Source organism: Candidatus Vagococcus giribetii (genome assembly GCF_017316185.1).
Taxonomy (GTDB): Bacteria; Bacillota; Bacilli; order Lactobacillales; family Vagococcaceae; genus Vagococcus; species Vagococcus giribetii.
Genome location: NZ_JAFLVX010000022.1, coordinates 1 through 53101, shown reverse-complemented (window position 1 = coordinate 53101; position 53101 = coordinate 1). Strand labels below are relative to the sequence as shown.

Genomic DNA, 53101 nt, shown 5'->3' with positions numbered 1-53101 from the left:
CGAGTCCTACTGCCGGAGTAGTAAAAAGATAAGTCTATATGACTTATCTTTTTTTGTTTTGTTATTTAAAAAAATAAACGTACTGAAGTAAAATCTACTTCGTACGTTTATTTTTATTTTTCTCTGATTATTTCAATTTTATAACCATCTGGATCAATAATGAAATAGTAAGAAGGTGGAACACCTGGTAAATGTTTAAGCTCAGTGATGTTAAAACCAGCTTCTTTATGTTTTTCATGTAAACCTTCTAAATCTTTGGTAGAAATAGCAATATGTCCATAACCATTTCCTAAATCATAAGCTTCTGAATCATAATTGTAAGTTAATTCTAGCTCATAAGGATCTCCTGGAAGTGTTAGATAAACTAGTGTAAATTTATGTTCAGGAAAGTCTCTTCTTCTACTTTCAGTGAAATCAAATGCAGTTGTGTAGAATTCAAGTGATTCTTCTAAATTCTTCACACGAACACAAGTGTGTGCCATTTTCATAAAATAAAACATCCTTTCTTTTAACTGATTAAATCATACCATTTATTAAAAAAAGGTTCTAGTTTTTGCTTTTTAAAATTACTTGATTAGTCGTAGTAATAATGCTATGATATTACTACGATTGATAGAGTAAAAAATGGAAGTGATAAAAATGATTAGTAGTGATATTATTCGTGGCTATAATGATTCAATCATTCTATCGATTTTGATTGATGGTGATTCATACGGATATGAGATTTCAAAAAAGATTAGAACTATCACAGATGAGAAATATGTTATTAAGGAAACAACATTATATTCAGCTTTTACAAGATTAACTAAAAAAGGTTATATAACTTCTTATCCAGGTGAGGAGACGTTTGGTAAGAAGCGAACGTATTATAAAATAACCTCATCAGGTCTTGCTTTTTATTTAGAAAAAGAAAAAGAGTGGTTGATCACAAAAGAAGTTGTTGATATGTTTTTAGGAGGAGAAAAAAATGAATACCATTAAAAATTATGTGGAAACAATGTTTATGAATTTACCAGATACAGTGGAATTAAAAGAACTACAAGACGATATATTAGTTAATATGGAAGAAAAATATCAAGAGTTAATAGAAACTGGTGTGTCAGAAAATGAGACAGTTGGTTTAGTTATTTCAGAATTTGGCAATATTGATGAGATCATGAATGAATTATCTATTGATCAAGAAAAAGAGGAAGAGGCAGAAGTTACCACAACACCTAACTTAACAACTTTATCGATTGATGATATTGATTCTTACGTTGCGATGAAAAGAACAACTAGTGTCGGTATCGGTATGGGTGTTATCTGTTGTGGAATTGCGGCTAGTCTAATTGTAGCAGGTGTTTATTTTAACTCAGTTATATTAGGTGTTATCTTAAGCTTGTTCTTAATTGTAGCGGCAATAGGGCTATTTATAGTAAATGGTTTGAAGCATAATGCTTATGACTATTTAGAAAAAGGTTTCTTTTTAAGTAATAAAAACATTAACTATATTAAAAATGAAGAAAAACAGTTTGAAAAGTCATTTGTTTTGTCTCTTATTATTGGTGTGGGGCTATGTATTATTTCTGCGATCCCTGTGTTAGTCGGATCTCAAGATGCTGATCGAATTCTTCTATATGTTTGTGGAACGATTATTACAGCAACGATTGGTTGTTTTTTCATTATTTATGGAGGTATGGTGAAATCAGCTTATGGTTTTCTGTTAGAAAATGGTTTTGACAGTTCTTTATCTGAAAAAGACCTAGCTAAGAAAATTTATTGGAAAAAATTTAACGATAATTTTTGGCTAGTAATTGTTGCTATCTATCTACTGATAAGTTTTGTTTTTGGCATTTGGGAACTATCTTGGCTTATTTTCCCAGTTGCTGGAGTTTTATCTGGTATTTGGATGAATGAGAAACGTTAGTCAGTTATGAAAAAAATACTCAATCAAGAAATTATTAGTTATTTAATATTTGGAGTCTTAACGACTATTGTTTATTTTGTACTTCGTTTTCTTGTAGTTAATTTGACGGGTCAATCTTTACTAGCAGTAGTTATTGCCCAAATGGGTGCGATTCTCTTTGCTTTTGTGACCAATAAACTATTTGTTTTTAAAGACAATCAAAGAGAAGTAAAGGAGTTATTTCGTCAGTTTTGGTTCTTTTTACTAGGGAGAGGGTTTGTTTTTCTATTAGATGTGGTGATTACCTATGTAGCAGTGGAAAGGTATGCATCATACTTTATTATCTGGTTGCACTTAGATAAGCTGCCCTATGATGCAGCTGTTTTTCAAAGTAGTTTTCTAAGTAAATTTATCGGGACGCCTGAGCTTGCTAATGAATTTCTCTTTGCTTTATTGGTTCAGGTGCTAGCTATTGTTTTAAATTATCTGATTTCAAAGAAAAAAGTGTTCAAAAAAAAGGATTAGGCCAGTTGGCTTAATCCTTTTAATTATTGAAAAATGCTAGAGAAATAGTTAAATCATAATTGATAAAATCTTTGATGATTTTAATGTCACCCTCTTTGTTTCTATAAGCACGTTTATAAGTTCCTCCCAAAATAGTAGGGAAAACTTGGATATTGTCGTATTTTTTTAATAACAAGTCAGCTTTGTAGCTATCTTCTAGAGCGATGAATCCAAGAAACTCTTCTTCATCGGCATCACTTGCTGCTCCTAAGAAAATACCAATCCGATTATCTGCTGTCTCAGTGTCGTAGAGAACTTTCGCGTAAGTATTGGGAATGACATTGTCATAGAGTTCAAAAATATTTCGCTCTTCGTATTCGTCAAAGTGATTGATTAAATCATCATTAGTCACATCGGCGTAATAGCTAACAAAGAAATTATTTTCTTTCAGTTTTTGAATGGTTTCAAAAAGAAGTTGTTGTTTATCACCGTTGTAAAGAAAATTGATTTTTGTGTGTAAATATTCTTTGTTGCGAATGGAAGAGATACGATGACTTTCATTTGAAGAACCATGATTTTCATTGGTTTTTTTGCGTTCTCTCATGGTTGTTTCAAGGTATGTGTTGCTGCGTTTTCTTTTTTTGCGCTTTCTCTTTCTACGCTGGTTATCTAATACTTCATAATATTCTTCATCTTCATCATAGCTAAGGCGCTCAGCTGGTTTCACTTTCAAGCGTGTGAATTCTTTATTAGCATATTTATAGACTTTGTTAAATTCTGCTTGATAAAGTAAAATAGCTGCTAAGATGAGTGCAATGGTAGAAATAATAAAGTAAGTGTACCAGAGTAGGCTATTATTAAAGGTTAGGGCTAAGCCGACTAACCAAAAAATGAAGACAAAGCCTCCTACAATCTTTAATTTTTTCATAATTTTTATTGTCCACCTAATCAAACTTTTTGTATATATCTATTTAACCATAGTTTCACAGGTAAAACAATCTAAGGGTTTAAAAAATGAACAGTAAAAATAAAGAGAGAAAGGGATGAAAAATCCTTTAGAAATCTGTATAATAAGAGGAAGTGACCATAAGGAAGAGGCGAGTAAATGAAGGATAAAACAATCTATGCTGTTGTAGATATTGAGACAACAGGGACAAGTACAGAAAAGGATAAAATCATCCAATTTGCCTGTGTACTCGTTCAAAATAGAGAAATCATTAATCATTTTTCAACAGATGTCAATCCTCTTCAAAAAATTCCTAAACACATTGAACAGTTAACAGGTATTTCAAATCAACAAGTTGCTATGGCTCCTTATTTTGAAGATATTGCACCTATCATAAAAACTCTTTTGTCAGATTGTGTCTTTGTAGCTCACAATGTGTATTTTGATTTTGCCTTTTTAAATAGTGAATTTAAGCGTTCTGGAGAAGAGACTCTTGTAATGCCATGTATTGACACAGTAGAGTTAGCACAAATATTATACCCAAAGTCGCAAGGATTTAGAGTAGCGGATTTGGCAGAGTATTTTGATATCTCCCACGAGAATCCTCATCAAGCTCTGAGTGATGCAACGGTGACAGCGGAGATTTTTATTCAGCTTCATAGACAGATTGAAACAATTCCATACGTGACTTTAAAAAAAATGGCAGAGTTATCTGTTTATCTTGGTGTTGACAATCACTTGTTATTCCAAGAGGCTTTGAAGAATAAAGAGAGCCATCCATTGAATCAGCTCCTTGATCAAGTAAAGACAATTGACATGGTGAGCTTGAAAATAAAAAATTATCAATTTCAAGAAAAAAAAGTCGAATCTGACCTAGTGTATCCAGTGAACCTAGAAGAAAAAGAAGCTCTATTAAACGGAGAGTTTTCGTTTCGTGATGAGCAGATTAAAATGATGGATAAAATAGCAGCTTTTGTTGCTAATTCTCCAGAGAAGAAAAACTTAATGGTAGAAGCTGCTACAGGAACAGGAAAATCACTTGGGTATTTGTTCCCTTTAAGCTTTAACTTAAGAAAGCCTATTACGATTTCAACGAGTACGATTATGCTTCAGGAGCAATTACTAGAGGAAAGTATTCCTCAACTAGAAACAATTATTTCACGAGAAGTGATAGGCTTGATTGTCAAAAGTAGTCGACATTTTATTGATTTACATCGTTTCTATCAAACATTATTAGCTGAACCTAATCATCAAAAGCAATACATCATTAACCAGATGGCTGTATTGAATTGGTTACGTGAAACTGAAACAGGGGATTTAGACGAGCTAAATTTAAATAAAAATCATTTATTTTTTGAACATATCGAGCATCGTGGTCTGCATACGCTAAAAAAAGATAGTCTATTCTTTGAAGAAGATTTTCTGCGTTTTCTAGAAGTAAAAAAACAGGTAGCAGATCTGATTTTGATCAATCATGCTTTTTTATGCGAAGACAGTTTTCGTCAGGAGAGTCTGCTACCAGAAAGCTCTATTTTAGTCATTGATGAAGCCCATAAGCTTGTCCATACACTAGAAGATAAGCAACTAGTTAGAGTATCTTTTAGACGCTTATATAGTCTCTTGAAAAAAATGAGAGAGATTGACGACTTAAAAGAGCATGCGCCGACTCTAAAAAATACAGATTGGTTGCATCAATTAGAGTTGTTACCTATTCTTTCTGTAGAGGGGAGAGACGACTTGCAGTGGTTAGAAACCTTTATGATGAGTACGTCAGGGCTTAGTACCAGTCACCCTGAAAAGGACATGAGTTGTTTAGGAGAGTATTCGGAGTGGCCTATAGCTATGAAGAAAAATGTGAAAGAGTTGATGACAATCATTCGTGAGATGAATGAGGTTATTGATTGTGTACTTGTACCTATTAGCGGTTTAATGAAACAGCTTAATGGAGCTGATTTATTCACTTGGTTGGAGTACGCTAATGTCTTGACTGCGTTTAAAGAAGAGAGTCAAAAGTTGATTGCTTATTTTAAACATGAAGAGAATGAACAAACTAGATTGATTGGTTTAGAGAAGCAACATCTTGTATTAAAAGCCATTAATTTTGAAAAAATTTCTATTCAAGAAACCACTTGGTATAACAAATTTGATAAACTTATTTTCACGAGTGGTACCCTTCAATTAGATATTGCTTCTGATTATTTTGAAAATCAATTAGATTTGCCAGAACCTGAAAAATTACTATTAGGGGAGAATTTCTGTTATGAGAATCAGGCAGAGCTATTGGTTGTCACGGATTTTAATGATCAAGATAGTGGTAACTTCAAAAAGTACATTGCTTACTTAGCTCATTCTGTTAGGGATATTTACCTGTCTCAAACTAAATCGATGTTAGTGTTATTTACGTCTCATCAAGTCCTACAAGCAGTCTATCAAGAATTAAATAATGAGTTGGCACAAGAAGAGGTAGAGCTTTTTGCCCAGGGGATTACAGGGACAAAAGAAAAAATTGCCAAGCGATTTGCTCAAAGTAGTGGTGGAATAATCTTAGGAGCTAATAGTTTTTGGGAGGGTGTTGATTTTAATCTTCCTGATTTAGACATTATTGTTATGACCAAGCTACCTTTTGATCCACCTAAGCGCCCTTTAATTGAAGCTAAGTATCGTTATTTGGAACAACAAGGAAAAAATCCATTCTATGATGAAGCGATACCTCAAGCTGGAAGTCGCTTACGACAAGGTTTAGGTCGTTTGTTAAGAAGTGAGACAGACAAGGGGATTGTGGTTGTCTTAGATAGTCGGATGACTCTGTCTAGCTATAGCACAAAATTATTGAACTACCTACCTAAAGGACTGAAAGTGACTAATCATAGCTTAGAAGAAACTTTAGCAGAGATGACACGCTTTTTTACTGAAAAATAACCTGAAAATTGATATAATAGGACAAATGAAATGAGGGAAGATGAAGTGAATAGAAAATATAATCGTCAGCTAAAAATAATTAGTTTAGTCTTGATTTTAACGATTGTCTTGATTAGTATTGTACTAATCCAATCAGCTTCCCCAATGAGGAAAGCCAAGAAACAAGGTATCAAAGTATCTGAAGAAGTGGCAGGAATTACTCAAGTAGAAGATTTCTATTGGTTTACCAGAGAAAAAACTTATTTTACAGTCGTTGGCTATAATGATAAAAGTGAAGAAAAAGTGGTCTTTTTACCTCAAGACGGTGAAGAGGCAGTTGTTATGAACGCAAAAGACGGGGTTGATGACAATGAGGCGATTCAAAAAGTTCTTGATTTAAAAGAGAATCGAAAAATCAAAAAAATCTCGTTAGGATTGTATCAAGAAAAACCTGTTTGGGAAGTTGTGGCAGAGAGTCATGAGAAACAGACGAATTACTATCTAGTTGATTTCAAAACAGGAGATATTGTCAATAAAATTAGTTAATCATTTGTAGGAGGGGTTTTAATGGAAGTATCAAATCGGGTGTCTCGCCTTAAACCATCAGCAACTTTAGCAGCAGCAGCAAAAGCAAAGGCGTTAAAAGAACAAGGGGTGGACGTGTTAAGTTTAACTCTAGGTGAGCCAGATTTTGCCACTCCCAAAAATATTCAACAAGCAGCGATTGCTTCGATAGAAGACGGGCGTGCTAGCTACTATACACCAGTGGCAGGAATTCCTGCCTTAATTGATAGTATTGTGAAACGAACTGAGATTGATTACGGTATTACTTATAAGTCTAATGAAGTGATGGTTGGAACAGGAGCTAAATTTATACTCTACGCCTTATTCCAAACCATTTTGAACCCAGGAGATGAAGTGATTATTCCAATTCCTTATTGGGTTAGTTATGACGCTCAAGTTGAATTAGCAGAAGGTAAGTCTGTCTTTGTTGAAGGTCATCAAGATAATGGGTTTAAAGTAACCGTTGAAGACTTAGAAAAAGCAACCACAGATAAAACAAAAGCCTTTATCTTAAATTCGCCATGTAACCCAACAGGAGCTATTTATACAGCCGATGAGCTAGAGAAAATAGGAAATTGGGCAGTTAAACATAATATTTTAATAGTAGCCGATGATATTTACGGGAAACTAGTTTATAATGGGAATGTCTTTACGCCAATCGCGACTTTGTCAGAGGAGATTAAAAATCAAACTCTTGTTATTAATGGCGTATCAAAGAGTTATGCCATGACGGGGTGGCGAATTGGTTATGCTTTGGGAGATAAACAAATTATTTCTCAAATGACTAAAATTGCCTCTCAAGCAACAAGCAATCCAACAGCAGTTAGCCAATATGCAGCTCTTGAAGCTCTGTCAGGAGATCAAGCAGAAGTTGAAAAAATGCGTCAAGTTTTTGAAGAACGCCTGAATCATTTTTATCAACGAATTAGTGACTTACCAGGATTCAAATTAGACAAGCCTCAAGGCGCTTTCTATTTATATCCAGATATTAGTGAATGTTTAGTGAATTGTGGTTACGATAATGTCACTAATTGGGTAAATGATTTGTTAGAAGAAGCTCATGTAGCAGTCGTTACAGGAGAAGGCTTTGGAACAGATCGTCATATCCGGTTAAGTTACGCTACAGATCTAGAGACATTGGATAAATCTGTTGATCAAATTGCGATGTTTATTGAGAAAAAAGCAAAAAAATAAGTGTATGGATGGAGAGTTGGAATGAAAACAATACAGATTATTGATTCAAAGAATCATGTAGGAGAAACAGTTAAAATCGGTGCTTGGATTGCTAATAAGCGTTCAAGTGGAAAGATTGCTTTCTTAAATTTAAGAGATGGCTCAGCCTTCTTCCAAGGGGTTGTTGTGAAGAATGAGGTTGGTGAGGAGTTATTTGATTTAGCTAAAGGTCTGAATCAAGAAACATCAGTCATCATTACAGGAGAAATTAGAGAAGATACACGTTCTAAATTTGGTTATGAAATCGGAATTACTGGTATTGAAGTAGTTGGCGAAAGTCAAGACTACCCAATTACACCAAAAGAACATGGAACTGACTTTTTAATGGATCACCGTCATTTATGGTTACGTTCTTCAAAACAACATGCGATTATGCAAGTTCGTAACGAATTAATTCGTGCGACTTATGAGTTCTTTAACGAACGTAACTTTATTAAAATTGATCCACCTATTTTAACAAGTAGCGCGCCAGAAGGAACAACAGAGTTATTTGAAACAGATTACTTTGGAGATCCTGCTTACTTGTCACAAACAGGCCAATTATACTTAGAAGCTGCAGCAATGGCTTTTGGTAAAGTATTCTCATTTGGACCAACTTTTAGAGCAGAAAAATCTAAAACACGTCGTCATTTAACTGAATTTTGGATGATGGAACCTGAAATGGCTTTTGTCACTCAAGAAGAAAGTTTAGAAATTCAAGAAAAATACGTGGCTTTCATGATTGAGAAAGTTTTAGAAAACTGTGATTACGCTTTAGACGTTTTAGGACGTGACAAAGAGTTACTTAAAAAATACACAGTATTACCATTCCCACGTATCTCTTATGATGAAGCAGTTGAATTATTACAACAAAATGGTTTTGAAGATATTACTTGGGGAGATGACTTTGGATCTCCACATGAAACATTTATCGCTAACCATTATGAAAAACCAGTCTTCATTTTAAACTATCCAAAATCAATGAGTCCATTCTACATGAAACCACATCCAACAAGAGATGATGTTGTTATTCGTGCGGATATGATCGCTCCAGAAGGTTACGGAGAAATCATTGGTGGTAGTGAACGTGCGATTGGCTTTGATTACCTATTAGAGCAAATTGAAAAAGACGGTTTAGACCGTAAAGATTATGAATGGTACTTAGATTTACAAAAATATGGTCCAGTTCCTCACTCAGGCTTTGGTTTAGGTCTTGAAAGAACAGTGACTTGGGTATGTGGTATTGAGCATGTCCGTGAAGCAAGTCCATTCCCTCGTTTATTACACCGTATTTACCCATAAAAATGAGTTGAAAAGTATTAATAAATAAAAAGGAGTTACGACATCAGTTTAAATTGATATCGTAACTCCTTTTTTAGACTAAATGAAATAGATGAGCAACGAGTGTTGTCAGCATAGTAATCCCTACACCAATCAAAGTTGGTACAATAAAGGATATAAATGTCCATTTCTTACTCTTTGTTTCTTTATAGATGGTAATTAGCGTAGTTGAACATGGCCAATGATAGATTGTAAATAATAGGACGTTCATGGCTGTTAACCAAGTCCAACCATTAGCAACTAGTAATTGATAGAATTCATTTAAAGAACTATAGTCAGTAATGGTACTTGTCGCCATATAACCCATAATCATAATGGGAATAACAATTTCATTGGCTGGTAAACCAAGAATAAAGGCCATTAAGATAGTTCCATCTAAGCCCATAAGTTTAGCAAATGGGTCAATAAAACCAGTAATGTGTTGTAATATTGATAAATCACCTACTGTAATATTCGCTAAAATCCAAATAACTAATCCTGCTGGAGCAGCAACAATAATGGCACGCCATAATACAAATAAAGTTCTATCAAAGATTGACCGAACAATCACTTGCCCAATTTGTGGCTTTCTGTAAGGTGGAAGCTCTAAAGTAAAGGATGAAGGTATTCCTTTTAAAATGGTCTTTGAAAGTAGTCTAGAGACCCAAATAGTGGAAACAACACCTAATAGAATGACACCCGTTAAGAATGCTGCAGATTTAAGAGAACCCCTAAGCCAGCAGTTGTACCTGCAAAAAACATGGTAATAACAGCAATTAAAATAGGAAAGCGCCCGTTACAAGGTACAAAATTATTTGTAATAATAGCAATAAGTCTCTCCCTTGGTGAATCAATGATTCTAGCACCAACAACGCCTGCTGCGTTACAGCCAAATCCCATACACATAGTTAAGGCTTGTTTCCCGCAAGCGCCTGCTTTTTGAAAGTATTTATCTAAGTTAAAAGCTACACGTGGTAAATAACCAAAGTCTTCTAACAAGGTGAAGATTGGAAAGAAAATAGCCATAGGTGGTAGCATAACTGCGACAACTGTTGAGAGAACTTTATAGATACCATCAATTAAAACAGATTGAAGCATGACAGGCATGTGGATAGCAGTAGCTACTTGAGTTAGCCAATTACCAAATCGATTGAAATGATCGGCTAAAAAGTCAGATGGACCATCTGCACCAACAATAGTAAACCAAAAAATGAGCATTAATAAAAGAATCATGATTGGAATACCTGTGCTTTTTTGGGTGAGAATTTTATCAAGAACACGGTCTTTTTTATCAAAATCTTCATTACCAAATGTAATCACGTCTTGAGCAATAACAGAGGCTCGGTCAAGTAAAGCTAATACTTCTGTTTCAGGATCGTCATGAAGCTGTTTTAAGGCATCAATCATAAAGGGATTAGCTGTTGTTTCTCCTGAGATAACTTGGTCCACTTGATCCATTAACTCTGTTAGACCTTGCTTTTTGACTGCAGAAGTCCCAACTACTGGTACGCCTAATAATTCTTGAAGTTTAGGCAGGTTAATTGATATTTTTTTCTTGTTTGCTTCATCAAGTAAATTAACGCAAACAACTACTTTTGGTGTGATTTGCATAATTTGTAAAACGAGATTCAAGTTTCTCTCAAGACTAGTAGCATCACAAACAACCACTGTTGCTTCTGATTGGGTGGATTGGATAAAATCTCGTGCGACTTCCTCTTCTTGAGAGTGCGCCATTAAGGAATAGGTACCTGGTAAATCAACGATAACATATCCTTGAGAGTTGTGTTGATAGTGCCCTTGAGCAAGATCAACGGTTTTTCCTGGCCAGTTTCCTGTATGTTGTCTTAAACCTGTCAGTTCGTTAAAAATTGAACTTTTACCTACATTAGGATTTCCAGCTAAGGTGATGACTCTGTCAGTGTCATTTTTTCTTTGAATGATAAATTCTTCTGTTTTTGTTTCCATATTGTTATTTCACCTCAATGTATTGTGCATCACTGTTTCGAAGGGCGATGGTTGTTCCTCTAACACGATAAGCAATAGGATCTCCCTTAGGACTGACTAATACCTTCTTTATGGGGGTTCCTTGATAGAAGCCTAAGTCTAGTAATCGTCTCTTCATTTCTTCGTCAGGATGTGTAATTTTATCTACAATAACTTCTTCATCTGTTTTTATTGTTAGTAAATTCATGAACTTACCTCCTTTTTAGGTAAACCTAAATCTTTTTTTATTATAAACTTAATTTGTTAAAAATTCAACAAGCAATCAAAATGAAAGACTTATTAGATTTAAAAAAACATAGAAGTTCGATATAATAGGTTTATGGACAAAAGGAGGAGGTTGTGAAATGTTAGTAAAAGAATTTATTGAAAGGTATTATGTTGATCGAAAATCAACTCATTCTGTTAAGTGGGATGGGTTATCAGAAACATATACAAAATCAGACTTATTACCATTATGGGTAGCGGATATGGATTTTAAAGTACCTGAAAAAGTGCAAGAAAAACTAGCAGAACGTGTGAGTCATGGTGTGTTTGGTTACTCTTTAGTGGAAGATGAGTATTATGAGGCCTTTATAAATTGGCAAAAAAAACGTCATAATATTGATTTAAAACAAGAGTGGGTTCGTTTTACAACAGGGGTTGTTAACTCCTTTAATTACTTAATTCAAAGCTTTACCCAACCGGAAGAGAGTGTCTTAATTTTAGCTCCTGTATACTATCCTTTCTTTGATGCGGTGAAAAATAATAATCGCCAATTAGTCGTGTCAAATTTAGTTAATACAGATGGTTACTACACAGTAGATTTAGATGATTTTGAGAAAAAAATCGTTGAGAATCAAGTGAAAATCTTCCTACATTGTTCTCCCCACAACCCAGTTGGTCGAGTATGGAGTCAAGAAGAATTACTAGCTTTGTTTACTATTTGTCAGAAACATCAGGTCAAAATAATTTCAGATGAGATTCATCAAGATTTTATTCAACCAGGTCGTTCATTTTTAAGTGCTTTATCTGTTTCTGAAGAATTCTTAGAGGATTTATTTGTCTTATCAGCACCCTCTAAAACCTTTAATTTAGCTAGTTTACTTCACTCTCATGTGATTATTCCAAATGAGAGCCATCGACAAACCTTTGATGATTATTTGGATAAAGGGATAGGTAGTTCTGTTAGCGTTATGGGAATGATAGCCACAGAAGCAGCTTATACTTATGGAGAAGACTGGGTAGATGATTTAATCAATGTTATTGAACATAACTTTGAAACAATGAAATCAATTTTAGAAAAAGAACTACCTCATGTTATTATTACGAATAAAGAAGCAACCTATTTAGCATGGATTGACTTATCCTATTACCTCGAAAAAGAAGAACTAGTTGATATGATGGAAAACAAGGTTGGTATCGCAATTGACTATGGTGAATGGTTTGATACGCATAGTGCTACTTGTATTCGAATTAATTTAGCAACTAAAACTGAGAACATCGAGGAAGCAATGAATAAACTAGTCAAGGTATTAAAGAACAAATAAAACTTGTTATTTTAAAACCTTAAGATTCTTTAAATCTAATTTATTTAACATAGTTTTTATATAATGACTATGCTAGACTTGTTTTAAATTGTTATTTATAGGAGATGAATTATGGAAAATCGTAAAAGAAGTAGAAATAAAAAGAATCCTCTGAAAAAAATCGTTCTTATATTAGCTGGTGTTTTATTAGTAATGTTACTAGGGATTGGTACTTTTTTAGGGAAAACCTATTTTGATGTTAAAAGTACAGCAAATAAAGTAAGTAAACCGGTAGAAGGCCGTGTTGATACAACAACAGTCATGGATGGCGAGCCTTTCTCAGTATTATTACTTGGTTTAGATACAGGTGAATTTGGACGAAATGATGTCGGAAGATCTGATACGATTTTAGTTGCTACTGTGAATCCAAAAGAAAGTAAAACAACTCTTGTTAGTATTCCACGTGATACTCGTATGGAGATGGTAGGGTTTGGAACAGTTGAAAAAGCGGCTCATGCCTATGCTCATGGTCAAGAAAAAATGGCTATGGATTCAATGGATAAATTTTTAGATATGGAGTTAGATCACTATATTTGGATCAACATGGAAGGTTTTGAAGATTTAGTAAATGCTGTTGGTGGCGTGGAAGTTAATAACAAATTTGAGTTCGAACAAGATGGCTTTAAATTCCCTCAAGGTAAAAACACACTAAATGGTGAAGAGGCTTTAGCCTACACAAGAATGCGTTATGAAGATCCAAATGGTGACTATGGTCGTCAAGTTCGACAACAAGAAGTTATTGGTGCTATTGCAGAACAAGCCTTAAGTTTTAATGGTGTGACAAAATACAAACAAATTTTAAAAGCAATTGAAGAAAATATGAAAACAGATTTAGAACCGGATGAAATGTTTAAAATTGCTATGGATTACCGCAATTGTTTCACAACTATTGATGAAGAAACATTACATGGTAACGGTGAAATGATTGATGAAGTTTCTTACCAAGTAATTCCTGAGGAGGAGCTAGCTCGTGTTCAGTTATTATTAAAACAACAATTAGGTAAACAATAGATAGAGCAAACTTTTTATACCTGACTAATAAAGAAAAGAGGAAGACGCACAGGCGTTTTCCTCTTTTTGTTTTGATTTATGCTAGAGCACCCATTGGATCCCAAGGAGCAAGAACAGTTGCTTTGTCTGCTTCAACAATAGCAAGTAATTCTTCAGATAAATAGCGTTTGTTTACTACGATTTGGTAGGTATATTCGTTTAACCAATCATCACTCATAACGAAATAACCTTTTGAGCCAACTTTATCGCCCCAGCTATTTTCAACTTTCCATTTTGTTGGTTTACCTTCAACAAGGTCAACACCAGTTAATACCATAGCGTGAGTCATTAGGCTTTCTCCGTAGTCAAGACGTTCTGCTTTGGTCATAGAGTAGTCAATATCTAAGGTTTCTTCGACACTATAGATATCAGTTGCCATAATACCAGAATCTCTTGTAGAAGATTGGCCTACATCACAACCATACCAAACAGCTTCTCCCATTTTTAATTGATCAATAGCTAAGTTTTTAAATGTGTCAATATCAACATTTAAATGACGAACTTCTTTTCCACCTACTACATTACCGAGCATTTCAACAGTGTAAAGCTCATTATATGGTTTGTCTGCTGTAGGAGCGTTAATTACACTCACATAATCTGATAAATTACGTCCAACGAATTCATCATAGAATAATTGAGGTGTTAAGTTTCTTTTTAGTTGGTAATTACCATCTGTATCAACATAAGAAAAATCAAAATTAGTTGGTGGTGTACCAAGAGATGTGGCAAGTAAGTTATAGATTTCTTGTAACATACTTGCTTTTGTTTGATTAATTTCTTCTTCGCTAGCTTCTTTTTCAACTAAAGAACGTAACGTAATAGCATCTTTTCTTAATTTTTTATTGAGGAAAGTGTTTAAATCACGACTTTGAGAACTACTGAAAGTTTCAGGCATAACTGATTTTGGCACGATACCATATTTTTGGATAATAGCAACTAACATATCCCATTGTCCACCGTCTTGTTGAGGTGTTTGAAGTAAGAAAGCTACTTTACGACTTTCTAATGGTTCCACAGCTGTGGCTAAAATATTTTCGTAGAAATAATTAGCTTTTTCAAATTTGTCCCAGAAAAAAGTAAAATTTTGAGATAACTCGAAATCTTTAATCTCAAAAGTGTGTTCAATGTGATGACGGAAAGTATTAAGAGCTGCAAACATCCAACAACGACCACTTTGTTTTTGGTTGGCTACTTTTCCTGTGTCTAAATCAATTGAAAAGACTGGATTGTTAATAACAGTTGACTGTTGGTTTTCTGATGAAGCGAGAATCCCATTTTTCATCACAGCGCGTTGGCTAATTAAGTGACTTGGTTGGCTGTAAAAAGATTCTTTGTACGATTTGATTTGACTAAATGATATTTCTTTTGACATAAATGGGGTCATCCTTTCTAGAATATAAAGCTTGTTATCAATTGTACTCCTATTGTAATAAAATTGACAATATTACGCAAAACTAAATAGTTACAATTGGCGAAAATATGTTCGCTATGGTAAAATAAAACAGTCAGAAGATGAGCAAAGGAGAAAATAAGATGATAGAACGACGCACGGATTATACCTTTGATTTGGTCTCTAAATATCAGCCTTCTGGAGATCAACCAGAAGCCATAAAACAAATTGTAGCCAATATTAATAAAAAAGAAAAAGCCCAAACTCTTCTTGGGGTAACGGGATCTGGTAAGACATTTACGATGTCAAATGTGATCAAAGAAGTTAACAAACCGACTTTAATCATAGCCCACAACAAAACATTAGCTGGACAGCTCTACAGTGAGTTTAAAGAATTTTTCCCAAACAACGCTGTAGAGTATTTTGTTAGTTATTATGATTACTATCAACCAGAAGCTTACGTGCCTTCAAGTGATACTTATATCGAAAAGGATTCAAGTGTCAACGATGAAATCGATAAATTAAGACACTCGGCAACCAGTTCTTTATTGGAAAGAAATGATGTGATTGTTGTAGCGTCTGTGTCTTGTATTTATGGTTTAGGAGATCCGAAAGAATACCAAGAACAAGTTCTTTCTTTACGTGTTGGTATGGAAATGGAAAGAGATCAATTATTGAGAGCCCTAGTGGATATTCAATTTGACCGAAACGACATAGATTTTCAACGTGGTCGTTTCCGTGTCAGAGGTGACGTAGTAGAAATCTTTTTAGCCTCAAGAGATGAATTAGCCTTACGTGTTGAATTCTTTGGAGATGAGATTGACCGAATCAGAGAATTTAATGCCTTAACCGGTGAAGTTATGTCTGATACAGAACACGTGGCGATTTTCCCAGCAACTCACTTTGTTACGAATGAAGAACAAATGGAAGAAGCCATTGGTAGAATTGAAATCGAACTTGAAGGGCGATTAAAAGAATTAAGAAGTGAAGAAAAACTATTAGAAGCGCAAAGACTGGAACAACGAACAAATTACGACATCGAAATGATGCGTGAAATGGGTTACTGTTCAGGGATTGAAAACTACTCTAGACAGATGGAAGGACGAAAAGAAGGCGAAGCACCATACACGTTAATCGATTTCTTCCCAGATGATTTCCTGATTATGGTAGATGAATCTCATGTGACTATACCGCAAATTCGTGGGATGTATAACGGAGATAGAGCAAGAAAACAAATGTTAGTTGATTATGGCTTTAGATTACCTAGTGCATTAGACAATCGGCCACTGCAATTAAAAGAATTTGAAGATCATGTCAATCAAATCCTTTATGTGTCAGCTACTCCAGGACCATACGAGGCAGAGCAAACAGATCTTGTGACTGAACAAATTATTCGTCCAACAGGTCTTTTAGATCCAAACATAGAAGTGCGACCAATTATGGGACAAATTGATGATTTAGTAGGTGAAATTTACGAGCAAGTAGAGAAAAACGAGCGTGTCTTCATTACTACTTTAACGAAAAAAATGTCAGAAGATTTAACCGATTACTTCAAAGAATTAGGAATTAAAGTTAAGTATCTTCATAGTGATGTGAAAACATTAGAGCGAACAGAAATTATTAGAGATTTGCGATTAGGTGAGTTCGATGTCTTAATTGGGATTAACTTGCTTCGAGAAGGTATTGATGTTCCAGAAGTTTCCTTAGTAGCTATATTAGATGCGGATAAAGAAGGTTTCTTACGTAGTGAAAGATCTCTTGTGCAGACAATTGGTCGAGCTGCTCGTAATGAAAATGGTAAAGTCATTATGTATGCTGACAAAATGACGGATTCTATGACAAAAGCTATTGAAGAAACCAAACGAAGAAGAGCTATCCAAGAGGCATATAATCAAGAACATGGTATTGTACCAAAAACGATTATTAAAGAAATTCGTGATTTAATCAGTATTTCTAAAGTGACAGAAGAGGAAGAAGATATCAGTCTTGTTCAAAAATATGAAGCTCTTAATAAAGCTGAGAAAAAAGAATTATTATTAGAACTTGAAAACCAAATGAAACAAGCTGCTAAAGAGTTAGATTTTGAAAAAGCAGCTACCTTAAGAGATACACTCTTAGAGTTAAAGTCAGGTAAGTAAGAGGAGGAATACTATGGCAAATGATAAAATCGTCATTCGTGGCGCCCGTGCTCATAATTTAAAAAATATAGATGTTACTATTCCAAGAGATAAATTAGTTGTCATTACGGGACTATCAGGCTCAGGGAAAAGCTCCCTTGCATTTGATACCTTATATGCTGAGGGACAACGTCGATATGTAGAAAGTTTGTCAGCTTATGCGAGACAATTTTTAGGTCAAATGGACAAACCAGATGTAGATAGCATCGATGGGCTTAGTCCAGCTATCTCCATTGATCAAAAAACAACAAGTAAAAACCCACGTTCAACAGTAGGGACAGTCACTGAAATCAATGATTATTTGCGATTACTCTATGCGCGAGTAGGTCATCCGATTTGTCCTAATGATGGTACTGAGATTAGTAGCCAATCACCAGAACAAATGACGGATCGTATCTTAGAATTTGAAGAACGTACGAAAGTTCAGATTTTAGCTCCAGTTGTAAGAGAGAAAAAAGGCCAACATAAAAAAGTCTTTGAAAAAATTAAAAAAGAGGGGTTTGTTCGTGTCAGAGTAGATGGTGACATCTATGACATCGAAGAAACACCTGAATTAGAAAAAAATAAAAAACATTCCATTGAGATTGTTGTGGACCGGATTGTCATTAAAGAAGGCGTACGTTCTCGTTTATTTGACTCTTTTGAAATGGCACTGAGATTATCTGAAGGTTATGCTGTAGTTGATGTGTCTGGGCAAGAAGAGATTCTCTTTAGTGAGCATTACGCTTGTCCTTATTGTGGGTTTACTGTAGGTGAAATTGAACCACGTTTATTCTCTTTTAACACACCATTTGGTGCTTGTCCTGATTGTGATGGATTAAGTATTAAACTAGAGGTAGATGAGGATTTAGTTGTTCCAGATAAAACGAAAACCTTGCGAGAAGGAGCCATTGCACCTTGGAATCCGATTAGTTCTAATTATTACCCACAAATGCTTGAACAAGCCTGTGAACAATTTGGGATTGATTTTGATACACCTTATGAGTTGTTTGAAGAAGAACAACGAGCTATTTTAATGACAGGTTCTAATGGAGATGAGTTCCATTTCCACTACGAAAATGAATTTGGTGGCGTTCGAGACGTGGATATTCCTTTTGAAGGGATTCTTAAAAATATTAAACGTCGTTACCATGAAACAAATAGTGATTACACTAGAGAACAAATGAAACTTTATATGACAGAGTTGACCTGTGCATCATGTCATGGGTATCGCTTAAATGAGGAAGCTTTGTCCGTTAAAGTATCAGGTAAACATATTGGTGAGATTAGTAATCTATCTGTCAATGATTCTCTTAGTTACTTTGGCGAGTTAGCCTTTGGTGAGCAAGAGCAAATGATTGCTCAACCTATTTTAAAGGAAATCACTGACCGATTGAGTTTCTTACAAAACGTTGGGCTGAATTACTTAACTCTAAGTCGTTCAGCTGGAACACTTTCTGGGGGAGAAGCTCAACGTATCCGTTTAGCTACTCAAATCGGTTCTAACTTATCTGGTGTCCTTTACATATTAGATGAGCCTTCTATTGGGTTACATCAGCGAGATAACAATCGATTGATTGAATCTTTGAAAAAAATGCGTGATTTAGGAAACACTCTTATTGTCGTGGAACATGATGAAGATACCATGCGAGCTGCTGATTATTTGATTGATATTGGTCCAGGAGCAGGGGAATTAGGTGGTCAAATCATTGCTGCTGGAACACCAGAAGAAGTGGAAAAAAATAAAAACTCATTAACAGGACAATACCTATCAGGTCAAAAACAAATTCCTGTACCGACTAAACGCCGTAAAGGTAACGGAAAAGAAATTGTGGTCAAAGGTGCTAAAGAAAATAACTTAAAAAACTTAGATGTGGCTTTTCCATTAGGCAAATTTGTGGCTGTAACAGGTGTTTCTGGTTCTGGTAAGAGTACCTTAGTAAATGAGATTTTGAAGAAAGCCCTGGCTCAAAAGATTAATCGTAACTCAGAGAAACCTGGGAAATATGAATCAATTACAGGATATGAAGATATCGAAAAAATCATTGATATCGATCAAAGTCCAATCGGTAGAACACCAAGAAGTAATCCGGCAACCTATACAAGTGTTTTTGATGACATTAGAGATTTGTTTGCTAAAACCAATGAAGCCAAAATTCGTGGTTACAAAAAAGGACGCTTTAGTTTTAATGTTAAAGGCGGTCGTTGTGAGTCTTGTCGTGGTGACGGTATTATTAAGATTGAGATGCACTTTTTACCAGATGTGTACGTCCCATGTGAAGTTTGTCATGGACATCGTTACAACTCGGAAACCTTAGAAGTGAAATACAAAGGAAAAAATATTGCAGAAATTTTAGAGATGACAGTAGAAGAAGCTGTTGAGTTCTTCAAAGCGATTCCTAAAATCCATCGCAAAATGCAGACTATTGTTGATGTGGGATTAGGCTATGTGAAGTTAGGTCAATCAGCAACGACATTATCTGGTGGAGAAGCACAACGAATGAAGCTTGCCAGTGAATTACATAAGCGTTCATCAGGTAAAAACTTTTATATCTTAGATGAACCGACAACAGGTCTGCATGCAGATGATATTAGTCGTTTGATTGAAGTGTTAACTCGATTAGTGGATACAGGCAATACGGTTTTAGTGATTGAGCATAACTTAGATGTTATTAAAACAGCTGACTATATTATTGATTTAGGTCCAGAAGGTGGCGATGGTGGTGGAACCATTGTCACGACAGGAACGCCTGAAGAAGTGATAAAAGTAGAGGAAAGCTATACTGGTTACTACCTACGTGAAGTGATGGAACGTTTTGAATAAAGTAAACATATTATGAAAAAAAAAGCGCCTGCCCATAAGTGAAAAGACTTATGAGTCAGGCGCTTTTTGTTAATCATTAATTCTTCTGATTTCTCGGTTATAGTTTAATAAATAAGTTATGATTGAAAACAACGTGATTAAAACAAGTAGGGTAATAGCAAGAGGTAGGATATCTAAACCAGTTGTAGAGATACCTAATATTTTTTTAAGAAAACTAAAAACACTTGAACGAAAATTCGGTCCACCCATTTGTAAAAGCAACCCAATCACAAAGGGAACAATTACAACAGTTGCAATCACAACTAATCTTTTAAATCCAGTAACTCTGTCAATAAATGTGCCAACAACTGAAGCTAGAGAAGCACTAAATAAGAAAAAGAGAAATAAAAACAGAAGACTTTTCCAATGATTGTCTTGAGCATAAGCATCAGCAAAAAACAAAGTAATGTTTAATTTTTGAGTAAAAAAATCGTTAGCAATTAGTTTAAACACGATTAATACACTGGCAAGAAAAGCAGAAATCGTTACATTGGAAATCAAGTAACTTAAAAAGATGTTGCTTCTGGACATGCCATTTTGAATGAACAATTTAAAATCAGAGCTAACGCCGATATAGGCAATGATAAAGATAAAAATCGAAGAGGCAAACATGGCGTCTGAATTAACAGTCGTGTCAGTTCCTGCAAATAAAATACCAATTATAGGGAATAAAATAGCAAAGAAAGTGAAGTAGCTAAAGAAAAAAGCTAAGGATTTCATTTGATATTTCATTCGATAAGTAAATGCTGTCGAGAGTTTCATAGATAAAACCTACTTTCTTTTTGTTAATTGAACAAAGTATTGTTGAAGATTGATTGGTTGGATACTTAAGCTGTTTGGTACAGAATTAGGCATATCACCAGAGAGATAAGCAGTGCAATAATCACCAAGTGACTCACTTCCAATCACAGTATACTGACTTGCAAAGTCAAGAACTTCATTTTTAGGACCAGATAAAGCAAAGTGTTGTCTAAGGAGTGATTCTGTCTCTTGATCCACTTTTACTTCCCCTTGCTCAATAATAACGACATGCTCAAGGAGTGTCGCGATTTCTTCAATCAAATGTGTTGAAATAACGAAAGTTCGATTTCTTTCCTCATATGTTTCAATTAAGAAGGTATAGAAAAGTTCACGGTGGGTAGCATCTAAGCCTAGGACAGGCTCATCAAGAAAAATGTAATCACAAGGTACACAAAGTGCAGTAATAAGTTTAGCAATACTACGGTAGCCAGTAGAAAGCTTTTTGAAGGTTTGTTTCGTGTTCAGCTCAAATGAGTCTGCCATTTTTTTAGCGAAGTCCCAATCAAAGGAGCCATAAAAACCTTCTGAAATACGAAACATGTCTTTAATCTTCATACTAGACGGGAATAAATTATCTTCACTCATTAAGTAGATTTGATTGAGCAATACTTCATTGTTTAAAACACTTGTACTATTTAAATCAACAGAGCCTTCTGAAGGAATGCTACGATTAGCAATGATATTAAGTAAGGTACTTTTACCGGCACCATTACGACCTAATAAGCCGTAAATTGTATTTGGCTTAAACGTAACGGTCGCTTGATTCAAAGCAGTTTTATCTTTATAGTATTTTGAAACATTCATCACCTCTAAACTCATGATTGATACCCTCTTTCTAATATGATTATTAATTCTTCAAGGTTGATATTTAACTTTTTAGCTTCTTCTATCAAATGCGAGACATCATTTTTTAAAAATTCTTCTTTTCTAATCATTCTAACTTTCTCCTGTGCGCCTTCTAAAACAAACATACCAATACCGCGCTTTTTTTCGATTAAACCGTCGTCCACCAACAGATTCATACCCTTTAAGACTGTTGCGGGATTAATCTGATAGCTTTTTGAAATCTCTGTCGTTGAAGGAATTTGCCTCCCTTCTTGGAAGGCACCATTTAAAATACCTAAAGAGATTTGATCAGCGACTTGTTGGAACAAAGGTTTGTCGCTTGTATAATTAAATTCCATAGAATCACCTCGTTACATAGTTGGTTAGTTACTTGTGTAATTAACTATATATCCAGAGAGTCAATTTGTCAAACATTTTTAATAACTATGTTATGATACACCAGGTATGCTATAATATATGAATTGAGAATAGGGAGTGAAGTAGATGAAGGAAAAACAAATAGATAGTCTTCAATTAGTTGTTATTACAGGGATGAGTGGGGCAGGTAAAACTGTTGCTGTTCAAAGTTTTGAAGACATGGGATTTTTCTGTATTGATAATTTACCACCATCATTAATCCCGAAATTCTGGGAATTAATTAAAGAATCAGGAAAAATTACGAAAATTGCTTTAGTTATTGATTTAAGATCACGTGCTTTCTTTGAAGAAATTCAAAGCATGTTAGTTGAAATTGAAAACACACAATTAGTTGATACAACAGTGATGTTCTTAGAAGCATCTGATAAAGAATTAGTTTCTCGTTACAAAGAAACAAGAAGAACCCATCCCTTAGCTATGGACGGTTTGGTAACAGAAGGAATTATTAAAGAGCGTGCGCTTTTAAGTGAGTTAAAAGCAGAAGCACAATTGGTCATTGATACGACCAATCTAGCGCCGAGAGAATTAAGAGAAAAAATTATGGCTAACTTTAAATCAAATGATACTTCTACTTTTAGAGTTGAAATGGTTTCATTTGGTTTTAAATATGGTTTGCCAATTGACGCAGACGTAGTTATGGATGTTCGTTTTTTACCAAATCCTCATTACGTAGCAGAGTTACGTCCTATGACAGGAAAAGATAAACCAGTTTATGATTACGTAATGGCAAGTGACATGACAGAAGATTTCTATCAACAATACGAAAAACTAATGCTATCTATTTTACCTGGTTACATCAAAGAAGGAAAAATGAGTTTAACGATTGCTATTGGTTGTACAGGTGGGCAACACCGCTCAGTTGCTTTAACAGAACGATTAGGTAAACGTATTGCTGAAGATTACAAAACAAATATCACTCATCGGGATATCGCCAAAAGAAAGGAAACTGTGAACCGCTCATGAAAACCTACCGAATAAGAAGACCTAAGATAGTGGTCATCGGTGGTGGTACAGGTTTACCTGTGATATTAAATGGCTTGCGCTATCAAAGTGCAGATATTACAGCTGTTGTAACAGTTGCCGATGATGGAGGCAGTAGTGGTAAGTTACGAGAAAGCATTAACATGAGTCCCCCAGGAGACTTGCGTAATGTGCTTGTAGCTCTGTCTGACATGCCTCAAATGTATGAAAAAATCTTTCAATACCGTTTTAAAAAAGAAGATGATTTTTTAGCAGATCACACTATAGGAAATTTAATTATTGCCGCTCTTTCTGAAATGAAAGAAAGCACGTATGATGCTATCCAGTTGCTGACGAAGTTTATGCACGTGGATGGTCATATTTACCCTGCTTCAGAAAAATCATTGACTTTACATGCTAAATTTTTAGACGGCTCAGAAGTGGAAGGCGAATCTAAAATTGCGGATGACCGAAAAAAAATCGATTACGTTTATGTTACTAATACACATGATGACGAAAAGCCAAAAGCTGCTAGAAAAGTTGTGACAGCGATTAAAGAAGCTGACATGATTGTTCTTGGACCTGGTAGTTTATACACGAGCATCTTGCCTAATTTAATGATTGAAGATTTAGGTCAAGCGATTGTAGAATCAGAGGCTGAGGTTGTCTATATTTGTAATATTATGACCCAAAAAGGGGAAACAGAACATTTTTCAGATGCTGAACATGTCAAAGTTCTCCACAAACACTTAAATGCGAAGTTTGTAGACACTGTTTTAGTTAATACAGAGCCAATACCAGATGACTACATGGATTTTGAAGTCTATGATGAATATCTAGTACAAGTGAAACATGATTTCCAATCTTTAAGAGATGAAGAGTGTCGAGTTATTTCAGCTGACTTTTTAGAGCTTAGAGATGGTGGTGTGTTCCACGATGGCAATAAAGTAGTGGAAGAGTTGTTCCGTTTAGTGTTTGGAACCAAATATTAAAGAAGGAGTGAGTCAGGATGTCTTTTGCATCTGATGTGAAAAAAGAACTGACCACCTTAGAAGTTCATAAGGAACATGCTAAAGCAGAATTAGCAGCTCTTATTAGAATGAATGGTGCAGTAACCTTAGTTAATCGCCAATTTGTTTTGAATGTTCAAACGGAAAATGCAGCAATTGCTAGGCGACTATTTACTTTATTAAAAGATCACTACGGTGTTAACAGTGAACTTTTAGTCAGAAGAAAAATGAAATTAAAGAAGAATAATGTGTACATTGTTCGACTTAAACAAGAAACACAACGCGTATTAGAAGATTTAGAAATCATGGATGGTTACATGTTTAACACACGTGTCTCGTCTTCTATTATGGGAAATGAACAAAAAATGCGATCTTATCTACGAGGTGCCTTTTTAGCAGGAGGCTCTGTCAATAATCCTGAAACAAGTCGTTATCATTTGGAAATCTACTCGATGTACGAGGAGCAATGCCAAGATTTATGTGACATGTTACAGTTTTATGGGTTGAATGGACGTGTGGCTGAAAGACGAAATGGTTTCATTACTTATCTCAAGGGAGCCGAAGAAATTGCGGACTTTTTAGTGCTAGTTGGTGCGACTAATGCCATGCTAAAATTTGAAGATGTGCGAATTGTTAGAGACTTAAGAAACTCAGTTAATCGACTAATGAATTGTGAAAATGCCAATATGAATAAAACAGCAGATGCGGCAAAAAAACAAATTGAAAATATTCAATTAATTGATGAAAAAGTCGGACTTGATTCACTACCTGAAAAGCTAAGAGAAGTAGCTGAAGTGAGACTAGAAAACCCAGAAATTAGTTTGAAAGAGTTGGGTGAAATGTTACCAAGTGGTCCTATCACAAAATCAGGTATTAATCACCGTATTCGAAAGATTAATGAATACGCTGAAAAGCTCGTTGAATAGATAAAGACTATAAGAGAAAAACTAGAAAATTTATTTTTCTAGTTTTTTTATTTTTATCAGCAATAGAAAACGAAAAAAGATTGTGAAAAGGTGATATACTTACAGTGAATAAGAAGGGTGAGTGAAGCTATTGAAAACAAAAGACTTATGGCATTCCTATGTACAATCACACGAACTCAATGAAGAACTGCTACCAGATTATATTGCGGAATCTTGGACATATTGCATGGAAAATAATGTAAACCCTTACTCGAAAAAAGGTTTAGAACGTATCTCAGTCTATGATTTATCAATAAAAAAACAAGAACTGTCATTTTTGATAAATACGGTAAAGAATGAAATTAACCGTTTAAATGAATTTTTCTACGTTAAAAAACCACTTTTTATTTTAACCAACAACGAGGGAGTAGTTTTATGGCGAGAAGGGCATCAAGAAACAAGGCATCTAGCTAATAATATTCATTTTTCAGAAGGCAGTGTCTGGACTGAAAAAGCAGTTGGAACAAATGCGATTGGTATTGCTCTGCGAACTTTAGAAAGTGTAACAGTTGAAAGGTTTCAGCATTTTTCTGAAGCGTCACATCCCTTTACATGTACGTCAACACCTATTTTAGATGGAGATGATAACGTAATTGCTTGTTTAAATGTCTCTACTATGGAAGCGTTCAGCGAAACGAATTACACTCTTTTCGCCTTAAAAATGATTGCCAAAAATGTGCAATATAAAGTTGCAGAAAAACAATTAATTGAAAGGAAAGAACAGTTCTTAGAAGCATTAAATCAACCTTTCGAACAATCAGTGTTGGTTGGTCTAGATGGAAAAATTCTATCTGTTTCAGATGATTATCATTTATTAGATAGCAGTATAGAAGGAAAGATTATCAATGACACACTTGCTAAGCAATTCGAACCATTCCATAAGAAAAAATTGTATCAAGAAAATCAATTGATTGGTTTTTGTTATCAGTTAGAACAGAAAGTCAAAGAACCTTCCTTTATTAGTTTTGGTATTACGTCAAAAAATAGAGACTATCAACAATTTTTAAATCAATTGTCACGAGCTGCTAAGTCTGAATTGCCAATTCATATTTATGGGGAGACCGGAAGTGGAAAAGAACTCTCCGCCAAAACGATTCATTATAATAGTAATCGACAGTTTGCTCAGCTTATTTCTGTTAACTGTGGTGCTTTAAGTGAATCTCTCCTTGAGAGCGAATTATTTGGTTATGTTTCTGGAGCTTTTACAGGTGCAAGTCAAACTGGGTATCAAGGAAAAATTCAACAGGCTAATCACGGAACCTTATTTTTAGATGAAATTGACAGCATGTCGAAAAGGATGCAAGTGGCACTTCTTAGAGCTTTGGAGGAAAAGAAAATTACTCCAATAGGAAGTGATAAAGAAATTGAAGTTGATTTTAGATTAGTAACAGCAAGTAATAAAGATTTAAAAAAGTTAGTGAAATCGGGAGAGTTTAGGGAAGATTTGTTTTATCGTTTGTATGTTATTCCGTTGATATTACCTTCTCTTCGAGAAAGACAAGAAGACTTCGATACTTTAGTGGAAGATTTTTGTAAAAGAAAAAACTGGCAACCAGGTTGGAAAGTGAAAATTAGTGAAATTGCTAAAGAGTTTGAATGGCAAGGTAATATTAGAGAGTTTCAAAATTTTCTTGAGCGTTTGCACTTATATTTTCCAACTACTGAACCAAGTAAAACGGAAGTGATAGAGCTAATCTCGATTGGCTCTGTAAAAATGACTCATCAAGTAGACACGTCACTAGATGAAAGATTGCAAATTATGAATGTATTAAAAGAAACCAACTATCATCTGACTCAAACAGCAGATAAATTAAATATGGCGCGAAGCACGCTTTACAGAAAAATTGATAAATATCAAATACAAATTCACAAATAAATAATTAGTTATTAAGAGAGATGGATACCTGTATCTGTCTCTTTTTTGTTGCAACAAGAATGGGACGTTTTTGTTCGATTTCACAAATTTAAAAACAATAAAGTTTTATTTGAAGCGCTTTCTTAGTTGGCGCGGTTATTGCTTATAAGAAGGTGTAAGACTAATAAAGGAAGGTGATGTTATGAGAAAGTACAATCTGATTGTGATTGGTGCTGGACCAGGTGGTTATGTAGCAGCCGTAGAAGCCGCAAAACTAGGTCAAAAAGTGGCAGTCATTGAGAAGGAAAAAATCGGAGGTACTTGTTTAAATGTTGGCTGCATTCCCTCAAAAGCCTATTTGAAACATGCCAGTTGGATCGAAAGTTTAAATGAAGCCAACCAGTTCGGGATTAGTACTCAATTAACTGCTATTGACTACTCCAAATTAGTAGAGAGAAAAAATGGTGTGGTGAATCAGCTACAACAAGGGATTCATTACTTATTCAAGCAACACAACATTGATTATATTGAAGGAGAAGCAAGATTAAGCGGAACGCATGAAGTGATTGTAAATAATGATGTCTTAGATACAGATTTTATTTTGTTAGCAACAGGAAGTAACCCCTTTGTACCACCTATAAAGGGGATTGAATCCGTGAATTATTTAACAACAGACACTTTTTTTGATTTAAAAGAATTACCGAATAAGTTAAGTATCATAGGCGGTGGTGTCATTGGTATTGAGTTAGCTTTTGCTATGGCTCCTCTTGGAGTGGAGGTTTCAGTAATAGAAGTTGCACCAAGTATATTAATGACTGAAGATAAGGAAGCAATACTCCTTATAAAGAAACAACTAAAAAAAATGAACGTTACCCTTATTGAAGGTGCCTTGATTAAAGAAGTCACTCATTCTGATATCCAATTAGAGGATCAATCAATTTCATTTGATGAATTGTTAGTTGTGACAGGTAGAAAAAATAATTTATCTATTTTAGACACTTTGAACATTGCTAAAACAGCGAATCAAAAATTTGTTGAGGTGAATCGTTACTATCAAACTTCAATTAATAATATCTATGCTGTTGGAGATATTGTTGATAGTTTTATGTTGGCTCATGCTGCTAGTAAAGAGGGGATTAAAGCGGTGAGACACATGTTTTGTAAGAAAGAAGCACCTTTATTAAAAGAACAAATTCCTCGTTGTGTATACACCCATCCTGAAATTGCTAGTTTTGGTTTAAGTGAGGAAGAAGCTAAAGAAAAAGGTTATGAAATTCTAGTATCTAAAACAAACTATTCAGCGAATGGTCGGGCCATTTCTGGTAATGAAACAACTGGTTTTATCAAAATAATAGCTGAGAAAGAACATCATGAATTATTAGGAGGAGTGATTGTCGGAGCCAATGCAACAGAAATGATTCATACTATTTTAGCTGCTAAAGAATCTGAGGGACGTTTGGAAGAAATTGAAAAAATGACATTTGCACATCCAACTTTATCAGAAATGATGGGTGAGTTGGCTAGTGAGATGATTTTCTAAGGAGGAATTAGAAATGGAAACAATGACAAAACAACAAGCAGAGTGGATTTACAAAACAATGAATGATATTAGAAATTTTGAGGATGAAGTTCATCGCATTTTTACAACAGGGGAAATCCCAGGGTTTGTCCATTTGTATGCTGGTGAAGAAGCCGTTGCAACAGGTGTCTGTGCTCATTTAACTAATTCAGATTACATTACGAGTACTCACCGTGGTCATGGCCATTGTATTGCAAAAGGTTGTGACTTGAATGGAATGATGGCTGAAATTTTTGGTAAGGAGACAGGTCTTTGTAAAGGTAAAGGTGGTTCAATGCATATTGCCGATATTGACAAAGGTATGTTGGGTGCTAACGGTATGGTTGGCGGAGGTTTCCCAATTGCTGTTGGGGCAGGACTTCGTAATAAATACTTAAAAACCAAAGATGTAGCAATTTGCTTTTTTGGTGATGGTGCTGCGAACGAAGGGACTTTCCATGAGGGAATTAATATGGCATCAATTTGGAACTTACCAGTTGTTTTTGTTTGTGAGAATAATGGTTTTGCTGAATCAACATCAGTTAAATATGCATCAGGATCTAAGACGATTGCGGAACGAAGCGTAGCCTATGGTATCCCAGGTGTACGAGTTGAAGGAAAAGATTTAGTTGCGGTTTATGAAGCTGCCGGAGAAGCGATTGATAGAGCTCGTCGCGGAGAAGGGCCGACCCTTTTAGAATGTGTGACTTATAGAAATTATGGGCATTTTGAGGGAGATGAACAAAAATACAAAGCAAAAGAAGGGGAAGAAAAAGACTACGCAACTATTGATAATATAGTTGAGTTTAGAAAGGTAGCTATTGAAAATAAATGGTTATCAGAAAAAGTAGCGAACAACATTGAAGCTCAATCAATAAAAGATACAGAAGATGCAGTTACTTTTGCAAGAGAAAGTTCAGTACCAAAACCAGAAGCATTATACGAAGATGTGTCTATCTAAAAAATTAATTATAAGGAGTGACAACAATGAGTAGAAGAATTACGTTTATGCAAGCAATTAATGAAGGTTTAGATATGTCAATGGACAGAGATGAGCGAGTTATTCTTTTAGGAGAAGATATTGCGGGTGGAACTCATATTGAACATCTCGAAGGAGAAGGAGCTTGGGGCGGTGTATTTGGTGTAACAAAAGGATTAGTCGAAAAACATGGCTATGAGCGAGTTATTGATACGCCAATTTCAGAAATGGGCTACATGGGAGCTTCAGTAGGGGCTGCAGCGACTGGTTTACGTCCTGTTCCAGAGTTAATGTTTAATGATTTTCTAGGATTCTGTTTTGATACGCTGTTAGCTCAAGGTTCAAAAATGCGTTACATGTTTGGTGGAAAAGCAACTATTCCCATGACTGTTAGAACTTGTCACGGAGCAGGAGCTTCAGCTGCAGCGCAACACTCAGGTTCTTATTACGGTATGTTTGGTTCTATACCAGGATTAAAAGTTGTTGTTCCTTCAAATCCGTATGATGCAAAAGGGCTGCTAATTTCAGCGATTGAAGATGACAACATTGTAATTTTCTCAGAAGATAAAACGTTATATGGTATTAAAGACGAAGTACCAGAAGACTATTATAAAGTAGAAATTGGAAAAGCTAAAGTGAAGCGTGAAGGTACTGATTTAACTATTGTTACTATTGGGAAAATGCTATATGTGGCATTAGATGTAGCTGAAGAACTTGAAAAATCAGGTGTGTCTGTTGAAGTAATTGATTTAATTACTGTGGCACCATGGGATCAGGAAACGATTATCCAATCAGTTAAAAAAACAGGTCGATTGATTGTTATTGATGAAGCGAATCCGCATAATAATACGGCAACAGATATTGCCTCTGTTATTAGTGATAAAGCATTTGATTACTTAGACGGGCCAATCAAATGTATCTGTGCACCAAATACACCAGTGCCGTTTGCAAGTAACTTAGAGGCACTTTATTTACCAAATAAAGAAAAAGTATTAAAAGAAGCAGAAGAATTAATTCAAGACTTAAAATAAAGGGTAGGTGAAAAAAATGGCAGAATCATTATTAATGCCAACATTAGGTTTAACAATGACAGAAGGAACAGTGGATCAATGGTATAAACAAGTAGGAGATCCTGTTGCAAAAGGGGAGGCTATTGTTTCTATTAGTTCGGAAAAATTAACTCATGATGTAGAGTCACCTATTGATGGGGTATTACTTGATATTACAGCTGACAATGGTGAAGAAATTGTCTGTCAAGGTGTGATTGGCTATGTTGGTGAGGTCGGAGAAAGTGTTTCAAATAATCAAACACCTGAAGAGATTATTTCTAAGGCAGATATTACAGTAACAGCAGTACCTAAAGAAACCCCAATACCAACTCCTAAAAGAGTCTCTGGAGAACGAATTTTTGCTACTCCCCTTGCTAGAAAAATAGCAGCAGATAAAGGGTATTCTCTAGAAGAAATTATAGGAACAGGTGGTAATGGTAGAATAACTAGACGAGATGTAGAACGATTTATTCCTCAAGTTACTGTAGCAGCAATTTCTCAAGTAGCGGGTGAAGGTTTAGAGGGAATGCGTAAAGTTATTGCTCAAAGAATGCATCATAGTCTACAACAATCTGCTCAGCTAACACTACATCGAAAAGCAGATATCACCCAATTATTAGCTTTTAGAAGAGATCTAAAAGAAAAAACAGGAGATCAACTAGGTCGAAGTACTTTAAGTATTAACACGTTGCTAATTAAAGCTGTAAGTTTAGCATTGAGAGACAAACCAGAGATGAATGCTTCATACAATGGTACTGAATATAAACAACATGACGCAATTCATATGGGAGTGGCAGTTGCTGTTGATGATGGTTTAGTGGTTCCTGTAATTAGAGATGTGACAACAAAAACGTTAAGTGAAATTGGTTCTGAGTTTATAAAAGTAACTTCTCAAGCAATTGATGGGACATTGCCTAGTGACTTATACAGTGGTTCAACATTTACCATCACTAATTTAGGTACCTCAGGAGTTGAGTATTTCACACCAATTTTAAACACACCAGAAATCGGTATATTGGGAATTGGCTCAATGAGTTCGAAGTTAATCTTTAACAAAGAAAAAGAAATAACAGAAATCCAAGAATTACCACTAAGTTTAACGTTTGATCATCAAGTAGTAGATGGTTCACCAGCAGCAGAATTTTTAGCTCAAATTGTTTACTACATAGAGAATCCTTACTTATTAATCGTATAACAAACAAAAAAACCTGCTGAATTGATGAGATTACTCATTAATTCGGCAGGCTATTTTGTGTTTATTTATCTAATAAAGCTTTTAATTCGTCAGTTGAGATTTTTTGATCAAAAACTTCTTCACCAATAATCACAGTTGGAATAAAGAAGACATTTGCTTCTTCAGCTTCTTTTAAAATACGTGTTGTCATATTTTCGTATTCTTGTAAAGACAACCCTAATTCATTTACGGCATAAGCAGCAATCTCTGTATGATCTTCTAAATCACCCCAGACATCCTGAGTCTTGTAAATAGATTGAATAGCGCTTAAGGCAGAGGCATCAGTTGGTACATGGTGATGCATGATATTTCCTTTGGCTAAGCTAGGTTTTTCTTTATCAAATAACTTAATGACACGTTGAATTTTTCCAGCATTTACGTATTCTTGTAACAAATCATTTTTTTCATCAAACCATTGTCGACAAAATGGACATCTGATATTAATGAATTCAATCACTTTAATAGGAGCTTCGTTGTCTCCAATTTTGATACCAGTGTCTGTGTTTAATTTTGTTACATCTACATCTGTCATTCCCATATTTAGTCACATCCTATTTTAAGTTAGAACTATTTACCATGACTTCATCAATTAAGCCGTATTCTTTAGCTTCTTGTGCAGACATGAAATTGTCGCGGTCAGTATCTTTTTCAATAATTGAAATATCTCGACCTGTGTTTTCTGCTAAAATTTTGTTTAATCGATCACGTGTATTTAAAATGTGTTTAGCAGCGATCTCGATCTCAGTTGCTTGACCTTGTGCGCCACCTAATGGTTGATGGATCATGATTTCAGCATTTGGTAAAGCAAAACGTTTACCTTTAGTTCCTGCTGATAATAAGAAACTTCCCATAGAAGCAGCCATACCTAAAACGATAGTTTGAACGTCTGCTTTGATGAAGTTCATTGTGTCGTAAATAGCAAGCCCAGCAGAAACACTACCACCAGGTGAGTTGATGTAGATAAAGATATCTTTTTCTGGATCTTGAGCATCTAAGAATAATAATTGAGCAATGACTGAGTTAGCAACATTGTCATCAATTGGTCCACTTAACATAATAATGCGGTCTTTTAAAAGTCTTGAGTAAATGTCGTAAGCTCTTTCGCCACGAGAAGATTGCTCGATAACTGTTGGTATTAAATTCATAAAAATTCCTCCTAAACTAAAACTTCAATAGCTACATTTTAACATAGTTTAAATCATCTACCTAGAATAAAGTGTACCTAAATGGTCAATAAAGGTCAAAGAAAAAGCTCCTAAAATTAGAAGGAGAGAACCTTTATCAAAGGAGTGTCTGATGAGTTTAAAAAATGCTATAATAAAAAAAGAAAGCAAAGAGAAAATATCTCATTGCTTAACTGTAAACGCGTCCTAAGGGAATCGAACCCCTGTCTCAAGAACCGGAATCTTACGTGATATCCACTACACTAAGGACGCAAGTACTCTATCAATTTTATCAAAATAACTATAAATAGCAAGACAATTTACAGATGAGGAGATGATAAGCTTGAAGTTTGAGCAACGAATCCATCAAAACCAAACCCAAAAGCAAACTCAAAAACTCGCAATGACCCAAGAGTTGCAACAATCTATTCAAATGCTTCAATACAATACAGATGATTTACTAACATTCCTAGAAAATAAAGCCTTAGAAAATCCATTATTAGAGATAAAAGTTGATACAGATGATAGTTTACTTCTATATAAAAGTAAAAATCAAGGAAGTAGTCAGTCTGGGGATTCAAAAACAGAGTGGTTAGAGCAAGTTCCTGACAATCGTTTATCTTTGTTTGAGTACTTGATCAATCAAGTCCATCTAAACTACCGAGATACCTACTTAAGAAAACTAGTCTTACATTTGATTCAATTTGTTGATAAAAATGGTTATCTCAGTACACCATTAGAAGATATCAGAGTTCAGACACAGGCCACTGAGATTGAACTTTTAGATGCATTGACTCTACTACAAATGCTAGAGCCTACTGGGGTAGGTGCAAGGGATTTAAGAGAGTGTCTTTTACTACAAATTGAAAAAGATAACATAGCACCTAACTTAGCTTATATTATAGTAGAAGAATACTTTGAAGAGTTAGCCAATCGCAAGTGGAAAGTTATCGAAAAAGCATATGATATTGAGTTATTTGAAATTCAAGAAATTGTTGACTATATTCAAAAGTTGCAACCTTATCCAGGAGCAGGCTTTTCAAATGAAGATGAAAGTTTTATTATTCCAGATGTTATTGTGAAAGTTAAAGGAAAACAAATCGAAGTGACAAGTACTAAAAGAAGCACACCGACTCTTGTATTTCAGCAAAAATATTTTGAACAAATGAGTCAAAGAGCTGATAAAGAAGTCTTAGATTACTTGAAAAATCGAAAAAGTGAATTTGAATTTTTACAAAAAGGTGTCATTCAAAGGGGAAATACTATTTTACGAGTGGCAGAAGAAATTGTTTCTCAACAACACGATTTCTTCTTAGATCCAAAACGCCCATTAAAGTCTTTGCAATTAAAAGAAGTAGCTAAAAAAATAGGTGTCCATGAATCAACAGTCAGTAGGAGTGTTAATGGTAAATATCTGCAAACTGACTTTGGGATGTTTGAGTTACGATCTTTCTTCACTGTAGGGATTTCACAAGGTACAGAAGGCGATGAGTTATCGACAGATATGATCAAAAAAGAAATCCAACAGTTAGTTGATGAAGAAAATAAGAATAAACCACTTTCCGATCAAAAGATTGTTGAGAGTCTTTTATCTAAGGAAATTAAGATTTCAAGACGGACAGTTGCCAAGTATCGTGATGAACTTGATATCCCATCTTCGTCTAAAAGAAAGCGCTATGATAGAAAGTGAAGACAAAATTTTTAAAACCGACTTGAATAATTTGTGATTTACTGTTAGAATGATTTTGTAAGGTTGAGCAAAGCAAAAATATGTTTTTTGATTTTGATTCAACCTGTTTTTTTAAATACTATGGGTCGCAGTAAGTCTACGTTGGACAAAAAACGACCTACAAAGGAGTTTACCTCGATGCTTCACGATTTAGAGATGATTGAGAGAATTGCTCCTGACATGATGCAAGTGGTTGAAAGTAGGTATCGAATTCTTAGAAATATTTATTGGATGCAGCCAGTAGGTCGACGTACCTTAGCGCAAAAGTTAAATATCTCAGAAAGATCCTTACGAACTGAAACAGATTTTCTGAAACACTTGACCCTTATTGATGCAAACAAAAGTGGTATGTCTTTAACAAGCGAAGGCTTAGAGATTTACGAAGGCTTAGAGCAGTTTATGGCTGAGTATTCAGGCACTGGCGTTAAAGAGCGAGAGCTTGCTAAGAAATTAGGGATTGCTCGATGTATCATTGTAGCAGGAGATAGTGATCAAGAGAAAAAAGTTTTAGAAAAATTTGGCCCGATCGTTTCAGACCTTTTGGCAAACAAATTGCCAGATGGAGACAATACCATTGCCGTTATGGGTGGGACAACCATGGGAACAGTAGCACAAACCATGGGAAATTTAGAGACATCTAATCGACATGTCCTTTTTGTACCTGCAAGAGGTGGTGTTGGTGAGACAATCAACATTCAAGCTAATTCAATTAGCGGAATGATGGCTGAAAAAACAGGTGGAGATTTCAAACCCTTATATGTACCTGAACAAGTTAGTCCAGAAACGTATGAGTATTTATTACATGAACCTTCTGTTCAAAGTGTATTGAAGTTAATTGAAAATGCCAATGGCGTTATTCATAGTATCGGTGAGGCTCATCATATGGCAATACGCCGAGCAATGAGTGATGATGATTTAGAGATGCTAGAGGACAGAAAAGCTGTAGCAGAATCATTTGGTTACTTCTTTAACGAACAAGGTGAAGTGGTTTATAAAATCCCACGTATAGGTCTTCAATTAAAAGACCTACAACATATTCCGTATGTGATTGCGATAGCTGGTGGTAGTAGTAAGGCTAAAGTAATCGAAGCATACATCAAAAATGCACCGAAACAAACGTGGTTATTAACCGACGAAGGTGCTGCTAATCAGATTTTAAAAGAGGAAACTCTTTAAAAATAAAATAAATTTTTTCGATTTTCTAAAGGAGGAAATCTCGCATGACAGTAAAAGTAGGTATTAATGGTTTTGGACGTATTGGACGTTTAGCATTCCGTCGTATCCAAGAAGTAGCAGGATTAGAAGTAGTAGCAATCAATGACTTAACAGATTCAAAAATGTTAGCTCATTTATTAAAATATGATACTACACAAGGACGTTTCAATGGTGATGTTGAAGTTCATGATGGCTTCTTCAAAGTTAACGGAAAAGAAGTTAAAGTTTTAGCTAACCGTAATCCTGAAGAGTTACCATGGGGAGAATTAGGAGTAGACATCGTATTAGAATGTACTGGCTTCTTTACTTCTAAAGAAAAAGCTGAATTACACTTAAAAGGTGGAGCTAAACGTGTTGTTATTTCTGCACCAGGTGGAAACGACGTACCAACAGTTGTTTACAACACTAACCATGATATCTTAACAGGTAAAGAAACAGTAATTTCAGGTGCTTCTTGTACAACTAACTGTTTAGCACCAATGGCTGACGCTTTAAACAAAAACTTTGGTATTGTTGAAGGATTAATGACAACTATCCATGGTTACACTGGAGACCAAATGACATTAGACGGTCCTCACCCAGGTGGAGACTTCCGTCGTGCACGTGCTGCTGCAGAAAACATCGTACCTAACACAACTGGTGCTGCTAAAGCTATCGGTTTAGTTATTCCAGAATTAAACGGAAAATTAGACGGAGCTGCTCAACGTGTTCCTGTTGCAACTGGTTCATTAACAGAATTAGTAACTGTTTTAGACAAAAAAGTTACTGTTGAAGAAGTTAATGCTGCAATGGAAGCTGCTGCTAACGAATCTTACGGTTACACAACTGATCAAATCGTATCATCTGATATCGTAGGTATGACTTTTGGATCATTATTTGATGCAACTCAAACTAAAGTAATGACAGTTGGAGACCAACAATTAGTTAAAACTGTATCTTGGTATGATAACGAAATGTCATATACAGCTCAATTAGTTCGTACTTTAGAATACTTTGCAAACTTAGCTTAATTTTAACTTAATACATAAGTTTAAAATTTCATTTGAAGCGGGGAAGCTGCACGCTTCCTCGCTTTTTAATTAACCATTTACGGGAGGATTTACTCATTATGGCGAAAAAAACTGTTGAAGATTTAGATTTAAAAGGGAAAAAAGTTCTGGTACGTGTGGATTTTAATGTGCCTTTAAAAGACGGAGAAATTACAAACGATAACCGTATCGTTGCTGCATTACCAACTATTAACTACATTTTAGAACAAGGTGGATCAGCTATTTTGTTCTCTCACTTAGGTCGTGTGAAAACAGAAGAAGACAAAGCAGGTAAATCATTAAAACCTGTAGCAGAACGTCTATCTGAATTATTAGGTAAATCAGTTAATTTTGTAGCTGAAACAAGAGGCGAGATTTTAGAATCAGCTGTGGCTAAATTAACAGCAGGAGATATCTTAGTTGTTGAAAACACTCGTTTTGAAGACATCGATGGCAAAAAAGAAAGCAAAAACGATCCAGAATTAGGTAAATACTGGGCATCATTAGGTGATGTATTCGTAAATGACGCTTTTGGTACTGCTCACCGTGCTCATGCATCAAACGTGGGAATCGCTTCTAACTTACCTTCTGCAGCAGGTTACTTAATGGAAAAAGAAATCAAATTTATCGGTGGCGCAGTTGATGAGCCAAAACGTCCTTTCGTTGCTATCTTAGGTGGCGCTAAAGTATCTGATAAAATTGGTGTTATTGAAAACCTAATCGAAAAAGCTGATAAAATCCTTATCGGTGGTGGAATGACTTATACATTCAACAAAGCTTTAGGTCGTGAAATTGGTAAATCAATCGTTGAACTAGACAAAGTTGATTTAGCAAAATCATTATTAGAAAAAGCTGGAGACAAAATTATCTTACCAGTAGATACTGTATGTGCTGCTGACTTTGATAACGACGCTCCAACTGAAATTCATGAAAACAACATTCCTGCTGATTTAGAAGGTTTAGACATTGGTCCTAAATCAATCGAATTATTCACTAAAGAATTACAAGGTGCTAAAACAGTTGTATGGAATGGCCCAATGGGAGTTTTTGAATTACCAACATTTGCTAAAGGAACAATCGGTGTTTGTGAAGCAATTGCTAATTTAGAAGATGCAACAACAATCATTGGTGGTGGGGATTCTGCAGCAGCAGCGATTCAATTAGGCTATGCTGAAAAATTCACACATATCTCAACTGGTGGTGGAGCTTCTTTAGAATACTTAGAAGGTAAAAAATTACCAGGCGTTGAGTCTATCTCAGATAAATAAAATTAAAGGGGTAAAAGAATAATGCGTAAACCTATTATTGCAGGAAACTGGAAAATGAATAAAACAGTATCAGAAGCAAATACTTTTGCAGAAGCTGTTAAAAATAGTATTCCATCAAACGACAAAGTGGATTCAGTGATTGGATCACCAGCACTTTTCTTAACAGATTTAGTTAAGATTGCTAAAGGAACTGATTTAAAAATTTCAGCTCAAAACTGTTACTTTGAAAACAGTGGAGCATTCACTGGTGAAACGTCACCTGCTGCTTTAGCTGACTTAGGCGTTGACTATGTGATTATTGGTCACTCAGAACGTCGTGAATACTTCGGCGAAACTGACGAAGATATTAACAAAAAAGCAAAAGCAATTATCGCTAACGGTATGACACCAATCCTTTGTTGTGGTGAAACATTAGAAACTTATGAAGCTGGAAAAACAGCTGAATGGATCGAAGGACAAATCACTGGTGGCTTGAAAGATTTAACGGATGAGCAAGTATCTAACTTAGTTATTGCTTACGAACCAATCTGGGCAATCGGAACTGGTAAATCAGCTGACGCTAATATTGCAGACGAAATCTGTGGCGTAGTTCGTAGTACTGTTGTAAAACTTTACAACGATACTGTTGCAAGCAAAGTTCGTATCCAATACGGTGGTTCAGTTAAACCTGAAAACATTGCAGAATACATGAGTAAAGAAAACGTTGATGGTGCCTTAGTTGGTGGAGCTGCTCTTGAAGTAGATTCATTCTTAGCACTATTGGAGGCTGTAAAATAGTATGACAAAAGCACCTATCGCTATGATTATCCTTGATGGATATGGAAAACGCGACGAAGTAACAGGTAATGCTGTTCTTCAAGCAAATACACCTAACTTTGACCGTTACTGGAATGAATTTCCACATAACCAACTAAAAGCTTCTGGCCTTGATGTTGGTCTTCCAGAAGGTCAAATGGGTAACTCTGAAGTAGGGCACACAAACATTGGTGCAGGACGTATTGTCTACCAAAGTTTAACTCGTATTGATAAAGCGATTCAAGATGGAGAATTCCAAACGAATACAGCTTTAAACAATGGGATTGACCATGCTTTAAACAATGACTCAGACTTACATTTATTCGGATTATTATCTGATGGTGGTGTTCACAGTCATCAAAATCACTTGTATGCTTTACTTAAAATGGCTAAAGAAAAAGGTGTTAAAAACACTTATGTTCATGCCTTTTTAGATGGACGTGACGTATCACCAACATCAGGTAAAGGTTACATGGAAGAGCTAGTTCAATTCATGACTGAATTAGGTTATGGAGAAGTAGCTACAGTCTCAGGTCGATTCTACGCAATGGACCGTGACAAACGTTGGGAACGTGTTGAAAAAGCTTATAACGTTTTAGTGAACGGTGAAGGAAATAAAGCATCTAACCCAGTTGAAGCGATTATTGCTTCTTACGCTGACGGTAAAAACGATGAGTTTGTTATCCCAACTGTGATTGAAAAAGACGGGCAACCTGTAGGAAGTGTTAAAGACAACGATGCCGTTATCTTCTTTAACTTCCGTCCAGACCGTGCGATTCAATTATCTAATGCATTCACTGATGTTGAGTGGGAATTCTTTACAAGAGAAAATCATCCGACAAATGTTAAATTTGTAACGATGACTCTATACAATCCAAGCATTGTTGCAGAAGTAGCTTATCCACCAATCGAAATGAAAAACGTTATTGGCGAAGTTCTTTCAAACAAAGGACTTAAACAATTACGTATTGCTGAAACTGAAAAATACCCACATGTTACTTTCTTTATGAATGGTGGACGTAATGAGGAGTTTGAAGGTGAAAGCCGTATTTTAATCAACTCACCAAAAGTTGAAACATATGATTTGCAACCTGAAATGAGTGCTTACGAAGTGACTGAAGCATTAGTAGCAGACATTGAAGCAGACAAACATGATGCGATTCTTTTAAACTTTGCTAACCCAGATATGGTAGGTCATTCTGGTATCTTAGAAGCTGCGATTAAAGCAATTGAAGCAGTTGATGAGTGTTTAGGTAAAGTAGTTGATGCGATCCACGCTAAAGGTGGTCATGCCATTATTTTTGCGGATCATGGTAACTCAGAAACAATGACGACACCAGAAGGCGATCCTCATACAGCACATACAACAGTACCTGTCCCAGTTATTGTGACAAAAGCTGGTGTTGAATTAAGAGACGGTGGTCGTTTAGCAGACATCGCTCCAACGATGTTAGATTTATTAGGGGTTGAAAAACCTGAAGAAATGACCGGAGAGTCATTAATTAAATAGTCCGTTTTTCATTGTAAGAAGATGAAAAACCAGTTAAAATGATACTAAGGGATTTTATCCCCTAGCAATAAAACAATAATCCTAAAGGAGAGAAAAAAACAATGTCAATTATTACTGATGTTTATGCTCGCGAAGTCCTAGACTCACGTGGAAACCCAACAATCGAGGTAGAAGTTTATACTGAAAGTGGTGCTTTTGGTCGTGGAATGGTTCCTTCTGGAGCTTCAACTGGTGAATATGAAGCCGTTGAATTACGTGATGGAGATAAATCTCGTTATTTAGGTAAAGGTGTTTTAAAAGCTGTTGATAACGTGAACAACATTATCGCTGAAGAAATTATTGGTTATGACGTACGTGACCAAATGGCAATCGACAAAAAAATGATCGAATTAGACGGAACTCCAAACAAAGGTAAATTAGGAGCTAACGCTATTTTAGGTGTTTCTATCGCTGCTGCTCGTGCTGCTGCTGATTACTTAGAAATTCCTTTATACCACTACTTAGGTGGATTTAACACTAAAGTATTACCAACTCCAATGATGAACATCATCAACGGTGGATCACATGCTGACAACAGCGTTGACTTCCAAGAGTTCATGATTATGCCTGTTGGTGCATCAACATTTAAAGAAGCTATCCGTATGGGTACTGAAGTATTCCATAACTTAGCAGCTGTATTAAAATCAAAAGGTTTAAACACTGCTGTAGGTGACGAAGGTGGATTCGCTCCTGACTTAGCATCTAACGAAGAAGCTTTAGAAGTTATTATCGAAGCTATCGAAAAAGCTGGATACGTTCCAGGAAAAGACGTTCGTTTAGCAATGGACGTTGCTTCATCAGAATTCTACAACAAAGAAACTGGTAAATATGACCTAACTTCTGAAGGACGTTCTTTAACTTCTGAAGAAATGGTAGCATTATATGAAGAATTATGTGCTAAATACCCAATCATCTCAATCGAAGATGGATTAGATGAAAACGACTGGGAAGGATTCAAACACTTAACAGAAAAATTAGGTAAAAAAGTACAATTAGTTGGTGACGACTTATTCGTAACTAACACAGAAAAATTAGCTCGTGGTATCGAAGAAGGTATCGCTAACTCAATCTTAATCAAAGTTAACCAAATCGGTACTTTAACTGAAACGTTTGAAGCTATTGAAATGGCTAAAGAAGCTGGATACACTGCAGTTGTTTCTCACCGTTCTGGTGAAACTGAAGATGCAACAATCGCTGATATCGCTGTTGCAACTAACGCTGGTCAAATCAAAACAGGTTCTGCTAGCCGTACTGACCGTATTGCTAAATACAACCAATTATTACGTATTGAAGACCAATTAGGTGAAGTAGCTGAATACAAAGGTTTAGCTTCATTCTACAACTTAAACGATAAATAATTACAATTTTAAATAAGTTTATTCTAATAGGAATTAAAACTGATCGGACGTAACACTCTCTAGTGAATGCTAGGGGGTGTTTTTTTGTTTGGTCGAATCTACGTATTTAGGTTAAGAATTTTAGTTAAGTAGTTTAAAAAGTATGTAGTCTCTCAATAAGAAAAAAAGAATGTCAATCTATTATTGACAATTCACATTAAATAACATAAATTGGTTTAGAATTCATTTTTTAGAAAATGGATTTGTTATAAAATAAGTGAAACATTATCTTGGGAGAAATAGATGAAAAAATTAAATTTTACTAGAAGCGATAAATTAACTAAATTGAGTAGTGGGAAATTAGTTGAAATAATTTCTACAGATGGTGAGTGGGCCACAAGTCTTAAGGATCAAGAGATTTCTGAATTAGGCTACTTAATTAGTGATAATAATTTAGATGAAGATGTTAAACCTTTGTTCGACGAAGATGATGAAAATCCATTCTTATATAACAAAGCTATGAAATGTTTGTTTATAGAATATCTTTTCAATATATGGGAAGCCGAAACTAGTATTGAATATGCTAGATTGGCCCTACAAGAAGGAGAAGTGTACGAAGAGAAGTTTGATAAAAGTTTGATAGATTTTTCAGAAGAAGAAGTTATAGAAGCTATTAATGGTCTTGGTGATAAATTCTCTTTCTACGGTCTTAAATATAGAATAAAAATTTATAAAGACTATTACAATTTTTATTCAAAAAATTATGGATTTAAAGAAAAGGATAATTTGTGGGCTAAATACCAAACAACCAAGGTTCTTTCTCAAGTACTATCTGTAGAAGAAGAAGAAAAGAACCTGACAAGGGAAGATCTTGTATCTTTATTCCATTCTATGATGAATCATCAACAAGGTATTATTCCTTTGTTAATTTTTGAAGGTATTAATCTTTCAAGAATTGAAGAGAGAGACGAGCTGAGACATATACTTAAGACCGATGTCTCATCTGATTCTATATTAATAAGGGCATATACAGATGAATTAGATGGTCATGGTTTTAACTTGGCTGTAGATAGATTTATTGAAATAGATGAAGATGTAATGAGATGTGTCGTAAAAACAGTTATGACCGATAGTATTATTCGAATCAATAGACACGAATTTGAATATTTGGAATTAGCAGACACACCTTATCTGCTTAGAAGTTCTATGGGAAGAAGACCTAAAGAGAAAGACGATTCTCTCTCCATAAGCTACGGTGGAACATACAACAGATTCAAAGAATGTAGAAAACAAATGGAGTCAGTAAATTCTGAATTTGATAATTTTTCTACTAGATATATTGCTAACTGTGGTAGAAGCTACTATATTTCTAGATACATGAATGAAGGGCTTTCTGAAACGGACGCTATTATCAAAACATTAAAAAGATTCGGGGAATGGAACACCATTGGAAATTACAAACAAGATGTAAAGTTAGATACAAACAAAATTAGAATAGCCCGTTTACGTCGTTCTTATGGTTTGTATAATTAGATTAATGGAGGAATTTAGTTGAAGTATACAAGAATGTTTTTTTCTGCAATATTTGATACATTAGCAATAGTAGTCAGTATGTGGTTGTTTTTTCTAATAGTCATGGTAGGTATCTTTATTTTATATTATAAGACTGGATTCCTAATGAATCCATGGCTACCTATAGGTTTGTTTTTCATTTATGTTTTATTCAGGAAAGATGGAGTTATTGAGACCTTAATAGAAGAGAATAAAATTGGAGAATTTGATTAAAATAAAATTATTTAGCCACTGAGAAATCAGTGTTTTTTTTGTCAAAAAGAGAAGGTATTAATCATAAATACCTTCTCCGTCTGCAGCTATACCATCTTCAATTTGATCTGCGTCAAGAATGTGCTCCCAATCTTCGATGTTTCCATCATTGATTGGGATAGTTGTATCTTCTCCTTTTACATAAGTCTCTTTTTTATATGTGTTTTTATTTTGTTGATTAGAAGAAACGTCTCCTCTCCCCTTTACAGTTCCATCATCTTCGTATGTTCTGTTTTTACCAGCTTCTCTGCTTTCGCTAGTTATTGCGTAATTCACAACATAATGATTATTAAACGTATTAGAGTCATCAATATAGTCAAGATTTACTTTTAGATATGTTTCGTGTGAAAATATTCCGTACTCTTGATCCTCGACAAGATCTGCGTTAAAACTGATAATCATATTTTCTTCATCTAATTTAAAATCTCTTAGATTTTTAAATTCCATATTATCAATATTGTCTTCTAGTCTTATGTTTTCGAAATCTAACTTCTTAACCATCTCAACAGGTGCTGTTGTCATTATGTTATTTGTTAAATCGTCTGAACTAATATTTTGGTCATATAGTTTAAATGAAAAGTTTAGAGTCTGACCATTTTTTAATAAAAATCTTTCAATTTCAGTGCTATTAATATCTTTTGATTTGACTTTTGGTAATTCAGTTCCATCAGAATTAACAATTGAATTTGATTTAACAAACATTCTATTAACGTAGCCAAGGTCTGATTCAGCTTCACTTTTCTGAATTTTAGCTTGCTGTTTTGCTGTTTCTTGTTCCTCAATAGTCGGGACTCTACCAGCTGTTAACATAATAAAGGTAAATATAACAGCGATTATAAAACCTGTTCCTTGAATTTTTCCATCTTTCATTTAGACTATCCACTCCTTGTTATCAAATTTTATTATAACCTATAATAGATGTTTTTGTTATTTAATTGTCAATAGTATTAGTTTCAAGATAGTGTTTTTTCCGTTACATAATATTTACAATGCTCAAGTCATTCTAAAGGTGTGAGAAACAAATATTAATATAGTCCGGAAGTTACTATAACTAAACGAAACTTCATTAGTCATTCATTAAAATCAAATGTAATTAAATCGATAGCTTAAGTTAAAAGAGGCTGTTGAATAACTTAGATTTTAAATAATTCGCCTATATAAAAAGAACATAATGTAGTAAAATGTTTATATAATTATGTAAATTAAAGACTATGAATAAATTAATTAGCTAGGAGAATGAAAATGTATAGTATCGGGTTAGATATTGGGATTTCAAGCTGTGGTTGGTCGATTATTAATGATAAAAATGGTCAAATTATTGATTTAGGCGTTTCATTATTCAGCGCTAAAAATAGTGAGAATAATTTAACTAGAAGAACTAGTAGAGGTGCGAGACGACTTTTAAGTAGAAAAGTTACAAGACTTAGTGATGCAAAAGAAAAAATGTCAGCCATTGGTTTTGTAGAAGAAAAAAATTTAAAAAATGTTTGTCCGTATGAGTTAAGAGTTAAAGGATTGACTGAACAACTAACTAAAGGGGAAATTTTCCGAGTTGTTAATCATATTGTAAAAAAAAGAGGGATTAGTTATTTAGATGAGGATAGTGAAGAAGGAGCAAAAGAAAGTCAGGATTACAAAAATCAAGTTCGTCATAATACTGAGTTACTAAGAGAGCTTACACCTGGACAGATTCAATTAAATAGATTAAAAGATAAAGGACGAGTAAAAACAGGGAAAAATAACTTAGGCGAATTTCAATTAAATGTGTTTACAGTCTCAGCTTATGTAAATGAATTGAACCAGGTATTGAGTAAACAACAAGAGTTTTACTCTGAGATTACAGAGGATTTTATCCAATTTTTCGTTAATAAAGAGTTTGGAGAAACAGCAGGTTTAATTTATCGCAAACGACCTTATTACCATGGACCAGGAAATAAATATAATACAAGTTCATATGGCAGATGGGCAGATTATGAGAAGACTGGAAAACCAGCAGAGAACATTTTTGATAAACTAATTGGAGTAGACATACAAGGTGAATTACGTGCTAGTTCAAGCAGTCTATCAGCTCAAATTTATAACCTCTTAAATGATTTAAATAATTTAAGATTGCCAACTGAGCAAGAAAGAGTTTCAGAAGAACAAAAAACTAGTATTATTAGCTATTTAATGGAAGAAGAGGTAACTCGATTTGGTCCGAATGACTTAGCGAAATTACTAGGATTTCAGAGAAAAGAGATTAAAGGATGGCGTATAGATAAAAATGATAAACCTGAAGTTCATTCGTTGAAAACATATAGAGATTGGCGAGTGATATTTAAAGAACAAGGAATAGAATTAAACAATTTTTCAAAGGAAACAGTTGATGCTATTGCCAAAGTAATAACTTTAAATACTGAATTAGACGGTGTCAAAAATACATTAGATTTAGAGTTGACTGATTTTGATAAAAATGTTAACGATATAATTTGTCAAAAATTTAAGGAATTGAAGAGAAAAGCTAGTAATAGCTCTTGGCACAGTTTCTCTTTAAAAACACTATCTCAAATTACACCATTAATGATTGCCTATCCGATGGAACAAAATACAGCATTAGAAGAACTGGGACTAAAAGTAGAATTGAGAGACAGGTATGCTGATTACAAAAGAATACCAATTAAACAAGTAATTAATGACATTTATAACCCAACTGTCAATAAATCAGTTAGTCGTTCGCTTCACGTTCTTAATGAACTTATTGCGAAATATGGAAAAGAAAATATTAGCTATGTAACCATTGAAATGCCTAGAGATAAGAATGAAGATGATGCAAAAAAAACGATAAAGAGTATCCAAAAGCATAATGAGGATAGAAAGAAAATGAGTGAGAAATTCTTATTAGAGCAATCTGGTTGGAATGAAACCAAGTTTGAATTAGAAATGAGAAAGAAAGGTTTTGCAGCGAAAATTGGTTACTATTATGAACAAAATGGCCGTTGTGCTTATTCAGGAGAACCTATTAGTCCTGAATTGTTAATCACTAATGCTACAGAAATAGATCATGTTATTCCACTGTCAATTAGCTTAGATGATTCTATGAATAATAAAGTCCTCGTTAAATCAGAAGCAAATCAGGAAAAAGGTCAACGTAGCCCCTTTCAAGCTTATCAAGATGGTGCTAAATTAGGACAAACCTGGTCTGAATACGAAAATTGGGTGATGCAGACGTACAAGAAGAAACATAAAAGAAACATATTATTAGATCAAAGAGACATCTTTGATCCTGAAGTAAGAGCCAAGTTTGTTGCTAGAAATTTGAATGATACTCGCTATGCAAGTCGTGTGGTATTAAACACGATTCAAAGTTTTTTCAATAACAGTGAGACGAAAGTAAGAGTAGTTACTGGAAGTTATACCCATACACTTCGTAAGAAGTGGGGAGAGTCGTTAGATAAAACGCGTGAGACCCATCATCATCATGCTGTAGATGCTATATTGTGTGCTGTTTCTCCTTTTGTTAGGGTCGATCGATATGACTATCGCTTTGATGAAGAAGGTGGAAAATACATGCTTGATCAAGAAACAGGTGAGATGATTCCTTACCAAGAATATAAAAAAATGAATTTACTGGATAGAAAGTCATATATTCCTAAATGGGATTCATTTATTGGTCAACTATTACCAGTTCGACTATATCCAAAAATTAAGTTTTCTCATCAAGTTGATAATAAAAATAATAGAAAAATAAGCGATGCTACTATTTATTCAACACGAGTGGTTACTGATACAACTATAAAAAGGGGGAAAGAGGTAACAACTGAAGACACATTATTAATTGATAAAATCAAAGATATCTATTCTGTAGATGGTTGGAAGAAATTTGATAAGTGTAAAGATAAATTGTTAGCTAAGAAGAACGATCCTGAAACATATAAAATTTTGTGTGAAATAGCGGGAAAATACCCTGACTTTGAGGAAGTACAAGATCCATCTGGGAAAGTGAAAAAGGTTGATAGATCACCTTTTGAGAGATATTGTACTGATAACGATGTTGTAGGCATTAGGAAATATTCAAAAAAAGGAAACGGTCCTTTTATCAAAGATTTGAAGTATTATAATAAAAAAATAGGTAGCCACATTAATATTACAAGAGATGAGTTTGGAAATAAATGTGAGCAGACGAAAAACGCTAAACAAGTTGTTTTGTTGTCACTGAAACCTTGGAGAACAGACGTCTATTATAATCAAGAACTAGATAAGTATGAGTTACTTGGGATAAAATACAATCATCTGACTTATCAAAATGGAGAATATGGGGTTCCTGTTCAAGTGTATAAGGAACTAAAAGAATTAGAAAAAATCTCTAATAACAGCGAATTTTGCTTTAGTTTATATAGAAAGACTCGAGTATTGATAGAAGATGGAGATGAAGAACTAGAAGCTTTGTTTAGTTCAAGGACAACAAATAATCTCAACTATATAGAGTTAAAACCTATTGATAAAGAACAATGGGAAAAGAGTGAAGAGGTTCCATTATTTGGTAAAGTTTCTAATAGTCGATTCATAAAAAAATTACAACCAAGTATGAAAATAGGAAAAATAAACACTGATCATCTGGGTAATAAATATTATGTTACAAAAGAGATTTTAAAGAATATTATTTAAATAATATATTGATTAAATGGTCAGATGTGTTATAATTGTTTTGTAATCGACGGATTGCTTTGTTCGACGGAACATAAGGTTTTTTATAATTTTACTGATAAGGAATTATTGAGAATCTACAAAAATAAGGCTTTATGCCGAATTTACATCACCGATTCGGTGATGTTTTTTTATTATTACAGGAGGTGAAAGATTGGGATTTAGGACAGTATTTGTAAAAAATGGAGAAACTTTGCGAGTTAAATTGGATAATTTAGAGGTGGTAAAAGAAAGAGATAGTTTTATTATTCCTTTGAGCGATATTGAAAGCGTTATCTTGGAAGGGGAGCAAACAAGTGTAAGCAGTCGAATACTAGCGAAATTTGCCCAGTACCATATTGAGTTAATTGTTTGTGATAGTAAATATCTACCAGCAGGAGTATTTCTTGGCTTGGGTCAATATCATAGGAGTGCCAAAAGGGCTATTTGGCAAAGCGATTGGACTGAGGAACAAAAACAGACCATATGGACAGAGATTGTTCGTCAAAAAATAAATAATCAGATTGCATTCTCTGAATATGTCAATATTAAAGAAGAACGATTAAACATTATGAAGGACTTACGCGACAATCTACAATTAGGAGATGAAACAAATCGTGAGGGGCATGTTGCAAAAGTATATTTTAATTCTCATTTTGGTTTAGGGTTTACTCGAGAAGATGATAGTTTGCCTAACGCTTGTATGGATTATGGGTATGCGATTGTCAGAGCTCAAATGGCAAGATGTGTCGTGGCTCAAGGCATGTTACCCATGTTAGGCGTATTTCATCGAAATGAATACAATTCGTTTAATTTAGTTGATGATTTAATGGAACCTTTTAGACCATTAATGGATTATTATATTCATAGACATGTTCTATCAACTGATGAAGAATATTTAACTTATGATAATAGGATTCAACTAATTGATTTTCTGAATCAGAAAATTAAAATCAATAATAAAAAAATCTATATCAATCAATGTATGACTGAATATGTCATTTCCTTTATTAAAAGCATGGAGAAAAGGGAATTTAGTTATTTAATGGAGATAAACTTAGCAGATTTTGTGGAGTGTGAAAGAAAGTGAGTTATGAGAGAGTGAGACTAGTATGTATGTTTGATTTACCTTCAGAAACAAAAAATGAAATGCGAGAGTACCGAGTCTTTAGAAAGAGTTTATTAGAAAATGGATTTGTCATGCTACAGTATTCAATTTATTACAGAAGTCTTCCTAATAGAAGTGCATTAAAAAAATATGAATCGATTTTGAAAAGATTAGTTCCTCAAGGTGGTAATGTAAGACTACTTTACGTTTCAGAAACTCAATTTCAAGATATGATAGTGCTTGCAGGAAGCCGTAGTAGGCAAGAAGAAGTTGTAGGTGCTAATAGATTGGTGGTTATTTGATGACTGAGATCAAAATTGAATACGAAAATGGTAAATTTATAGAAGTAAATCTGACAGATTATTTATTTTTCGTTGGTGGTCATAATAAGTGGAAAAGAAAAATTATCAGATCTTTAAAAAGGTTTAGCATAGCAAAAAATCTTAATGAACTAGAAGAAGAAGTTTATGGAGAAAATGGAATTGAGTTTTATTATGATAATAAACAATTGAAAAGTCGTAATACTACAATTTTATTTTTAGAGGATAATATGAGTATAAATAAACAGTTATCATTTACTAAGGGAAATCTCATGTATCAACAGTTAACTCAATTACAACATGAGATTGATATTACTACACAAATGGAAAGAATAAATGATGAACTAATAAATTTAGAGTTAATCATTAATCAGCATTTGAGTAAATTTTCTGATTCAATAAGTAGTAATTTAGGAAATAAACTTTTTTCTGATTTATTAAAGGAGAGTTTGGAGTTAATTTATTTTACTGAAAAGCATGAGTATTCGTTGGAGATGATAAATTCAAGTGAGCTTCTAGATGAGTACATTAAGTTGCTGGAAAAAATGATTAATGAAAAGGAGGAGATGGTTTGGTTAGTCATAATTAATCCAGAGAGCTTCTTAGAAACGACTGACTTAAATTTATTGTTTGAAGAATTAAAAAGGATAGCTCGAGAAACAAAGCAACTCAAATTTTTTATTTTTTCTAATCGTAGTTTAGACATTAATTATTCAATTGAGGATATAGAGAAGACCGTACTTTTATATGATACATATGAGCAATTACCTGAGTTTTGTTACTTTAAAGAAAGCATCGAGAGACATTATCCTGATACATTAAATTTGAGTTCTAAGGATTTAGTGGAAAGCTTTTTTCGAATATCTCATTTAGTTGGTAATAGTAAGTATGATAACTTTTACTTAGATGCAAGAGATATGATATTATTAAAAGTGCTAAATAGTATTTTAGAAGTTAACTCATCAACTGAGACGTCAGTTCAACAGTTAACGAAATTAGAAAAAGCCTTTTTAAAATAGTTTCATTAGGAATAAAAATAAATTTGAGGTTTTTGTACTCTCAATAATTCCTTATCAGTAAAACTGCATTATCATTACTGGCTAGATAATATGAGTTTTTGTACTCTCAATAATTCCTTATCAGTAAAACTATTACTATTTTGCATGGCGCTAAACGTTCGTTTTTGTACTCTCAATAATTCCTTATCAGTAAAACATCCTTCTGCTGAACACCTAGATACTATCTGTTTTTGTACTCTCAATAATTCCTTATCAGTAAAACTTTTAGATGTGTGCTACCTAACACTACAGTGTTTTTGTACTCTCAATAATTCCTTATCAGTAAAACGTCCCTCTGTTTCGGTTGCTGGTGCATCGGTTTTTGTACTCTCAATAATTCCTTATCAGTAAAACCAGAATCAATTGTTGAGTTTGAAGAACCTAGTTTTTGTACTCTCAATAATTCCTTATCAGTAAAACTAAACAAACCACATAACTATAATTGTTGTCGTTTTTGTACTCTCAATAATTCCTTATCAGTAAAACTTCTTCTATGTTCATTTCTATATTGGCTATGTTTTTGTACTCTCAATAATTCCTTATCAGTAAAACCAAAAAGGTTTCCTATTCGGTCGCTTTTCCGTTTTTGTACTCTCAATAATTCCTTATCAGTAAAACCAATGCTTCAGCTAGGTAACCAATATCAGTGTTTTTGTACTCTCAATAATTCCTTATCAGTAAAACTAAAAACGACCAACAATTAAGTCAGTCGTTGTTTTTGTACTCTCAATAATTCCTTATCAGTAAAACTTGAAACACGCACGTAAATTCCGACTTTCAGTTTTTGTACTCTCAATAATTCCTTATCAGTAAAACATAAAATAATACTTTTATTCAACAAAAAGTGTTTTTGTACTCTCAATAATTCCTTATCAGTAAAACCTTGTCTAAAATCAAAGTCTCCTGTTTCATGTTTTTGTACTCTCAATAATTCCTTATCAGTAAAACCAACTGCTCCCGGGTCACCTGCACCATGAGTTTTTGTACTCTCAATAATTCCTTATCAGTAAAACATCGTTGTGTTGGTAATTCAACTATTTACAGTTTTTGTACTCTCAATAATTCCTTATCAGTAAAACTTATGTTCAAGTTTCTAATAACACGATTCTGTTTTTGTACTCTCAATAATTCCTTATCAGTAAAACCATTGCCTTAGAAAACCCACGTACACCACAGTTTTTGTACTCTCAATAATTCCTTATCAGTAAAACATTCGCCAAACTACAAACAACGTTCACATTGTTTTTGTACTCTCAATAATTCCTTATCAGTAAAACATTCATAAATTGGCATGTTTTTACCTCCGATGTTTTTGTACTCTCAATAATTCCTTATCAGTAAAACTTTACTATCAAATTGATACGAAGTTATCTGGTTTTTGTACTCTCAATAATTCCTTATCAGTAAAACCGTTGTTGACATAATACAAAATGTGTACTAGTTTTTGTACTCTCAATAATTCCTTATCAGTAAAACAAAGCACTAGCTTTAGCCACAAGCAACGAGGTTTTTGTACTCTCAATAATTCCTTATCAGTAAAACCTAACACATAATAACTTTTCTGTATGTATTGTTTTTGTACTCTCAATAATTCCTTATCAGTAAAACAAACAGCAGAACAATTCTTTAAAGGTTATGGTTTTTGTACTCTCAATAATTCCTTATCAGTAAAACAATCACGAAATTATCTACGATGATGATTAGGTTTTTGTACTCTCAATAATTCCTTATCAGTAAAACCCTATTAAGACATGATTATAAAGCTGTAGTGTTTTTGTACTCTCAATAATTCCTTATCAGTAAAACAAACGAAGTTAATCATGGGCATAGTACACAGTTTTTGTACTCTCAATAATTCCTTATCAGTAAAACAACTTTGTTTATCGATTATTGCTTTACTTTGTTTTTGTACTCTCAATAATTCCTTATCAGTAAAACCAAATTACACAAATGGTAATGATGGCAACTGTTTTTGTACTCTCAATAATTCCTTATCAGTAAAACGTAAGTTGCT

The 53101-nt window shown here is 34.3% G+C and carries 44 protein-coding genes, 1 tRNA gene and 1 CRISPR repeat array; of the genes, 32 read left to right on the top strand and 13 right to left on the bottom strand.

The genetic code is table 11. From position 1 onward, the window contains the following. Positions 1 to 113: 113 nt before the first annotated feature. Positions 114 to 488, bottom strand: a complete 375-nt coding sequence (gene gloA, locus DOK76_RS09360) for a lactoylglutathione lyase (RefSeq protein ID WP_206967100.1) — start codon at positions 486 to 488, stop codon at positions 114 to 116. A gap of 151 nt (positions 489 to 639) precedes the next feature. Between gloA and DOK76_RS09355 the strand changes: the two genes are divergently transcribed. From DOK76_RS09355 to DOK76_RS09345, 3 genes are read left to right on the top strand one after another with little or no spacing between them, the layout of a single operon-like run. Then, positions 640 to 981 carry a PadR family transcriptional regulator gene (locus tag DOK76_RS09355; RefSeq protein WP_206967098.1) on the top strand — a complete coding sequence of 114 codons (342 nt, stop codon included), beginning with the start codon at positions 640 to 642 and terminating at the stop codon, positions 979 to 981. After that, positions 968 to 1906 (top strand): permease prefix domain 1-containing protein, encoded by a 939-nt coding sequence (locus DOK76_RS09350; RefSeq protein WP_206967096.1) that lies wholly within the window; start codon positions 968 to 970, stop codon positions 1904 to 1906. Before DOK76_RS09355 ends, DOK76_RS09350 begins: the two co-directional genes overlap by 14 nt. A gap of 6 nt (positions 1907 to 1912) precedes the next feature. Next, positions 1913 to 2410 carry a GtrA family protein gene (locus tag DOK76_RS09345; protein WP_206967095.1) on the top strand — a complete coding sequence of 166 codons (498 nt, stop codon included), beginning with the start codon at positions 1913 to 1915 and terminating at the stop codon, positions 2408 to 2410. Positions 2411 to 2429: 19 nt separating this feature from the next. Here DOK76_RS09345 and DOK76_RS09340 read toward each other — a convergent pair whose 3' ends face one another. After that, positions 2430 to 3317 carry a hypothetical protein gene (locus DOK76_RS09340; RefSeq protein ID WP_206967093.1) on the bottom strand — a complete coding sequence of 296 codons (888 nt, stop codon included), beginning with the start codon at positions 3315 to 3317 and terminating at the stop codon, positions 2430 to 2432. Between the two features lie 177 nt (positions 3318 to 3494). Here DOK76_RS09340 and DOK76_RS09335 point away from each other — a divergent pair, with 177 nt between their 5' ends. Genes DOK76_RS09335 through asnS form a run of 4 tightly spaced genes read left to right on the top strand, consistent with a single transcriptional unit; the run spans position 3495 to position 9311 of the window. Then, on the top strand, positions 3495 to 6254 hold the full coding sequence (locus DOK76_RS09335) for a helicase C-terminal domain-containing protein (protein WP_206967091.1): 2760 nt from the start codon (positions 3495 to 3497) through the stop codon (positions 6252 to 6254). A gap of 45 nt (positions 6255 to 6299) precedes the next feature. After that, on the top strand, positions 6300 to 6779 hold the full coding sequence (locus DOK76_RS09330) for a cell wall elongation regulator TseB-like domain-containing protein (protein ID WP_206967089.1): 480 nt from the start codon (positions 6300 to 6302) through the stop codon (positions 6777 to 6779). A gap of 21 nt (positions 6780 to 6800) precedes the next feature. Then, positions 6801 to 7991, top strand: coding sequence for a pyridoxal phosphate-dependent aminotransferase (locus DOK76_RS09325; protein WP_206967087.1), 1191 nt, complete (start codon positions 6801 to 6803; stop codon positions 7989 to 7991). Between the two features lie 21 nt (positions 7992 to 8012). Then, complete coding sequence (gene asnS / locus DOK76_RS09320; RefSeq protein ID WP_206967085.1) at positions 8013 to 9311, top strand: asparagine--tRNA ligase; 1299 nt, start codon at positions 8013 to 8015, stop codon at positions 9309 to 9311. 73 nt (positions 9312 to 9384) lie between these two features. Here the strand turns inward: asnS and DOK76_RS09315 are convergent, their stop codons facing one another. From DOK76_RS09315 to DOK76_RS09305, 3 genes are read right to left on the bottom strand one after another with little or no spacing between them, the layout of a single operon-like run. Next, positions 9385 to 10023, bottom strand: coding sequence for a nucleoside recognition domain-containing protein (locus tag DOK76_RS09315; RefSeq protein WP_206967106.1), 639 nt, complete (start codon positions 10021 to 10023; stop codon positions 9385 to 9387). A gap of 8 nt (positions 10024 to 10031) precedes the next feature. Continuing rightward, the gene (locus tag DOK76_RS09310) at positions 10032 to 11294 is read right to left on the bottom strand and encodes a ferrous iron transporter B (protein ID WP_206967083.1); all 1263 of its coding nucleotides are present in this window, start codon (positions 11292 to 11294) and stop codon (positions 10032 to 10034) included. A 4-nt stretch (positions 11295 to 11298) separates the two neighbouring features. Then, entirely contained in the window at positions 11299 to 11520 is a 222-nt protein-coding gene (locus DOK76_RS09305) for a FeoA family protein (RefSeq protein ID WP_206967081.1), read from the bottom strand. 157 nt (positions 11521 to 11677) lie between these two features. On the opposite strand from DOK76_RS09305, the gene DOK76_RS09300 reads away from it, so the two are divergent. After that, positions 11678 to 12859: a MalY/PatB family protein gene (locus DOK76_RS09300; protein ID WP_206967078.1), complete on the top strand. Its 1182-nt coding sequence runs from the start codon at positions 11678 to 11680 to the stop codon at positions 12857 to 12859. 111 nt (positions 12860 to 12970) lie between these two features. Continuing rightward, the gene (locus tag DOK76_RS09295; protein ID WP_206967076.1) at positions 12971 to 13909 is read left to right on the top strand and encodes an LCP family glycopolymer transferase; all 939 of its coding nucleotides are present in this window, start codon (positions 12971 to 12973) and stop codon (positions 13907 to 13909) included. A 76-nt stretch (positions 13910 to 13985) separates the two neighbouring features. Here DOK76_RS09295 and DOK76_RS09290 read toward each other — a convergent pair whose 3' ends face one another. Next, the gene (locus DOK76_RS09290) at positions 13986 to 15320 is read right to left on the bottom strand and encodes a C1 family peptidase (protein WP_206967074.1); all 1335 of its coding nucleotides are present in this window, start codon (positions 15318 to 15320) and stop codon (positions 13986 to 13988) included. 161 nt (positions 15321 to 15481) lie between these two features. Here DOK76_RS09290 and uvrB point away from each other — a divergent pair, with 161 nt between their 5' ends. Together uvrB and uvrA are read left to right on the top strand one after the other, a co-directional pair. Then, the gene (gene uvrB, locus DOK76_RS09285) at positions 15482 to 17476 is read left to right on the top strand and encodes an excinuclease ABC subunit UvrB (RefSeq protein ID WP_206967072.1); all 1995 of its coding nucleotides are present in this window, start codon (positions 15482 to 15484) and stop codon (positions 17474 to 17476) included. A gap of 13 nt (positions 17477 to 17489) precedes the next feature. Then, positions 17490 to 20318, top strand: coding sequence for an excinuclease ABC subunit UvrA (gene uvrA, locus DOK76_RS09280; protein ID WP_206967070.1), 2829 nt, complete (start codon positions 17490 to 17492; stop codon positions 20316 to 20318). Between the two features lie 69 nt (positions 20319 to 20387). Here the strand turns inward: uvrA and DOK76_RS09275 are convergent, their stop codons facing one another. From DOK76_RS09275 to DOK76_RS09265, 3 genes are read right to left on the bottom strand one after another with little or no spacing between them, the layout of a single operon-like run. Further along, the gene (locus tag DOK76_RS09275; RefSeq protein ID WP_206967068.1) at positions 20388 to 21119 is read right to left on the bottom strand and encodes a hypothetical protein; all 732 of its coding nucleotides are present in this window, start codon (positions 21117 to 21119) and stop codon (positions 20388 to 20390) included. Between the two features lie 9 nt (positions 21120 to 21128). Beyond that, entirely contained in the window at positions 21129 to 21977 is an 849-nt protein-coding gene (locus DOK76_RS09270; RefSeq protein ID WP_206967066.1) for an ATP-binding cassette domain-containing protein, read from the bottom strand. Then, on the bottom strand, positions 21974 to 22342 hold the full coding sequence (locus DOK76_RS09265) for a GntR family transcriptional regulator (RefSeq protein ID WP_206967064.1): 369 nt from the start codon (positions 22340 to 22342) through the stop codon (positions 21974 to 21976). Before DOK76_RS09265 ends, DOK76_RS09270 begins: the two co-directional genes overlap by 4 nt. Positions 22343 to 22487: 145 nt before the next feature. On the opposite strand from DOK76_RS09265, the gene rapZ reads away from it, so the two are divergent. The 8 genes from rapZ to DOK76_RS09225 all read left to right on the top strand — a co-directional run bounded on the left by rapZ (position 22488) and on the right by DOK76_RS09225 (position 31992). Beyond that, complete coding sequence (gene rapZ / locus DOK76_RS09260; protein WP_206967062.1) at positions 22488 to 23384, top strand: RNase adapter RapZ; 897 nt, start codon at positions 22488 to 22490, stop codon at positions 23382 to 23384. Beyond that, positions 23381 to 24373, top strand: a complete 993-nt coding sequence (gene mgfK, locus DOK76_RS09255; protein WP_206967060.1) for a gluconeogenesis morphogenetic factor MgfK — start codon at positions 23381 to 23383, stop codon at positions 24371 to 24373. The genes rapZ and mgfK overlap by 4 nt, the downstream gene beginning before the upstream one ends. Positions 24374 to 24390: 17 nt before the next feature. Next, on the top strand, positions 24391 to 25317 hold the full coding sequence (gene whiA, locus DOK76_RS09250; protein WP_206967058.1) for a DNA-binding protein WhiA: 927 nt from the start codon (positions 24391 to 24393) through the stop codon (positions 25315 to 25317). Positions 25318 to 25447: 130 nt separating this feature from the next. After that, the gene (locus tag DOK76_RS09245; protein WP_206967056.1) at positions 25448 to 27232 is read left to right on the top strand and encodes a sigma-54-dependent Fis family transcriptional regulator; all 1785 of its coding nucleotides are present in this window, start codon (positions 25448 to 25450) and stop codon (positions 27230 to 27232) included. A gap of 181 nt (positions 27233 to 27413) precedes the next feature. After that, positions 27414 to 28751: a dihydrolipoyl dehydrogenase gene (gene lpdA, locus DOK76_RS09240; protein ID WP_206967054.1), complete on the top strand. Its 1338-nt coding sequence runs from the start codon at positions 27414 to 27416 to the stop codon at positions 28749 to 28751. Between the two features lie 13 nt (positions 28752 to 28764). Continuing rightward, positions 28765 to 29730 carry a thiamine pyrophosphate-dependent dehydrogenase E1 component subunit alpha gene (locus DOK76_RS09235; protein WP_206967053.1) on the top strand — a complete coding sequence of 322 codons (966 nt, stop codon included), beginning with the start codon at positions 28765 to 28767 and terminating at the stop codon, positions 29728 to 29730. Positions 29731 to 29756: 26 nt separating this feature from the next. Beyond that, positions 29757 to 30779, top strand: a complete 1023-nt coding sequence (locus DOK76_RS09230; protein ID WP_206967051.1) for an alpha-ketoacid dehydrogenase subunit beta — start codon at positions 29757 to 29759, stop codon at positions 30777 to 30779. Between the two features lie 16 nt (positions 30780 to 30795). Then, positions 30796 to 31992 (top strand): dihydrolipoamide acetyltransferase family protein, encoded by a 1197-nt coding sequence (locus DOK76_RS09225; RefSeq protein ID WP_206967049.1) that lies wholly within the window; start codon positions 30796 to 30798, stop codon positions 31990 to 31992. Between the two features lie 61 nt (positions 31993 to 32053). Here DOK76_RS09225 and DOK76_RS09220 read toward each other — a convergent pair whose 3' ends face one another. The 3 genes from DOK76_RS09220 to DOK76_RS09210 all read right to left on the bottom strand — a co-directional run bounded on the left by DOK76_RS09220 (position 32054) and on the right by DOK76_RS09210 (position 33467). Continuing rightward, on the bottom strand, positions 32054 to 32569 hold the full coding sequence (locus DOK76_RS09220; protein WP_206967047.1) for a thioredoxin domain-containing protein: 516 nt from the start codon (positions 32567 to 32569) through the stop codon (positions 32054 to 32056). A gap of 13 nt (positions 32570 to 32582) precedes the next feature. Further along, positions 32583 to 33176 carry an ATP-dependent Clp endopeptidase proteolytic subunit ClpP gene (clpP, locus tag DOK76_RS09215; RefSeq protein ID WP_206967045.1) on the bottom strand — a complete coding sequence of 198 codons (594 nt, stop codon included), beginning with the start codon at positions 33174 to 33176 and terminating at the stop codon, positions 32583 to 32585. A 219-nt stretch (positions 33177 to 33395) separates the two neighbouring features. Next, positions 33396 to 33467: transfer RNA gene (locus tag DOK76_RS09210), tRNA-Arg, on the bottom strand. 70 nt (positions 33468 to 33537) lie between these two features. Between DOK76_RS09210 and rpoN the strand changes: the two genes are divergently transcribed. The 9 genes from rpoN to DOK76_RS09170 all read left to right on the top strand — a co-directional run bounded on the left by rpoN (position 33538) and on the right by DOK76_RS09170 (position 43900). Beyond that, on the top strand, positions 33538 to 34884 hold the full coding sequence (gene rpoN / locus DOK76_RS09205; protein WP_206967043.1) for an RNA polymerase factor sigma-54: 1347 nt from the start codon (positions 33538 to 33540) through the stop codon (positions 34882 to 34884). Between the two features lie 177 nt (positions 34885 to 35061). Next, positions 35062 to 36099 (top strand): sugar-binding transcriptional regulator, encoded by a 1038-nt coding sequence (locus tag DOK76_RS09200; protein WP_206967041.1) that lies wholly within the window; start codon positions 35062 to 35064, stop codon positions 36097 to 36099. Positions 36100 to 36143: 44 nt separating this feature from the next. Further along, a complete protein-coding gene (gap, locus tag DOK76_RS09195; protein WP_206967038.1) occupies positions 36144 to 37148 on the top strand; it encodes a type I glyceraldehyde-3-phosphate dehydrogenase in 1005 nt (334 codons plus the stop codon). Between the two features lie 98 nt (positions 37149 to 37246). Next, positions 37247 to 38434 carry a phosphoglycerate kinase gene (locus DOK76_RS13165; RefSeq protein ID WP_242542279.1) on the top strand — a complete coding sequence of 396 codons (1188 nt, stop codon included), beginning with the start codon at positions 37247 to 37249 and terminating at the stop codon, positions 38432 to 38434. A gap of 21 nt (positions 38435 to 38455) precedes the next feature. Further along, positions 38456 to 39211 (top strand): triose-phosphate isomerase, encoded by a 756-nt coding sequence (gene tpiA, locus DOK76_RS13160; protein WP_242542278.1) that lies wholly within the window; start codon positions 38456 to 38458, stop codon positions 39209 to 39211. Between the two features lies 1 nt (position 39212). Continuing rightward, positions 39213 to 40739: a 2,3-bisphosphoglycerate-independent phosphoglycerate mutase gene (gene gpmI / locus DOK76_RS09185; RefSeq protein ID WP_206967036.1), complete on the top strand. Its 1527-nt coding sequence runs from the start codon at positions 39213 to 39215 to the stop codon at positions 40737 to 40739. 101 nt (positions 40740 to 40840) lie between these two features. Beyond that, positions 40841 to 42136, top strand: coding sequence for a phosphopyruvate hydratase (gene eno / locus DOK76_RS09180; protein WP_206967034.1), 1296 nt, complete (start codon positions 40841 to 40843; stop codon positions 42134 to 42136). A gap of 282 nt (positions 42137 to 42418) precedes the next feature. After that, entirely contained in the window at positions 42419 to 43648 is a 1230-nt protein-coding gene (locus DOK76_RS09175; protein WP_206967031.1) for a phage lytic cycle repressor MrpR family protein, read from the top strand. A gap of 18 nt (positions 43649 to 43666) precedes the next feature. Beyond that, positions 43667 to 43900 (top strand): hypothetical protein, encoded by a 234-nt coding sequence (locus DOK76_RS09170; protein ID WP_206967030.1) that lies wholly within the window; start codon positions 43667 to 43669, stop codon positions 43898 to 43900. Positions 43901 to 43957: 57 nt separating this feature from the next. On the opposite strand, the gene DOK76_RS09165 is transcribed toward DOK76_RS09170, so the two are convergent. After that, positions 43958 to 44809, bottom strand: coding sequence for a hypothetical protein (locus DOK76_RS09165; RefSeq protein WP_206967028.1), 852 nt, complete (start codon positions 44807 to 44809; stop codon positions 43958 to 43960). Between the two features lie 366 nt (positions 44810 to 45175). Here DOK76_RS09165 and cas9 point away from each other — a divergent pair, with 366 nt between their 5' ends. The 4 genes from cas9 to DOK76_RS09145 all read left to right on the top strand — a co-directional run bounded on the left by cas9 (position 45176) and on the right by DOK76_RS09145 (position 51048). Continuing rightward, positions 45176 to 48583, top strand: a complete 3408-nt coding sequence (cas9, locus tag DOK76_RS09160) for a type II CRISPR RNA-guided endonuclease Cas9 (RefSeq protein WP_242542277.1) — start codon at positions 45176 to 45178, stop codon at positions 48581 to 48583. 193 nt (positions 48584 to 48776) lie between these two features. Then, a complete protein-coding gene (gene cas1, locus DOK76_RS09155; RefSeq protein WP_206967026.1) occupies positions 48777 to 49691 on the top strand; it encodes a type II CRISPR-associated endonuclease Cas1 in 915 nt (304 codons plus the stop codon). 26 nt (positions 49692 to 49717) lie between these two features. Continuing rightward, positions 49718 to 50011: a CRISPR-associated endonuclease Cas2 gene (gene cas2, locus DOK76_RS09150; RefSeq protein ID WP_206967102.1), complete on the top strand. Its 294-nt coding sequence runs from the start codon at positions 49718 to 49720 to the stop codon at positions 50009 to 50011. Continuing rightward, on the top strand, positions 50011 to 51048 hold the full coding sequence (locus DOK76_RS09145) for a P-loop NTPase family protein (RefSeq protein WP_206967024.1): 1038 nt from the start codon (positions 50011 to 50013) through the stop codon (positions 51046 to 51048). The genes cas2 and DOK76_RS09145 overlap by 1 nt, the downstream gene beginning before the upstream one ends. Positions 51049 to 51076: 28 nt before the next feature. Further along, a CRISPR array of direct repeats spans positions 51077 to 53091; the repeat unit is 36 nt; unit sequence GTTTTTGTACTCTCAATAATTCCTTATCAGTAAAAC. Positions 53092 to 53101: the final 10 nt, after the last annotated feature.

What these genes read in the sequence shown, in the direction of transcription:
- DOK76_RS09165 (WP_206967028.1), bottom strand. Translation starts at nt 44,809, where the DNA reads ATGAAAGATGGAAAAATTCAAGGAACAGGTTTTATAATCGCTGTTATA.
- mgfK (WP_206967060.1), top strand. Translation starts at nt 23,381, where the DNA reads ATGAAAACCTACCGAATAAGAAGACCTAAGATAGTGGTCATCGGTGGT.
- DOK76_RS09230 (WP_206967051.1), top strand. Translation starts at nt 29,757, where the DNA reads ATGAGTAGAAGAATTACGTTTATGCAAGCAATTAATGAAGGTTTAGAT.
- cas9 (WP_242542277.1), top strand. Translation starts at nt 45,176, where the DNA reads ATGAAAATGTATAGTATCGGGTTAGATATTGGGATTTCAAGCTGTGGT.
- DOK76_RS09175 (WP_206967031.1), top strand. Translation starts at nt 42,419, where the DNA reads ATGAAAAAATTAAATTTTACTAGAAGCGATAAATTAACTAAATTGAGT.
- DOK76_RS09350 (WP_206967096.1), top strand. Translation starts at nt 968, where the DNA reads ATGAATACCATTAAAAATTATGTGGAAACAATGTTTATGAATTTACCA.
- tpiA (WP_242542278.1), top strand. Translation starts at nt 38,456, where the DNA reads ATGCGTAAACCTATTATTGCAGGAAACTGGAAAATGAATAAAACAGTA.
- DOK76_RS09325 (WP_206967087.1), top strand. Translation starts at nt 6,801, where the DNA reads ATGGAAGTATCAAATCGGGTGTCTCGCCTTAAACCATCAGCAACTTTA.
- DOK76_RS09310 (WP_206967083.1), bottom strand. Translation starts at nt 11,294, where the DNA reads ATGGAAACAAAAACAGAAGAATTTATCATTCAAAGAAAAAATGACACT.
- DOK76_RS13165 (WP_242542279.1), top strand. Translation starts at nt 37,247, where the DNA reads ATGGCGAAAAAAACTGTTGAAGATTTAGATTTAAAAGGGAAAAAAGTT.
- DOK76_RS09265 (WP_206967064.1), bottom strand. Translation starts at nt 22,342, where the DNA reads ATGGAATTTAATTATACAAGCGACAAACCTTTGTTCCAACAAGTCGCT.
- DOK76_RS09305 (WP_206967081.1), bottom strand. Translation starts at nt 11,520, where the DNA reads ATGAATTTACTAACAATAAAAACAGATGAAGAAGTTATTGTAGATAAA.
- DOK76_RS09220 (WP_206967047.1), bottom strand. Translation starts at nt 32,569, where the DNA reads ATGGGAATGACAGATGTAGATGTAACAAAATTAAACACAGACACTGGT.
- uvrB (WP_206967072.1), top strand. Translation starts at nt 15,482, where the DNA reads ATGATAGAACGACGCACGGATTATACCTTTGATTTGGTCTCTAAATAT.
- DOK76_RS09355 (WP_206967098.1), top strand. Translation starts at nt 640, where the DNA reads ATGATTAGTAGTGATATTATTCGTGGCTATAATGATTCAATCATTCTA.
- clpP (WP_206967045.1), bottom strand. Translation starts at nt 33,176, where the DNA reads ATGAATTTAATACCAACAGTTATCGAGCAATCTTCTCGTGGCGAAAGA.
- lpdA (WP_206967054.1), top strand. Translation starts at nt 27,414, where the DNA reads ATGAGAAAGTACAATCTGATTGTGATTGGTGCTGGACCAGGTGGTTAT.
- DOK76_RS09235 (WP_206967053.1), top strand. Translation starts at nt 28,765, where the DNA reads ATGGAAACAATGACAAAACAACAAGCAGAGTGGATTTACAAAACAATG.
- DOK76_RS09290 (WP_206967074.1), bottom strand. Translation starts at nt 15,320, where the DNA reads ATGTCAAAAGAAATATCATTTAGTCAAATCAAATCGTACAAAGAATCT.
- DOK76_RS09340 (WP_206967093.1), bottom strand. Translation starts at nt 3,317, where the DNA reads ATGAAAAAATTAAAGATTGTAGGAGGCTTTGTCTTCATTTTTTGGTTA.
- DOK76_RS09335 (WP_206967091.1), top strand. Translation starts at nt 3,495, where the DNA reads ATGAAGGATAAAACAATCTATGCTGTTGTAGATATTGAGACAACAGGG.
- DOK76_RS09295 (WP_206967076.1), top strand. Translation starts at nt 12,971, where the DNA reads ATGGAAAATCGTAAAAGAAGTAGAAATAAAAAGAATCCTCTGAAAAAA.
- whiA (WP_206967058.1), top strand. Translation starts at nt 24,391, where the DNA reads ATGTCTTTTGCATCTGATGTGAAAAAAGAACTGACCACCTTAGAAGTT.
- DOK76_RS09275 (WP_206967068.1), bottom strand. Translation starts at nt 21,119, where the DNA reads ATGAAACTCTCGACAGCATTTACTTATCGAATGAAATATCAAATGAAA.
- DOK76_RS09145 (WP_206967024.1), top strand. Translation starts at nt 50,011, where the DNA reads ATGACTGAGATCAAAATTGAATACGAAAATGGTAAATTTATAGAAGTA.
- DOK76_RS09200 (WP_206967041.1), top strand. Translation starts at nt 35,062, where the DNA reads ATGCTTCACGATTTAGAGATGATTGAGAGAATTGCTCCTGACATGATG.
- DOK76_RS09345 (WP_206967095.1), top strand. Translation starts at nt 1,913, where the DNA reads ATGAAAAAAATACTCAATCAAGAAATTATTAGTTATTTAATATTTGGA.
- rapZ (WP_206967062.1), top strand. Translation starts at nt 22,488, where the DNA reads ATGAAGGAAAAACAAATAGATAGTCTTCAATTAGTTGTTATTACAGGG.
- eno (WP_206967034.1), top strand. Translation starts at nt 40,841, where the DNA reads ATGTCAATTATTACTGATGTTTATGCTCGCGAAGTCCTAGACTCACGT.
- DOK76_RS09270 (WP_206967066.1), bottom strand. Translation starts at nt 21,977, where the DNA reads ATGAGTTTAGAGGTGATGAATGTTTCAAAATACTATAAAGATAAAACT.
- DOK76_RS09300 (WP_206967078.1), top strand. Translation starts at nt 11,678, where the DNA reads ATGTTAGTAAAAGAATTTATTGAAAGGTATTATGTTGATCGAAAATCA.
- gloA (WP_206967100.1), bottom strand. Translation starts at nt 488, where the DNA reads ATGAAAATGGCACACACTTGTGTTCGTGTGAAGAATTTAGAAGAATCA.
- gpmI (WP_206967036.1), top strand. Translation starts at nt 39,213, where the DNA reads ATGACAAAAGCACCTATCGCTATGATTATCCTTGATGGATATGGAAAA.
- DOK76_RS09225 (WP_206967049.1), top strand. Translation starts at nt 30,796, where the DNA reads ATGGCAGAATCATTATTAATGCCAACATTAGGTTTAACAATGACAGAA.
- uvrA (WP_206967070.1), top strand. Translation starts at nt 17,490, where the DNA reads ATGGCAAATGATAAAATCGTCATTCGTGGCGCCCGTGCTCATAATTTA.
- asnS (WP_206967085.1), top strand. Translation starts at nt 8,013, where the DNA reads ATGAAAACAATACAGATTATTGATTCAAAGAATCATGTAGGAGAAACA.
- gap (WP_206967038.1), top strand. Translation starts at nt 36,144, where the DNA reads ATGACAGTAAAAGTAGGTATTAATGGTTTTGGACGTATTGGACGTTTA.
- cas2 (WP_206967102.1), top strand. Translation starts at nt 49,718, where the DNA reads ATGTTTGATTTACCTTCAGAAACAAAAAATGAAATGCGAGAGTACCGA.